The 57,655-nt window shown below is 62.4% G+C and carries 49 protein-coding genes and 2 tRNA genes; 36 read left to right on the forward strand and 15 right to left on the reverse strand.

The features are described from left to right. Positions 1-260 (reverse strand): carbohydrate porin (locus CD932_RS19580; protein WP_141213313.1); only part of this gene is annotated, 260 nt, incomplete at its 3' end. 420 nt (positions 261-680) lie between these two features. Between CD932_RS19580 and CD932_RS19585 the strand changes: the two genes are divergently transcribed. The 8 genes from CD932_RS19585 (at position 681) to CD932_RS19620 (ending at position 10,324) form a co-directional block, all read left to right on the forward strand. Beyond that, a complete protein-coding gene (locus tag CD932_RS19585; RefSeq protein WP_254926738.1) occupies positions 681-1,886 on the forward strand; it encodes a sugar ABC transporter substrate-binding protein in 1,206 nt (401 codons plus the stop codon). 97 nt (positions 1,887-1,983) lie between these two features. Then, on the forward strand, positions 1,984-2,844 hold the full coding sequence (locus CD932_RS19590) for a carbohydrate ABC transporter permease (RefSeq protein WP_094444510.1): 861 nt from the start codon (positions 1,984-1,986) through the stop codon (positions 2,842-2,844). Positions 2,845-2,854: 10 nt separating this feature from the next. Beyond that, complete coding sequence (locus tag CD932_RS19595; protein WP_094444511.1) at positions 2,855-3,673, forward strand: carbohydrate ABC transporter permease; 819 nt, start codon at positions 2,855-2,857, stop codon at positions 3,671-3,673. Positions 3,674-3,693: 20 nt separating this feature from the next. Next, positions 3,694-4,740, forward strand: a complete 1,047-nt coding sequence (locus CD932_RS19600; RefSeq protein ID WP_094444512.1) for an ABC transporter ATP-binding protein — start codon at positions 3,694-3,696, stop codon at positions 4,738-4,740. 1 nt (position 4,741) lies between these two features. Then, on the forward strand, positions 4,742-6,217 hold the full coding sequence (locus CD932_RS19605; protein WP_094444513.1) for a mannitol dehydrogenase family protein: 1,476 nt from the start codon (positions 4,742-4,744) through the stop codon (positions 6,215-6,217). 19 nt (positions 6,218-6,236) lie between these two features. After that, a complete protein-coding gene (locus CD932_RS19610; protein ID WP_094445268.1) occupies positions 6,237-7,160 on the forward strand; it encodes an AraC family transcriptional regulator in 924 nt (307 codons plus the stop codon). Positions 7,161-7,244: 84 nt separating this feature from the next. Further along, on the forward strand, positions 7,245-8,195 hold the full coding sequence (locus tag CD932_RS19615) for an AraC family transcriptional regulator (protein ID WP_094444514.1): 951 nt from the start codon (positions 7,245-7,247) through the stop codon (positions 8,193-8,195). A gap of 74 nt (positions 8,196-8,269) precedes the next feature. Then, entirely contained in the window at positions 8,270-10,324 is a 2,055-nt protein-coding gene (locus tag CD932_RS19620; protein WP_094444515.1) for an esterase-like activity of phytase family protein, read from the forward strand. A 95-nt stretch (positions 10,325-10,419) separates the two neighbouring features. On the opposite strand, the gene CD932_RS19625 is transcribed toward CD932_RS19620, so the two are convergent. Further along, entirely contained in the window at positions 10,420-12,504 is a 2,085-nt protein-coding gene (locus CD932_RS19625; protein ID WP_094444516.1) for a S9 family peptidase, read from the reverse strand. A 210-nt stretch (positions 12,505-12,714) separates the two neighbouring features. Here CD932_RS19625 and CD932_RS19630 point away from each other — a divergent pair, with 210 nt between their 5' ends. Together CD932_RS19630 and CD932_RS19635 are read left to right on the forward strand one after the other, a co-directional pair. Then, positions 12,715-13,299, forward strand: coding sequence for a hypothetical protein (locus CD932_RS19630; protein WP_141213314.1), 585 nt, complete (start codon positions 12,715-12,717; stop codon positions 13,297-13,299). 509 nt (positions 13,300-13,808) lie between these two features. Further along, complete coding sequence (locus tag CD932_RS19635; RefSeq protein ID WP_094444518.1) at positions 13,809-15,500, forward strand: PAS domain-containing methyl-accepting chemotaxis protein; 1,692 nt, start codon at positions 13,809-13,811, stop codon at positions 15,498-15,500. A 44-nt stretch (positions 15,501-15,544) separates the two neighbouring features. On the opposite strand, the gene CD932_RS19640 is transcribed toward CD932_RS19635, so the two are convergent. The 4 genes from CD932_RS19640 to CD932_RS19655 all read right to left on the reverse strand — a co-directional run bounded on the left by CD932_RS19640 (position 15,545) and on the right by CD932_RS19655 (position 20,422). Further along, a complete protein-coding gene (locus CD932_RS19640; protein WP_094444519.1) occupies positions 15,545-16,327 on the reverse strand; it encodes a 3-hydroxybutyrate dehydrogenase in 783 nt (260 codons plus the stop codon). A 78-nt stretch (positions 16,328-16,405) separates the two neighbouring features. Further along, positions 16,406-17,461 (reverse strand): AraC family transcriptional regulator, encoded by a 1,056-nt coding sequence (locus CD932_RS19645; protein WP_094444520.1) that lies wholly within the window; start codon positions 17,459-17,461, stop codon positions 16,406-16,408. A gap of 210 nt (positions 17,462-17,671) precedes the next feature. Next, positions 17,672-19,030 (reverse strand): diguanylate cyclase, encoded by a 1,359-nt coding sequence (locus tag CD932_RS19650; RefSeq protein WP_094444521.1) that lies wholly within the window; start codon positions 19,028-19,030, stop codon positions 17,672-17,674. Positions 19,031-19,228: 198 nt separating this feature from the next. Then, entirely contained in the window at positions 19,229-20,422 is a 1,194-nt protein-coding gene (locus tag CD932_RS19655) for a PLP-dependent aminotransferase family protein (RefSeq protein WP_094444522.1), read from the reverse strand. 297 nt (positions 20,423-20,719) lie between these two features. On the opposite strand from CD932_RS19655, the gene CD932_RS19660 reads away from it, so the two are divergent. Beyond that, positions 20,720-21,889: an iron-containing alcohol dehydrogenase gene (locus CD932_RS19660; RefSeq protein WP_094444523.1), complete on the forward strand. Its 1,170-nt coding sequence runs from the start codon at positions 20,720-20,722 to the stop codon at positions 21,887-21,889. An 80-nt stretch (positions 21,890-21,969) separates the two neighbouring features. Then, complete coding sequence (locus tag CD932_RS19665; RefSeq protein ID WP_094444524.1) at positions 21,970-23,448, forward strand: aldehyde dehydrogenase family protein; 1,479 nt, start codon at positions 21,970-21,972, stop codon at positions 23,446-23,448. A 24-nt stretch (positions 23,449-23,472) separates the two neighbouring features. Here CD932_RS19665 and CD932_RS19670 read toward each other — a convergent pair whose 3' ends face one another. After that, positions 23,473-24,381 carry a DMT family transporter gene (locus CD932_RS19670; RefSeq protein ID WP_094444525.1) on the reverse strand — a complete coding sequence of 303 codons (909 nt, stop codon included), beginning with the start codon at positions 24,379-24,381 and terminating at the stop codon, positions 23,473-23,475. A gap of 102 nt (positions 24,382-24,483) precedes the next feature. On the opposite strand from CD932_RS19670, the gene CD932_RS19675 reads away from it, so the two are divergent. The 3 genes from CD932_RS19675 (at position 24,484) to CD932_RS19685 (ending at position 29,147) form a co-directional block, all read left to right on the forward strand. Then, positions 24,484-25,920 carry a PLP-dependent aminotransferase family protein gene (locus tag CD932_RS19675; protein ID WP_094444526.1) on the forward strand — a complete coding sequence of 479 codons (1,437 nt, stop codon included), beginning with the start codon at positions 24,484-24,486 and terminating at the stop codon, positions 25,918-25,920. 93 nt (positions 25,921-26,013) lie between these two features. After that, positions 26,014-27,933: a molecular chaperone HtpG gene (htpG, locus tag CD932_RS19680; protein ID WP_094444527.1), complete on the forward strand. Its 1,920-nt coding sequence runs from the start codon at positions 26,014-26,016 to the stop codon at positions 27,931-27,933. A 173-nt stretch (positions 27,934-28,106) separates the two neighbouring features. Continuing rightward, complete coding sequence (locus CD932_RS19685) at positions 28,107-29,147, forward strand: hypothetical protein (protein WP_141213315.1); 1,041 nt, start codon at positions 28,107-28,109, stop codon at positions 29,145-29,147. Between the two features lie 6 nt (positions 29,148-29,153). Here CD932_RS19685 and kynA read toward each other — a convergent pair whose 3' ends face one another. Together kynA and kynU are read right to left on the reverse strand one after the other, a co-directional pair. Beyond that, positions 29,154-30,026, reverse strand: coding sequence for a tryptophan 2,3-dioxygenase (kynA, locus tag CD932_RS19690; RefSeq protein ID WP_094444529.1), 873 nt, complete (start codon positions 30,024-30,026; stop codon positions 29,154-29,156). A 23-nt stretch (positions 30,027-30,049) separates the two neighbouring features. After that, complete coding sequence (gene kynU, locus CD932_RS19695) at positions 30,050-31,312, reverse strand: kynureninase (RefSeq protein ID WP_094445269.1); 1,263 nt, start codon at positions 31,310-31,312, stop codon at positions 30,050-30,052. A 591-nt stretch (positions 31,313-31,903) separates the two neighbouring features. Between kynU and flhD the strand changes: the two genes are divergently transcribed. From flhD to cheY, 14 genes are all read left to right on the forward strand, one after another. Further along, positions 31,904-32,221, forward strand: a complete 318-nt coding sequence (gene flhD, locus CD932_RS19705; RefSeq protein ID WP_065306444.1) for a flagellar transcriptional regulator FlhD — start codon at positions 31,904-31,906, stop codon at positions 32,219-32,221. Between the two features lie 35 nt (positions 32,222-32,256). Then, positions 32,257-32,817, forward strand: coding sequence for a flagellar transcriptional regulator FlhC (flhC, locus tag CD932_RS19710; protein WP_094444531.1), 561 nt, complete (start codon positions 32,257-32,259; stop codon positions 32,815-32,817). A gap of 84 nt (positions 32,818-32,901) precedes the next feature. Next, complete coding sequence (locus tag CD932_RS19715; protein WP_094444532.1) at positions 32,902-33,663, forward strand: trans-aconitate 2-methyltransferase; 762 nt, start codon at positions 32,902-32,904, stop codon at positions 33,661-33,663. A gap of 210 nt (positions 33,664-33,873) precedes the next feature. Beyond that, the gene (gene motA, locus CD932_RS19720) at positions 33,874-34,734 is read left to right on the forward strand and encodes a flagellar motor stator protein MotA (RefSeq protein ID WP_094444533.1); all 861 of its coding nucleotides are present in this window, start codon (positions 33,874-33,876) and stop codon (positions 34,732-34,734) included. 58 nt (positions 34,735-34,792) lie between these two features. Further along, complete coding sequence (gene motB, locus CD932_RS19725) at positions 34,793-35,767, forward strand: flagellar motor protein MotB (protein ID WP_094444534.1); 975 nt, start codon at positions 34,793-34,795, stop codon at positions 35,765-35,767. 46 nt (positions 35,768-35,813) lie between these two features. Then, complete coding sequence (locus CD932_RS19730; protein WP_094444535.1) at positions 35,814-36,362, forward strand: chemotaxis protein; 549 nt, start codon at positions 35,814-35,816, stop codon at positions 36,360-36,362. Positions 36,363-36,444: 82 nt separating this feature from the next. Continuing rightward, positions 36,445-36,810 carry a response regulator gene (locus CD932_RS19735; RefSeq protein WP_065306416.1) on the forward strand — a complete coding sequence of 122 codons (366 nt, stop codon included), beginning with the start codon at positions 36,445-36,447 and terminating at the stop codon, positions 36,808-36,810. A gap of 43 nt (positions 36,811-36,853) precedes the next feature. Next, positions 36,854-39,058: a chemotaxis protein CheA gene (gene cheA / locus CD932_RS19740; RefSeq protein WP_094444536.1), complete on the forward strand. Its 2,205-nt coding sequence runs from the start codon at positions 36,854-36,856 to the stop codon at positions 39,056-39,058. A 30-nt stretch (positions 39,059-39,088) separates the two neighbouring features. Then, entirely contained in the window at positions 39,089-39,595 is a 507-nt protein-coding gene (locus CD932_RS19745; RefSeq protein WP_065306418.1) for a chemotaxis protein CheW, read from the forward strand. A 174-nt stretch (positions 39,596-39,769) separates the two neighbouring features. After that, on the forward strand, positions 39,770-41,491 hold the full coding sequence (locus tag CD932_RS19750; RefSeq protein ID WP_094444537.1) for a methyl-accepting chemotaxis protein: 1,722 nt from the start codon (positions 39,770-39,772) through the stop codon (positions 41,489-41,491). A 78-nt stretch (positions 41,492-41,569) separates the two neighbouring features. Beyond that, positions 41,570-42,442: a CheR family methyltransferase gene (locus CD932_RS19755; protein WP_094444538.1), complete on the forward strand. Its 873-nt coding sequence runs from the start codon at positions 41,570-41,572 to the stop codon at positions 42,440-42,442. 8 nt (positions 42,443-42,450) lie between these two features. Continuing rightward, on the forward strand, positions 42,451-43,059 hold the full coding sequence (cheD, locus tag CD932_RS19760) for a chemoreceptor glutamine deamidase CheD (protein ID WP_094444539.1): 609 nt from the start codon (positions 42,451-42,453) through the stop codon (positions 43,057-43,059). 44 nt (positions 43,060-43,103) lie between these two features. Continuing rightward, complete coding sequence (locus CD932_RS19765; RefSeq protein WP_094444540.1) at positions 43,104-44,183, forward strand: chemotaxis response regulator protein-glutamate methylesterase; 1,080 nt, start codon at positions 43,104-43,106, stop codon at positions 44,181-44,183. Between the two features lie 147 nt (positions 44,184-44,330). Continuing rightward, on the forward strand, positions 44,331-44,729 hold the full coding sequence (gene cheY, locus CD932_RS19770; RefSeq protein WP_094444541.1) for a chemotaxis response regulator CheY: 399 nt from the start codon (positions 44,331-44,333) through the stop codon (positions 44,727-44,729). A 64-nt stretch (positions 44,730-44,793) separates the two neighbouring features. Here cheY and panC read toward each other — a convergent pair whose 3' ends face one another. From panC to metG, 5 genes are all read right to left on the reverse strand, one after another. Further along, complete coding sequence (panC, locus tag CD932_RS19775) at positions 44,794-45,633, reverse strand: pantoate--beta-alanine ligase (protein ID WP_094444542.1); 840 nt, start codon at positions 45,631-45,633, stop codon at positions 44,794-44,796. A 55-nt stretch (positions 45,634-45,688) separates the two neighbouring features. Then, positions 45,689-46,549: a ScpA family protein gene (locus tag CD932_RS19780; protein WP_094444543.1), complete on the reverse strand. Its 861-nt coding sequence runs from the start codon at positions 46,547-46,549 to the stop codon at positions 45,689-45,691. 20 nt (positions 46,550-46,569) lie between these two features. Beyond that, positions 46,570-46,779 carry a DUF3460 family protein gene (locus CD932_RS19785; RefSeq protein ID WP_094444544.1) on the reverse strand — a complete coding sequence of 70 codons (210 nt, stop codon included), beginning with the start codon at positions 46,777-46,779 and terminating at the stop codon, positions 46,570-46,572. 95 nt (positions 46,780-46,874) lie between these two features. After that, positions 46,875-47,354 carry a GNAT family N-acetyltransferase gene (locus tag CD932_RS19790; RefSeq protein WP_094444545.1) on the reverse strand — a complete coding sequence of 160 codons (480 nt, stop codon included), beginning with the start codon at positions 47,352-47,354 and terminating at the stop codon, positions 46,875-46,877. Between the two features lie 9 nt (positions 47,355-47,363). After that, a complete protein-coding gene (gene metG, locus CD932_RS19795) occupies positions 47,364-49,544 on the reverse strand; it encodes a methionine--tRNA ligase (protein ID WP_094444546.1) in 2,181 nt (726 codons plus the stop codon). Between the two features lie 170 nt (positions 49,545-49,714). Between metG and apbC the strand changes: the two genes are divergently transcribed. The 3 genes from apbC (at position 49,715) to CD932_RS29465 (ending at position 53,503) form a co-directional block, all read left to right on the forward strand. Further along, positions 49,715-50,815: an iron-sulfur cluster carrier protein ApbC gene (apbC, locus tag CD932_RS19800; RefSeq protein ID WP_094444547.1), complete on the forward strand. Its 1,101-nt coding sequence runs from the start codon at positions 49,715-49,717 to the stop codon at positions 50,813-50,815. A gap of 147 nt (positions 50,816-50,962) precedes the next feature. Continuing rightward, positions 50,963-53,134 carry a TonB-dependent siderophore receptor gene (locus tag CD932_RS19805; RefSeq protein WP_094444548.1) on the forward strand — a complete coding sequence of 724 codons (2,172 nt, stop codon included), beginning with the start codon at positions 50,963-50,965 and terminating at the stop codon, positions 53,132-53,134. 99 nt (positions 53,135-53,233) lie between these two features. After that, complete coding sequence (locus CD932_RS29465) at positions 53,234-53,503, forward strand: hypothetical protein (protein WP_254926687.1); 270 nt, start codon at positions 53,234-53,236, stop codon at positions 53,501-53,503. A gap of 69 nt (positions 53,504-53,572) precedes the next feature. On the opposite strand, the gene lysA is transcribed toward CD932_RS29465, so the two are convergent. Continuing rightward, complete coding sequence (lysA, locus tag CD932_RS19815) at positions 53,573-54,820, reverse strand: diaminopimelate decarboxylase (protein WP_094444550.1); 1,248 nt, start codon at positions 54,818-54,820, stop codon at positions 53,573-53,575. A gap of 102 nt (positions 54,821-54,922) precedes the next feature. Between lysA and CD932_RS19820 the strand changes: the two genes are divergently transcribed. From CD932_RS19820 to CD932_RS19835, 4 genes are all read left to right on the forward strand, one after another. After that, complete coding sequence (locus CD932_RS19820) at positions 54,923-55,834, forward strand: LysR family transcriptional regulator (RefSeq protein ID WP_094444551.1); 912 nt, start codon at positions 54,923-54,925, stop codon at positions 55,832-55,834. Between the two features lie 79 nt (positions 55,835-55,913). Next, complete coding sequence (gene gltX, locus CD932_RS19825) at positions 55,914-57,320, forward strand: glutamate--tRNA ligase (RefSeq protein WP_094445270.1); 1,407 nt, start codon at positions 55,914-55,916, stop codon at positions 57,318-57,320. Between the two features lie 125 nt (positions 57,321-57,445). Continuing rightward, positions 57,446-57,521, forward strand: a tRNA-Ala gene (locus CD932_RS19830). Positions 57,522-57,585: 64 nt separating this feature from the next. Next, positions 57,586-57,655, forward strand: a tRNA-Glu gene (locus CD932_RS19835).

Below are 57,655 nucleotides of genomic sequence, written 5' to 3' on the forward strand. Positions count from 1 at the left end.
ATGGCTTTGGTGTAGCCGAATTCGGTGTAGGCGTCGCACTCATTGCCCAGACGATATTTCATGGTGTTGCCACCCAGGCCGAAGCAGCCTTGCGAGCCGCCACCACCGGACGTGTTGCTGCCGGCGCCAGCGCGCAGGTAGCCGTGAAAACCTTCGGAATCGGTTGGGTACATCGGATCTGCCATGGCCGAGCCGCTGGCAATGGCCAGCAGGGCGAGGGTAAGTGCGGCCGGCAGGGATTTCAGTGCAGTGCGATTCATGCTGTCTCCAAGGTCACTATGTTGAACGACACAGGGAAAGCCCCGGTACGTTGCGCGGTCTCATGCCGCAGAACAAAGTCTAGCAGCGCTTTTTTTGCGACCCTGATACAAAAGCTACAAGTGTTGATACTTTCTTGCAGAGTGTTGTTTTTTGAGAATATCGATACTCTTGCGCATTGACAAGCTGCAAAAGAGTATTGAATTGCGGTTTCGGAGTATCAGAAAGTATCAAAGTCCGGTGATACATTGTGGTCGTGGTGCCAACGCCGACTGGTTTATGGCATCACCAACGACAAAAAACACTGGAGACATTCAATGAAACGTATCGCCATTGCCGCGCTATGCGCCGGCGCATTCGCCATCAGCACTTCCGCCGCTGCTGCCACCGACCTCGTGATTGCCACCGTCAACAACGGCCACATGATCGAAATGCAAAAACTCAGCAAGTTTTTCGAGCAGGCCAATCCCGATATCAAACTGAAATGGGTGACACTGGAAGAGGGCATCTTGCGCCAGCGCATGACCACCGATATCGCCACCAAGGGTGGCCAGTTCGACGTGATGACCATCGGCTTGTATGAAACGCCGATCTGGGGCAAGAAAAACTGGCTGATCCCGATCAAGCCCGACGCCAAATACGATATCGACGACTTGCTGCCGTCGATCCGCGAAGGCCTGTCCGGCGACGGCAAGCTGTACGCGTCGCCGTTCTATGGCGAAAGCTCGATGATCATGTATCGCAGCGACCTGGTGAAAAAAGCCGGCATGACCATCGAAGACCGTCCGAGCTGGAACCAGTTGCGCGACGTGGCGGCCAAGATCCACGATCCGGCCAATGGCGTGTACGGCATCTGCCTGCGCGGCAAACCGGGCTGGGGCGACAACATGGCCCTGATCACCACTATGGCCAACTCGTTTGGCGGCCAGTTGTTCGACATGCAATGGAAGCCGCAATTTACCAGCAAACCGTGGAAAGACGCGGTCAACATGTATGTCGACCTGATGAAAAAATACGGCCCGCCGGGCGCCGCCGCCAACAGCTTCAATGAAAACCTGGCGCTGTTCAACCAGGGCAAGTGCGGCATCTGGATCGACGCCACCATCGCCGCGTCCTTTATTACAGATCCGAAACAGAGCAAGGTCGCCGACAAGGTCGCGTTTGCCCAGTCGCCGGTCGGCACCACCGAGCGCGGCGCCAACTGGCTGTGGATCTGGTCGCTGGCCATTCCATCGAGTTCCAAGCATCCGAACGAAGCGCAACGCTTCATCAACTGGGCCACTTCGCCTGACTACATCAAGCTGGTCGCCAGGGAAACGAGCTGGGCCAACGTGCCGACCGGCACGCGCAAGTCGACCTACGCCAACCCGGAATTCCAGAAAGTGGCGAAATTTGCCGCCGCCGAAGGCAAGGCCCTGACCACCACGCGCAACGTGCAAAGCACCTTGCTGCCCTCGCCCTACGTGGGCGTGCAGTTTGCCTCGATCCCCGAATTCCAGGTGATCGGCGTGGCGGCCGGCCAGCAGATGGCCGCTGCCTTGCTGGGCAAGGTGACGGTGGACCAGGCGCTGGAGCTGTCGCAGCAGACAGCCGAACGCGAGATGCGCAAGGGCGGCTACTACAAGTAAGGCCACCCTGGTCTTGTCGTTTGCTTCGTAAAACAGGTGAGGTGATAGCTCTGGCGCAAGCCTGGGCTGTCACCTCCCACGCCCCAAGAGAACGCCTATGAAACGCTTTATTCCCCGGACCTTGCTGACGCCGGCAGTCGTTGCCGTCTCCGTCATTTCCGTCATTCCCCTGCTGATCACGCTGTATTACGCCTTCGTGCGGTATTCCATGCTCGATCCGAGCGGCCATCCTTTCCATGGCCTGGACAATTTCCACTTTTTCTTTACCGATGCGGCTTTTTTGCCGGCATTGCAGAATACCTTTACCCTGCTGTTTTCGGTAATGCTGATCACGGTGCTGCTGGGCGCCGCGCTGGGCCTGTTGATCAATGAATCGTTCCCCGGGCGCGCCATCGTGCGCGTGCTGCTCATTTCACCGTTTCTGGTGATGCCGGCCGTAAACGCCCTGATGTGGAAGAACATGCTGCTCAACCCCATCTACGGCCTGTTCGCGCAGATCAGCATCTTCTTCGGTGCCACGCCCGTCGACTGGCTGTCGGCCCATCCTTTGGTGTCCATCATCATGATGGTGTCGTGGCAATGGCTGCCGTTTGCCTGCCTGATCTTCATGACGGCGCTGCAATCGATGGACCGCGAACAGCTGGAAGCGGCGCGCATGGATGGCGCCAACTACCTGCAGCAGCTGCGCTACCTCTACATCCCCCACCTCGGGCGGGCGGTATCGGTGGTGCTGATGATCGAGATGATCTTTTTGCTGTCGGTGTTTGCCGAAATCTTTACCACCACGGGCGGCGGTCCCGGCTTCGACACGACCACCATCACCTTCATGATCTACCAGCAGGCACTGTTGTCCTACGATGTCGGCGCCGCTTCCGCCGGTGCGCTGTTCGCCGTGCTGATCGCCAACATTGCCGCCTTCTTCCTGATGCGCGTCATCGGCAAGAACCTGTCGAAATAAGGAGACCACCATGCACAATAAAGTTGCTTTGTATGGCCGCACGGTGGCCGCCTGGCTGTTCGCGCTGCTGCTGTTCTTTCCCATCTTCTGGCTGGGACTGATGGCCTTCAAGACCGAAGGGCAAGCCATTACCACGCCGCCGCTGCTGTTCTTCATGCCCACGCTGGACAGTTTCCGCGAAGTGCTGGCGCGCGATAATTACTTCGGCTACGCCTTCAATTCGCTGTTTACCAGCGTCGTGTCGACCGCCATCGGCCTGTTGATCGCGATTCCCGCCGCTTACTCGATGGCGTTTTTCCCCACCGGCGGCACCATCGGCCTGCTCAAATTCATGCTCAGCTCGCGCTACATGCCCGGCGTGGGCGCCCTGATGCCGATCTATATCTGCTACCAGTATTTTGGCCTGTTAGATACCCGCGTCGGTCTGACCGTCATGTTCATGCTGATGAATTTGCCGATCATGATCTGGCTGCTGTACACCAGCATGAAGGAGCTGCCGCGCGAAATCCTCGAAGCGTCGCGCATGGACGGCGCCACCGTCTGGGACGAATTCCGTCACGTGGTGCTGCCGCTGTCGGTGGGCGGCATCGCCTCGACCGCGCTGGTATGCATGGTGTGGTCGTGGAACGAATCGTTCTGGTCGCTGAACCTGGGCGCCTCGAATGCCGGCACCCTGGCCTGGCTGATCGCCTCGTACTCCAGTCCCGAAGGCCTGTTCTGGGCCAAATTGTCGGCCGCCTCCCTGATGGCGATCGCGCCCATCATGGCGCTGGGCTGGTTCTGCCAGAAGCAATTAGTACAAGGCATGACGTTTGGCGCAGTCAAATAACATACATAATAGAGACCATCATGGCTTATCTTCAACTGAGAAATATCGAAAAATACTTTGGCGAACACCGCGCCATCAAGGGCATCGACCTGGAGATCAAACAGGGCGAGTTCGTTGTGTTTGTGGGGCCGTCGGGCTGCGGCAAGTCGACCCTGCTGCGCCTGATCGCAGGCCTGGAACCGATCGACGGCGGCAAGCTGTCGCTCGACGGGCGCGACATCACGAACCTGCCGTCCTCGAAGCGCGACCTGGCGATGGTATTCCAGTCGTATGCGCTGTACCCGCACATGACGGTGTTCCAGAACATGTCGTTCGCGCTGAAACTGGCCGGCGTCGACCCGAAAATCATCCGCGAAAAGGTCGACAAGGCGGCCGCCATCCTCGACCTGGGCCGCTACCTCGAACGCACGCCGAAGGAGCTGTCGGGCGGCCAGCGCCAGAGGGTGGCGATCGGCCGCGCCATCGTGCGCGACCCGAAAGTATTTTTGTTCGACGAACCGCTGTCGAACCTCGATGCCGCGCTGCGCGTGCAGACCCGCATCGAGATCGCCAAGCTGCACCGCGAACTGGGCGCCACCACCATCTATGTCACGCACGACCAGGTCGAGGCGATGACCCTGGCCGACCGCGTGGTGGTGCTGCGCGACGGCCAGATCGAGCAGCATGGCTCGCCTCTGGAACTGTATGACCGGCCGGCCAACCGCTTTGTGGCCCAGTTCATCGGCACGCCGAGCATGAACGTGGTGCCGGCCGGCGCCGCGCCGCAATTGCTGGCGCAGGCGGGCAGCGCGGCCCAGGCCGACGGTTTTGTCGGCATCCGCCCCGAGCACGTGCACCTGGGCGCGGCGCAGCCGGGCAGCGTGCCCGTCACCGTCGAGCTGGTCGAGTCGCTGGGCGTGGAAACGCTGACCTATGTGCGCATGGCCAACAACGTGCAGGTGGTCTCGCGCGGCGCCGAGCGCAGCAGCTTGCATCCGGGCCAGCAAACGCAGCTGACGTTCGAACCGGGATTTGTCCATTATTTTGACCGCGACGGCAAGACCTATGCCGGCGCGAAGGGAGTGTAAGATGAACGCCATCGCATTGAACCAAACCACGCTGGCCCAGTTGCCAGCAAACATCCAGGTGCCCGCCTATGCGCGCGACACGCTCACCCCCAGCATCGTGCATATCGGCGTGGGCGGCTTTTATCGCGCCCACCAGGCGGTGTATCTCGACGACCTGCTGGCCTTGCCGGGGCATGCACAGTGGGGCTATTGCGGCGTGGGCCTGCTGGCGCACGACGCGGCCATGCACGACGCGATGCACTCGCAGGACTGCCTGTACACGGTCATCGAGCGCGGCGCGCAGGGTGACACGGCGCGCGTGATCGGCTGCATCGGCGACTATCTGTATGCGCCAGCGGACCCGCAGGCGGTGCTGGAAAAGCTCGCTGCGGCCAGCACCCGCATCGTCTCGCTGACCATTACCGAAGGCGGCTACTACGTCAACCAGGGCACGGGCCAATTCGACGCGGGCCATCCGGACATTGTGTACGAACTGGCCAACCCCCAGGCGCCGCGCTGCTCGTTCGGCTACCTGCTGGCGGCCCTGGCCCTGCGCCGCGCGCGTGGCCTGGCGCCGTTTACCATCATGTCCTGCGATAACCTGCAAAACAATGGCGACGTCACGCGCACCATGCTGCTGGCGTTCGCGCGCCTGGTCGATGGCGACCTGGCCGGCTGGATCGAGGCCGGCTGCGCTTTCCCGAACAGCATGGTCGACCGCATCACGCCGGCCACCACCGACGAGCACCGCGCGCTGGTGCGAGACCGCTTCGGCATTATTGACGCCTGGCCGGTGGTGTGCGAGCCGTTTCGCCAGTGGGTGATCGAGGACGCCTTTCCGCATGGCCGTCCGGCCTGGGAGCTGGTGGGTGCGCAAATGACGCACGACGTGCTGCCGTATGAAAAAATGAAGCTGCGCCTCTTGAACGCCAGCCACCAGGCGCTGTGCTATATCGGCATGTTGCTCGGCTACACCTACGCCCATGAAGCGATGGCCGACGCCGGTATCCTGGCCCTGGTGCGGCGCATGATGGATAGCGAAGTCACGCCGCTGCTGGAAGAAGTCGAGGGCATCGATCTGGCCAGCTACAAGGACACGCTGATCGAGCGCTTTTCCAATCCGGCCGTGCGCGACCAGCTGGCGCGCATCGGCACCGAAGGCTCGGCGCGGATTCCGAAATTCGTGCTGCCGCCCGTGCGCGAAGCTTTGGTGCAAGGCGGCGCCATCGCGCTGCTGGCCTTTACGGTCGCTTGCTGGTTCCGCTACCTGGAAGGCCGTGACGACCAGGGCGTGCCGATGCCGCTCAACGATCCGCACGGCGTGCGCCTGCGCGAGCTGGCCCTGCATGGCGGCGCGGACGCCACCGCGCTGCTGTCGATGCGCGAGCTGTTTGGCGAACTGTCCGACACGCCGGCCTTCACGGTGGCCGTTGCGCGCTCGCTGGCGAGTCTGTACGACCTCGGCGCGCGCGCGGCGCTGGACCAGATCGTCGCCTGAGGCGGGCACGGTGCGCACCATGCCAAAAAAGGCCGAGTATCCGCTGCCGCAGATGGAGCACGAGCGGCAGCGCGACGCCACGCCCGGTTTCGAGCCCAAGGGCAGCTACGGCTTTATCCGCTACCTCGAGCACGGCTTTCCCAACTCGCTGGTGCGCTGGCACTACCACGACGAGTACGAGCTGCACCTGATCGTCGAAAGCTCGGGCAAGGTCTTTGTCGGCGACTATATCGGCCAGTTTGCGCCGGGCCACCTGGTGCTGACGGGGCCGCGCGTGCCGCACAACTGGGTCTCGCTGGACACGCCGCCCGAAGGGGTACTGCTGCGCGACATGGTGATACAGTTCGCCCATCCGCCGCTGGCGGCGATGGCGGCGGTGATGCCCGAGCTGAAGGACCTGTTTCCGCTGCTGCAGCGCGCCTTGCACGGCGTGGAGTTCTTCAATGTCAGCGAGCTGTCGCTGCGGCGCTTCCAGCGCATCCGCGACAGCAGCGGCCTGCCGCGCCTGATCGAGTTTTTGACCTTGTTGAGCGAGCTGGCGCAGACCAGCCACTACCAGCTGCTGTCGACCATCCCGATGCAGTCGAGCGACGACGATGCGGCGCTGGCGCGCATCAGTTCGGCCATCAACTTCATCGTCCACAATTACAGCAGCCAGTTCTCGCTCAAGGAGCTGGCCGAGCAGGTGGACATGCCGGAGCGCACCTTTTCGCGCTTCTTTCGCAGCGCCACCGGCAACAGCTTTACCGACTTCGTCAACCGCCTGCGCATCAACCGCGCCTGCCAGCTGTTGATGGAGACCGAGCATTACGTCAGCAATATCTGCTATGCGGCGGGATTCAACAATGTGGCCAACTTCAATCGCCGTTTCCTGGAGCTCAAGGGCATGACGCCGAAGCAATTTCGCCAGCAGGCGCTGGGGCGCTTCGGCGAACAAGGATAAGCACTTGCACGCCATTTTGCGGTACATTCGACGGTGACGGCGGCAGACCGCGTCCAATAAACGAGACCAGCAAACGAGACAAGCATGGAACAGACATGGCTCAAAGATGCGCAGCGCGAGATCGAGCGCAAGCCACCCGAGCTCGAGCGCGAAAGCTACGACGGCATCATCAACTACCTGGAACATGGCTATCCCAGCTCGCGCGTGCGCTGGCACTGCCATGAGGAATACGAGCTGCACCTGATCGTCGCCACCAGCGGGCGGCTGTTCGTCGGCGACTATATCGGCGAATTTTCGCCCGGCCACCTGGTGCTCACCGGCCCGCGCCTGCCGCACAACTGGATCTCGACCGCGGTGCCCGAAGGCGGCGTGCTGCTGCGCGACATGATCGTGCAGTTTGCCCATGCGCCGATCGCTGGCGCTGCGCGCGTGATTCCCGAACTGCGCGAACTGCTGCCGCTGCTGGAGCGCTCCAGCTATGGCGTGGAATTTTTCGGCATGGGCGTGGCGGCCGAGCGGCACCTGGCGCGCATCCGCGCCACCCATGGCGCCGAGCGCGTCGGCCACTTCGTGCAACTGATGGTGACCCTGGCGCGCACCGCCAATTACCGCCTGCTGTCGAGCGCTTCCTTGCGTTCGTATGACGACGACGCCACCCTGGCCAAGGTCAACGCGGTGCTCAACTACATCACGGAAAACTACCGCGAGCCGATTTCGGCGGAAATGCTGGCCGAGCAGGTGGGCATGTCGCTCAGTAAATTCTCGCGCTTTTTCCGCAAGGCAACCGGCAACAGCTTTACCGACTTTATCAGCCGCCTGCGCATCAACAAGGCCTGCCAGCTGCTGATGGACACCGACCAGTATGTATCGAATGTCTGCTATGACGTGGGCTTCCAGAACGTGGCCAATTTCAACCGCCGCTTCCTGCAGGTCAAGGGCGTGACGCCGAAGGAGTTCCGGCGCCAGGCCGACGGCCGCTTTGGCGGTATAGGCGGTCCGCCCGAGCAATCTGTTGTATCTGTGCACCCATTATGACAAACGTGTCATGAGCTTGTCATTTTGACACGGTAGGCTTGCCGCTTCTGATCCAACCCATGCTGAGGAAGCCGATGAACCACCCCCACAATACCGTCCCGAAACTGCGCCTGCTGGCGCTTGCCGCCAGCTTTGCCCTGACCGCCTGCGGCGGCAGCGACAGTCATGATGCACCAGCTGCGCCAGTTGCCATGACCGGCGTGTTCCTCGACGGCGCCGTCGAAGGCCTCGATTACGTGGCCGGCAGCGCGGCGAAGGCCAGCACCAACGCCAAGGGTGAATTCATGTGCAACGCGGGCGACAGCGTGACCTTCAGCGCCGGCGGCGTGGTGCTTGGCTCGACCTTGTGCAACGCCATCGTCACGCCCTTGACGCTGGCCGCCAGCACCAGCGTGGCCGACGACAAGGTGGTCAACCGCCTGCTGGCGCTGCAACTGCTGGACGACGACAGCGACCCGTCGAACGGAATCAGGATCAGCAGCGACGTCAAGACGGCGCTGGCCGGCAAGACGCTGGACTTTGCCGCCGCGCCCGCCGCTTTCAATACGGCGCTGGCCGCGCACCTGGCCACCCTGGGCGCCAAGTTTGCAGGCCGCACGGTCGACACCGAGCGCCGCGCCCTGGTGCGCGAGCATTTTGAAGATACCCTTGCTTCGAAAGTGGGCGCTCCCGTCAACGAGGCGCTGACGCAGACCACCCCGCTCGGCGAAGTGAAAGTGACGGTCACGCGCTACCAGATCCAGGCTGCCAACAGTTTTTACGTGCCGTACGAAGGCGCGAACGCAAAGGTCAAGAGCGAGTTCCCGAACGGCTTCTTGCCGTCCTACGGTTCCGGCCTGGCCTTCAAGGGGACAAACGCCAGCGGCGACCTGGAATTCTATGGCCTGACCGACCGCGGCCCGAACGGCGATGGTCCTTTGGTGCCGGACCCGAACGTCAAGGGCGCCACCATCGGCAGCAAGATCTTTCCGTCGCCCGGCTTTGCGCCAGCGTTTGGCGTGATCACGGTCGGCAAGAGCGGCGCCGTTCTGGCCTCCTCCACGCCGATCAAGGTCAGCGCCACCGTCAACACCTCGGGCTTGCCGGTGCCGGTGGGCGCGGTCGGCAATTCGGCCGAAATGCCCGTGATGGACGCGATGAAGTACGATCCGGCCAGCCGCGCCGTGTTCAACGCAGGTGGGCTCGATTCGGAAGCTATCGTGGTCGACAAGAAGCGCAATGCGCTGTGGGTTTCCGACGAATACGGCCCCTTCATCATCAAGCTCGATGCGGCCACCGGCGTGATCCAGGCCAAATATGAACCGGGCAAGGGCTTGCCGGCATTGTTCGCCAAGCGCCGCGCCAACCGCGGCATGGAAGGCATGACGCTCGATACGTCGAACGACAAGCTGTACGCCTTTTTGCAAAGCCCGCTGACGGACGGCAGCGCCACCTACGCAGTGACCAAAAAGTCGGAACAGATCGAGCGCTATGCGCGCTTTACGCGCTGGATCGAATTCGATCCCACGCTTGGCACCAGCGGCAGGATGTTTGCCTATCCGCTCGACGCGGCAGACTATCAGGATGGGCGTACCGGCAACGCCAAGCTGGGCGACATGGTGGCGCTCGGTGGCGGCAAATTCCTCGTCATCGAACAGGGCGCCGCGCCTTCGGGCAAGGTGTTCAACAAGCTGATGCTGGTGGACCTGAACGCCGCCACCGATATTTCGGGCAGCGCATATAACGCGGCGACCTCCGACCTGGAAAAGAGCAGCATGGCTGGCGCCGCCGTCAATGGCGCCGACTGGGCGCAGGTGAAAACGCTGAAGAAAACCCTGCTGCTCGACTTGAACGCGATCGGCTGGGCGGCGGAAAAAGCCGAAGGCCTGACCCTGGTCGACGGCTCGACCATTGCGCTGGCCAACGACAACGACTTCGGCATGAAGACCAGGGTGTTTGATGCGGCGGGCGTGGAAGTGCAGGGCGCCGATGTGACCAAGTGCGTGGTAGACGCCAATGGCGTGATCGTGACGAGCAGCGCACTTGGCTGCAACGCCGCCAATACCATCCGCGTGGCGCGCGGCGACGACCGCGAGCGGCCGGCACGCTTGTGGATCGTGAAGTTTGCCAAGGCGCTCAATACGTATTGATGCAGTTTGATGGACGCAAAAAAGCCGCAGGCGTGAGCTGTGCGGCTAGCGTAAAACTGGGGTCAGACCCGTCGGGTTTGACCCCTGATTTCACTTTACTTCTTCGTGTAAGTATTCAACCAATCCAATACCGTGTGATGCCACAGCAGCGAGTTCGCCGGTTTCAAGACCCAGTGATTCTCGTCCGGGAACACCAGCAGCTTGCTCGGCACGTTCTGGCGCTGCAGCGCGGTGAAGGTGCCCAGGCCCTGGGTGGTCGGGATGCGGAAGTCCAGGTCGCCCTGGACCACCAGCATCGGCGTTTTCCAGTTCTTCACGTAGTTGACGGGATTGAACTGCTCGTGTTTCGCCGCCGCGTCATAATAAGTGCCGCCGTTTTCCCACTCGTTGAACCACAGTTCTTCCGTCGCGTAGTACATGGCGCGGTTGTCGAACACGCCGTCGTGGTTGACCAGGCATTTGAAGCCGTCCGGCCAGTTGCCGGCGATCCAGTTCATCATGTAGCCGCCGTAGGAAGCGCCCAGGGCGCAGCTGCGGTCACGGTCCAGCCACGGGAATTTCTGCGTCGCCGCCGCTAACCCTTTTTGCAGGTCGACCAGCGGCTTGCCACCCCAGTCGCCGCTGATGGAATCGGTGAACTGCTGGCCGTAGCCGGTCGAACCGTGGAAGTCGATGAAGACGGTGGCGTAGCCGGCGCCCGCATACACCTGCGGATTCCAGCGGTAGCTCCAGCTGTTGCCGAAGCTGCCTTGCGGGCCGCCATGCACGAGGAAGGCGATCGGGTATTTCTCGCCGGCTTTGGCGTTCCATGGCTTCATCACGTGGCCGTAGACGGTTTCGCCATTGGCGCCGGCAAACGAAAACTGTTCATATTCGCCAAAGCGCACATCGGCCAGCGCTTGCGCATTCTGCTTCGTCAGTTGCGTCATCGGCGCCGATTCGGACTTCGCATCAAGCTGGCGCTGATACAGCTGCGCACCGGAGGCCAGGTTGGCGTGCGTGAGCACGATGGTATTGCCACGCACGTCGAAGTCGCCGACGGCGCCCTTGCCGGTCAGGGCCGACACCTTGCCGCTGGCCGCATCGATATGGAACAAACGGTGCTGGCCGACATCATCGGCGGTGACCAGAAAGGCCTTGCCGTCCGGGGTCCAGCGCAAGTCGGCGATCGAGCGGTCCCAGTCGTTGGCCACGGTGCGCTTCTTGCCGGTGGCCACATCCATCAGCACCAGGTGGAAGCGGTCCGCCTCGAAACCGGGCTTGGTCATGGCCACATAAGCTAAGGTGCGGCCGTCCGGCGACCAGGTCGCCTTGGTGTCCCAGGCAGGATTGTCGGCCGTGAGGTTGCGCGGCGCTTCGCCACCGGTGGCGGCGATGGTATACACGTCGAAGTTGGTCGACCACGATTCCGTGCGGCCGGCCACGTGCACCGAGAAGGCGAGCGTTTTGCCGTCCGGGCTGAAGTGGTATTCGCCGTTGTCGCCGAACGGCTTTGACGGCGCGTCGCCGTCCAGGGTGCCGGAGAGGCTGACCGGCATGGCGCTGACCTTGCCGGAAGCATCGATCGGCGCGGAATAGAGCACGTTGCGGCGGCCATCGGCCCAGGTGTCCCAGTGGCGCACGAACAGCTGCTCGTAGACCATGCCGCTAGCCTTGTTTTTTGCCTTGTCGTCAAGGCGTTTTTTGCTGCAGGCGATGTCGGCGCAATCGAGATACACGCCCATGCTGAAGGCCAGGCGGTCGCCCTGCGGCGACAGGCGGTAGGTGTCGACGTCCAGCGCCAGGTCGGTCACTTTCGACGCTTCGCCGCCGTTCATCGGCAGCTGCCATACTTGCGAGGAGCCCGAACGGCCGGACAGAAAGTAGATGGCGTCGCCCTTGGGCGACCATTGCGGATCGCTGGCGCTGGCCTCGCCGCGCGTGAGCTGGCGCGGCGCGGCGTTCGGCGCGCGCAGGTCGATCATCCACAGCTGCGTGTTGCCGCGGTTTTTATCAAGATTGGTGCTGCGCACGGTGTAGACCACGCGCGTGGCGTCCGGCGACAGCGCCGGGCTGCCGACACGCTCCATGGCGACCATGTCTTCGACGGTAAAACCGCGCGGCGCCGCCAGCGCCGGGGTGGTGGCGGTGGTGGCCAAGGCGGCACTGAATGCTCCCAAGAGCAACAGACGTAAACTCATTCAAACTCCCGTTATGTTCAAGATCGATCTGGCCGGCAGTCCCGCCGGCAGCCCGACATCATAGCAACAAAGCGCAGCTTGCCGCCGGAGTTGGGCGCTGGTGGCCGATGACCGGCTGCCTCTGGCCGATGCAAGATAGTTGCCAATTGGAACGGTGTTCAGCAAGTTGCCTGTTAGACTGCGTTTCTTTTTTTATATGAGTACCGAGCCATGCGTTTGAGAACTGTTGCCTGCACCGTCGCCACCTTGTTTTCCACCGGCGCCGGCTTTGTCCACGCCGCCGCCACGCCCACCCGGGAACAGATCCAGGCCGCCGTCGATGCGGGCGTGGCGAAGACGGCGTCGTCGATGCCGATGGCCGTCAAGGTCACCAGCCTGCTTGGCTGCCAGGATGCGCAGGATGCGCAGGGCGAGGTCGTCTGCCTGGTGGGCATGCGTGCGGGCATGCGCGATGGCTTTACCGTCTTGCCGCTGCGTAAAGAAAACGGTGGCGCCTGGGTCGGCGTCGAGCGCAAGAATGCGACATTCGCCGGGCCGTCGATCGGCGAGGCGCAAGCGCTGATGCGCGCCTGGGTCGGCGAAGAAATCGCGCGCAATCCGGACGCTGCGAACGATGTGCAGATGCAGGAAGCGCAAACGGCGATGCAGGTCAAGGCCCTCGAGGCGTGCGTAGTCAAGCGCAGCACGGGCTACCTGGTGTGCGATGCCGTGCTGAGCGTGCCGAACCGCGCCGACATCAGGACGGCATTCACGTTCATGCTGGAGAGCACGGGCTGGCGCTACGTGCCGCGTTAAACCGTTTCATCATATCGGGCGCGGCGCCGGCAAGAAAGTCATGACGCACCGCCTGCTATCCCATTGCAGCGCCCGTCCGGGCCTGTACCTCGCCCTCCCTGGCAAGCCGGCCCCGGTCCCGGTCCCGGTTCCGGTTCCGGTTCCGGCCCCGAGTGGCGAGCGGCGCGCCAGCGGCACGTCTGCGCGGCATTTATCATGTATTATTTGGCAATAAAAAATTCATTTAAATCAACTTTAACAAAAATAAATATTAATTAAATGTAGCTTTTTTATTGAAAAATAATATATTTGTTTAATTTATTTAATTTGGTGTAATATATTCTCAAGATAATATGGAGCGATATTCCGGCAGACCGCAGCCTGGCGCCGCTGCTGCCCTCGTTCCGGAAATTGTCCATTTCATTGGTAATAAAATATTAAAATGTGGATGCCAGCTATGCCGCCATGGCCTGGTATCAGTCCCTTACCTGCTTACCCGTCAAAGTACGGGCTACCCTGAGGATGTGACCATGCGACTCAATCTTCCTGTCAGCGATACCGAAATCAACCTGAGCGATACCGAAACCATTGTTTCGACTACCGATTTGCAAGGCAATATTACCTACGCCAATCCGTATTTTATCGACATCAGCGGCTACACGGCCGAAGAACTGATGGGCGCGCCACAAAACATCCTGCGCCATCCCGACATGCCGGTCGAAGCGTTTGCCGACTTCTGGGCCACCATCCGCTCCGGCCGTTCCTGGAGCGGCATGGTGAAGAACCGCTGCAAGAATGGCGACTACTATTGGGTGCTGGCGAACGTCACGCCGGTGGTCGAAGACGGCGTCGCGATCGGCTATATGTCGGTGCGTACCAAGCCCACGCGCCAGCAGGTGGCGCAGGCCGCAGCGTTGTATGCGCGCATCAAGGCGGGGCAGGCCGGCGGCGTGGCGATCAGCCAGGGCGAGGCCGTGCGCACCGGCTGGCTGGCGAAAATTGCCGGGTTGCGCGATATGGCGCTGGGCAAACGCATCGGCTGGAACCTCGGCTTGCTCAGCCTTTTGCTGGCGCTGCAACTGGCCTGGCATGCCGATCTGTTTCCTGCCTCGGCCTCACCGTGGCTGACCGCCTTGTCGGCGGCCGGATTGCTCGCCACCCTGTATTTCTGGAGCGTCTTGCACCGCACCGTGCTGCTGCCCTTGCAGCAGGCGCGCCAGGCCTGCGACGTGATGGCCGGCGGCGACCTGACGGCCGAGATCGACACCACGCGGCGCGATGAAATGGGACAGCTGCTGCGTTCGCTGCGCCAGTTGCGCGTCAACCTGCACTCCATCGTCGGCGACGTGCGCGGCAACTTCTTGCGCATCAGCGCGGCCAGCGCCGATATCGCCGCCGGCAATATGGACTTGTCGGGCCGCACGGAGGCGCAGGCTTCGGCGCTGCAGCAGACGGCGTCGAGCATGGAACAACTGGCCGCGACGGTGCAGCAGAACAGCGGCAATGCGGGCCAGGCCAGCGAAATGGCGGGCAAGGTTCACGGCCTGGCCGGACGTGGTGGCGAGATCGTCGGCCAGGTCGTGACGATGATGGACCAGATCAATGCGTCGTCGAAGAAGATCGGCGAGATCACCGGCATTATCGAAGGCATTGCGTTTCAAACCAATATCCTGGCCCTGAACGCGGCCGTGGAAGCGGCGCGGGCCGGTGACCAGGGACGCGGTTTTGCGGTGGTGGCGGGCGAAGTGCGCAGCCTGGCGCAGCGCTCGGCGGCGGCCGCCACCGAAATCAAGCAGTTGATTTCCGCTTCCCTGCAGCAGGTACAGGAAGGCGCGCGGCTGGCCGCGCAGGCCGGCGCCAGCAGCCAGGAAATGCTGTCCGCAGTACAGGGCGTGCACGGCATCATGGGCGAAATCGCCTCGGCCTCGCGCGAGCAAAGCCACGGCATCGGCCAGGTCAATCAGGCCGTGACGCAAATGGATGAAGTGACGCAACAGAACGCGGCGCTGGTGGAGGAGTCGGCGGCGGCATCGAGCTCGCTGCAAGACCAGACGCGGCAGCTGGAACAGGCGATGGCGCTGTTCCGGCTCGAACGTCGCGGCAGCGCTACCTCAGCCGCCCGGACAGGCCCAGGAACGCCACGGCGGGCAGCAGCAAGGCCGGTGGCGGTGACGAGGAAGGCCATTGCGCCGGCAGCGCGCAGCCGGCACGCAGCGGGCTAAGCACGACGCCAGGCCCCGTTCAGGGCCCTGGCCTGAGCGACGCTTTACTGCATGTGCCAGCCGTGGCTGACCACGATCGATTGGCCACTGAGCGCATTCGACGGGAACGCCGCCAGGAACACCGCCGTTTGCGCCACGTCCTGGGTGGTGGTGAATTCGCCGTCGATGGTGTCTTTCAGCATGATTTTCTTGATCACGTCCTCTTCGCTGATATTGAGCTGGGCCGCCTGTTCGGGAATCTGCTTGTCGACCAGCGGGGTGCGCACGAAACCGGGGCAGATCACGTTGGCGCGGATGCCGTCTTTCGCGCCTTCCTTGGCCACCACCTTGGCCAGGCCCACCAGGCCGTGCTTGGCCGCCACGTAGGCGCTCTTGAAGGGCGAACCTTCGTGCGAGTGCACCGAACCCATGTAGATGATGGCGCCGCCGCGGCCTTTCTCAATCATGACGCGCATGCAGGCGCGGGTGGTGAGAAAGGCGCCGTCCAGGTGAATCGCCAGCATTTTCTTCCACTGGTCGAAAGCATAGTCGACCACCGGGCTGATGATCTGGATGCCGGCGTTGCTGATCAAAATGTCGATGCCGCCAAAGTGCGCCACGGCGTCGGCCACGCCCTTGTCGACCTGCTCTTCGCTCGACACATCCATGGCCACGGCGAAGGCCGCGCCGCCGGCCTGCGTGATTTCATCGGCCGTCTTGCTGGCGGCATCGAGCGCCAGGTCGGCGATCACGACCTTCGCGCCTTGCTTCGCATATTCCAGGGCCATTTCCTTGCCGATGCCGCTGGCGGCGCCGGTAATCAGTGCGACTTTGTCCTTGAGTTGCATTATTCGTCCTTTGCAGTGCAGGTTGGAGGATACAAATTAATTTGCCGCTGCCAGTATAGCCAGAAACTGACGATGAGATCATTCACGCGCATCAAGGCGCTCCTGCAAGCGCCAGGCGCCGGGATTGGTGCCGGCCCAGGCGCGAAACGCGTGGTTGAAGGCGCTTTGCTCGCGGTAACCGAGCAAACAGGCGATATCGGCCAGCGACAGGCCGGGCTGGCGCAGATAGTCGCGTGCCTGGCGGTAGCGCACCTGGTCGAGCAGGGCCTGGAAGCTGGTGCCCGCGTCGCTCAGTTTGCGCTGCAGGGTGCGTGGCGTGAGCGCCAGGTCGTCGGCCACGCCGGTCAGGCGCGCCGGGCCCTGGCGCAGGCCGGCCGCAATGGCGTGCCGAACCTGCGCCTCGATCGCGGCGCAGGCGCCCGTCATGCCGCCGCGCCGCGCCAGCAATTGTTCGGCATGCCGGCGCAGCAGGCGGTACTGGCTGGTGTCGGCATCCGGCACGGGCCAGTCCAGCGCCTGCGCGTCCATGGTGGACGTGTTGGCCTCGCTCCCGAAGCGCGGCAGGCTGCCCAGCACGCGCACATATTCGTCGCGGTGGCTGGCATGGCGCAGCAGCGACTGGCCGCCGCCATCGTGGGCCAGCGCCAGTTCGGCATGCGGCAAGGGCCTGCCGGCCAGCCAGTCGCCGCACACGCGCAGGCCGGCAAACACGCTGTCGACCAGGTGCCGGCTGGCGTGTGGATAATGGCTGATCCAGCGGTAATGAAAGCGTTGGCCGTCGCGCCGCAGCGACGATCGGCCCAGGTCGTGCACCAGCACTTCGTAGCGGGCCGCCTGTTCCAGCGCCTGGCCGACGCTGGCGCAGCTGAGCAGCACCAGGCCATAGGCGCTGTAGGTGCCCATGCGCACGCGCTCGCCCACGTGCAGGCCGAAATGCGCGTCGCCGGCCAGCATGGCGCCGGCGCCCAGCAGGCGCACGTAGGCGGCTGCGGGCAGGGTAGCCGGCGGCGGCGACAAGCCGTCTTCGGGCAAGCCTGCCGCGCTGGCCAGCGTGAGGTTGTCGATGCCATGCGCGCTGGCCGCTTCCAGCAGCGGCTGCACGTAGGCGGCCGTGACGGTATCAATGTCTGGCATGATGGAACAAAGCGATTGTCATGAAAAACCAATACCTTGTGATGGTGACGGCCAAGTATAGCTTGTGAGGCAGGCGATGCGACGCTGGAAAGGCTGGCACACAGCGGGCCGCAGTCGCGGGCTTGGCCCGGAGAGCCTTGGCTGGGCGCTTGGGCCGTTTCATGGGGCTTGGGTTTGCTTCTGTTGTTTGCGCTTCTGCTTCCGTGCTTGTTATCGCAGGATCAGCGCCTTGACGGTTTCCCAGGCGTTACTTCCCGAACTGGTGGCGCGTACCTGGTTGCGGCCGCCTTCCTTGGCCTGGTACATCGCGCGGTCGGCGGCGACGAAGAGGGCTTCGCGGTCGTCCAGCTGGTGTGGGCGGATGGTGGCGACGCCGATGCTGACCGTGATCCAGGCGGAAGTGGGCGAGCGCGGGTGGGGCAGCTGCAGCGCTTCGATATGGGTGCGGATGGTTTCGGCCAGCTCAAAGGCGTTTGCCGCTTCCGTTTCCGAAAAAAGCATCACGAATTCTTCGCCGCCATAGCGGGCCGCCAGGTCGCCGGTGCGGCAGGCGTGGGAGGCGATCGTTTGCGCGACCTGTTGCAGGCAGGTGTCGCCTGCCGGGTGGCCCTGGCTGTCGTTGTACAGTTTGAAATGGTCGACGTCGAGCAGCACCAGCGACAGCACGCAGCCGTTGCGCACGGCGCGCTGCCACTCTTTTTCCAGGAAGCTGTCGAAATGGCGGCGGTTGGCGATTTTTGTGAGCGGGTCCAGATAGGCGGCGCGCTGCAGCGCGTCTTCCGACTGCTTGTGGTGGGTAATGTCGTGCAGCAGGCCGATAAACAGCGGCTGGCGCAAATACATGGGCGTGAGCGTCAGGTCCATGCTGAGCAGGTTGCCGTCGCGGTGGCGGATCGCCACTTCGCGCGTGCCATGCTTGTGCGCCGTGTCGGGATGGGCCGCATGCATGGCGAAATAGTCGAGGTATTCCTGGGTCACCATGGGACTGAGCAGCTCGGCGATCGAACGGCCGGCCAGCTCGTTTTCGTGGTAGCCCAGATACTGGTCGCAAGCCGGATTGGTGTACTGGATGCGGCCGTCCGCCTCGATGATCAGCAAGCCTTCGGCCATGTGGTTGACGATGGTGCGCAGGCGCTCGGCCTGTTCTTCCTGGGTGTCGCTGTTGTTGCGAATTTGCAGCTGGGCGCGCACGCGGGCGTACACTTCGGGCATGCGCAGCGGCTTGCCGATATAGTCGACGGCGCCGATATCGAAGCCGGCTACCACGTCGTCGGTGTCGGTCCTGGCGCTCATGAAGATCACGGGAATGCGCCGCGTCAGCGGATTTTGCTTGAGCTTGCAGCAGGTTTCGAAGCCGTCCATGTCGGGCATCATCACGTCGAGCAGGATCAGGTCGGGCTGGGCGCGCTGGGCAATAGCGAGCGCTCGCTCCCCAGATAGGGCGACATAAACCTGATAGCCTTGCTCGCTCATCGACTTGCGCAGCAGCTCGAGGTTGGCCGGCGCATCATCGACGATCAATATCGCGGCTATACGCCGTTGGGTATCCCCCGCACTGCCTGGACTCATTGCCGCCGGCCTCTATTTGATGTGTCGCACAGGCCAGCAATGCCGCAAACTCTGACCTGATATCAAGTGATACTTTGATACAGATCATACTGCTTCGGTAATTTGTTTGGTGAAAAATCTAAGCTTTAAGTTGTGGAAATCATTGCAATAACACCATTCCCGCCACGCTGCCAGCGCGGCGGGAGCGTCAGTGACTGCTTACAACCTGGCGGCGATCAGCTTGCCCAGGATTGCGATGCCTGCCCGGATGCGTTCGGGAGGTACCGTCACGAACGACAGGCGCAAGGTGTTGGTTTCGGGCGCGTTGGCGTAAAACGGCGAGCCGGGCACGAAGGCGACCTTGCTGGCGATCGCTGCGTCGAGCAGCGCCATCGCGTCGATATGTTTGGGCAAGGTGACCCAGATGAACATGCCGCCTTCGGGCCGAGTCCAGGTCACGCCGGCCGGGAAATGCTCTTGCAACGCGTGCAGCATGGCCTGGCACTGCTCGCCGTACAGGGTGCGGATCTTCGGAATATGCTGGTCCAGGAAGCCGTCCCTGATCACTTCATGCACCACCATTTGCGTCAGCTGCGAGGTATGCAGGTCGGCCGCCTGCTTGGCCAGTTCCAGGCGGCGCACCAGCGGCGGCGGCGCCACCACATAACCGAGACGGATGCCGGGCGTGAGCACCTTGGAGAACGAGCCCATGTAGATTACGCCGTCCGGATTCATGTTCAGCATCTTCGGATACGGCGCGCCGCTGTAGCGCAGGGCGCCGTACGGGTCGTCTTCGATCAGCGGCAGGCCGAGGCGGGCGCAGGTTTCCACCAGCTCCACGCGGCGCGCTACCGACAGGCTGCGCCCGGTCGGGTTCTGGAAGTTCGGCAGCGCGTACAGCAAGCGCGCGCCGTCGGCAACCGGCCCGACCGACGCCGGCACCAGGCCTTCGTCATCGGTGTCGACCGACATGAATTGTGGGCGGTACACGGAAAACGCCTGCAGCGCGCCCAGGTAGCTGGGGGTTTCGACCAGCACGCGGCTGCCTTCGTCGATCAGCACCTTGCCCAGCAAGTCCAGCGCCTGCTGCGAGCCGGACGTCATCAGGACCTGTTCCGTCGTGATGGCGCCGCCGCCCGCCGACAGGGAATCGGCGATCCACTGGCGCAGCGGCAGGTAGCCGTCGGTCGGGCCGTATTGCAGCGCCACCTTGCCGTTGTGCGACAACACCTTGTCGAAGGCCGCTTTCATTTCGTCGATCGGGAAGGTGGCGGGCGACGGCAGGCCGCCGGCAAACGAAATGATCTCGGGGCGCTGCGTGATTTTCAGGATTTCGCGGATGAACGAGCTTTGCAGCTGGTCGGCGCGTTCGGCAAAGCGCCACTGGATCGGATTCGGGTTCTCAATTTTCATGCGTGTCTCACGGAAGATGCCGAGCTGTGCCGGCTGGTTGTATGGTCCGCTTGTGGCGGCCTTGCACGGGCGCCACCGGATAGGCCGCGCCCAAACTGCTGCCTTATTGTACGACGGACTGGTCGCTGCGCCCACCGCTGCGGCGCGAACATCTTGTTTCAGCTCGCGCCCAGGCGGACACCCCCCCATCACGACAGAGCCGTCGTTTATTGATCCAGGTCATTGAAACAAACGGGGCAGGACCCTACAGTGCAACCGCCCCTCACGGGATTTAAAAATATCTCATTGGAGACGAATATGTCAGTTGTTGAACAAACATTTGGATTCTTTACGCCGACCGTGGCGTTGATGGGTGTGGGCTGCGCCAAGGAAATCGGCCCGCAAGCCAAGTCCCTTGGTGCCAGCCATGCCTTCCTGTGCACCGACGCAGGCATGGTGCGCCTGGGCCTGGCGGCAAAAGTCACACACATGCTGGAAGCGGCAGGCATCAAGGTGACCGTATTTGCCGGGGCCGAGCCCAACCCCACCGACCGCAACGTGCACGACGGCGTGGCGATATACCAGGCCCACGGGTGCGACGCCATCGTTACGCTGGGCGGCGGCAGTGCGCACGACTGTGGCAAGGGCATCGGCATGGTGATCGGCAATGGCGGCCACATCCGGGACTATGAAGGACTGGACAAGACGACCAAGCCCATGCCGCCTTTCCTGGCCGTCAACACCACGGCGGGCACCGCCGCAGAGATGACGCGCTTTTGCATCATCACCAACACCGATACGCATGTGAAGATGGCGCTGGTGGACTGGCGCTGCACGCCCGATATCGCCATTAACGATCCGCTGCTGATGGTCGACATGCCGGCGAGCCTGACCGCGGCAACCGGCATGGACGCCTTGACGCATGCCATCGAAGCATATGTGTCCACCATCGCCACGCCCATCACCGACGCCTGCGCCCTCAAGGCCATCACCCTGATCGCCGAGTGGCTGCGCCCGGCCGTGGCCTGCGGCACCAATGTGCAAGCGCGCGACAAGATGGCCTACGCCGAGTACCTGGCGGGAATGGCCTTCAACAGTGCCAGCCTGGGCTATGTGCACGCCATGGCGCACCAGCTGGGCGGCTTCTACAACCTGCCCCATGGTGTTTGCAATGCCGTGCTCCTGCCCGAGGTGTGCGCCTTCAATCTGATTGCCTGCCCGCAGCGCTATGTCGACATTGCGCAAGCTCTGGGCGAAAACACCAGCGGCCTGTCCACCATCGCCGCGGCGGAGAAAAGCATCGACGCCATCCGGCGACTGGCGCGCGATGTGGGCATTCCCAAAAATCTCACCGCCCTGGGCGTGCTTGAAAAGGATCTTGAAACCATGGCCGTCAATGCCAGGAAGGACGCCTGCCAGGCCACCAACCCGCGCACCGCCACGCAGGAGCAGGTGGTGGATATTTTCAAGGCGGCCCTGGTCGCCTGATAGCCGCAGGTCCTTCTTGTCGCTTTCCTGCACAAGCCGGGAAGCGCCCTTATGTATTCGTGCAGGACCAGGAGAATGTATTGAAAGCATCTGACCATATTGACAGCAGCTACCGCCTTTTGATCAACGGAGCATGGGTGGAGAGCACGTCGGGCACCACCTTCGAGACCTTCAGCCCCTCCACGGGCGAGCGGCTGGCCAGTTGCGCCGCCGCCGACAAGCAAGACGTGGACGCCGCCGTCAAGGCGGCCTGGGATGCCTTTGCCACCTGGAAGCACACCAGCCCGGCCGAGCGAGCCGCCTACCTGAACAAAATTGCCGATGTGATGGAGGCCAATGCCCAGCATCTGGCCATGGTGGAGACGCTGGACAACGGCAAGCCCCTGCGGGAAACCACTGCGGTGGACGTGCCCTTGTCCATCGACCATTTTCGCTATTTTGCTGCGGCGATCCGCACGGAAGAAGGCAGCTCCACGCTGCTTGACAAAGACACGCTGAGCCTGGTGATTCGCGAGCCGCTGGGGGTGGTGGGGCAGATCATTCCCTGGAACTTCCCGCTGCTGATGGCGGCGTGGAAGATTTCGCCCGCGCTGGCCGCAGGCAATTGCATCGTGATCAAGCCGTCGTCCGATACCCCGCTGAGCCTGCTGGAGCTGGCCAAGATCATGGCCGCCATCCTGCCCAAGGGCGTGGTCAACGTGATCACCGGCAAGGGTTCCACCACGGGCGACTACATGCTGCGCCATGAAGGTTTTCGCAAGCTGGCCTTCACCGGTTCCACCGACATCGGCTACACCGTGGCCGAGGCCGCAGCCAGGAAGCTCATTCCCGCGACGCTGGAGCTGGGCGGCAAATCGGCCAACATCATCTTCCCCGACGCACCGTGGGACAAGGCCATTGAAGGCGTCCAGCTGGGCATCCTCTTCAACCAGGGGCAGGTGTGCTGCGCCGGGTCCCGCCTCTTTGTGCATGCCGACATCTACAACCGCTTCGTCGATGAAACCGTCAAGGCATTCAATAACGTCAACGTCAATCTGCCCTGGCTGAGTGGCACGCAGATGGGCCCGCAGGTCAACCGCAAGCAGCTCGACGACGTCCTGTCGTACGTCGATATTGGCCGCAAGGAAGGGGAGGTTCTGGCCGGTGGCGTGGCGGTGACGGACGGCGAACTGGCCAAGGGATGCTTCATGCGCCCGACCCTCATCGCCGTGAAGAACAACCGGGCGCGCCTCTCGCAGGAAGAAATCTTCGGCCCGGTGGCGACCGTGGTCCGGTTCACCGAGGTCGATGAAGTCATCGCCATGGCCAACGACAGCGAATACGGGCTGGCCGGCGCGGTCTGGACACGCGACCTCAACCGCGCCTTGCGTGTGGCCATGGGCGTGGAGACCGGGCGGATGTGGGTCAACACCTACAACCAGTTGCCCGCGCACGCGCCGTTCGGCGGCTACAAGAAATCCGGCATCGGGCGCGAGAACCACAAGATGATGCTCGATCACTATTCGCAGTGCAAGAACATCTTCATCAGCATGGCCGAATCGAAGGTCGGCATGTACTGACCGCGCGCACCGCCGCGGCGCGGCTTATTTCAGCTTGCGCCCGGCCGCCACCACGGCGATCACGGCGCCGGCAAACAGCAGGCTGTCGATCGCCAGAGGTTCGCCGAGCAACACCGCCGCGCCCAGCAAGGTCAGAAACGGCTGCAGCAGCTGCGTCTGGCCAACCCTTGCCACGCCGCCCAGGGCCATGCCGCGGTACCAGAAAAAAAAGCCGATCAACATGGAGAACACGCAGGTGTACGCAAAGCCGCCCCAGGCTTGCGCGCTGGCGCCCGCCAGCAGGGCGCGCTGCGGCCAGCTCAGCCACAGCACCACGGGCAGCACGACGGGTGCGGCCAACACCAGCGCCCAGCAGATCACCTGCTGGCCCGGCATGGCTTGCGCCAGGCGCCCGCCTTCGGCATAGCCCAGGGCGCCCAGCAGCACGGCGGCGAACATCAGCCAGTCGGCCACATGGAAGCTGCCGCCGCCCTGGCGCAGCGCGAACGCCACCACCAGCGCCGTACCGCTCACCGCCATCAGCCAGAAGGCGGGCGAGGGGCGCTCCTTGCCGCGCAGCACGGCAAAGACGGCTGTGGCCAGCGGCAAGATGCCGACCAGCACCGCGCCGTGCGAGGCGGGCAGGCTGCGCATGGCAAGCGAAGTCAGCCAGGGAAAGCCCACCACGCAGCCGGCCGCCACCAGTCCCAGCGGCAGCCATTGTTCGCGCGTCGGCAGCGGCGCGCGGCGCTGCCACAGCCACAGCGCCGCCAGGCAGGCGGCCACCAGCGCGCGGCCCAGCGCGACAAACACGGCCGGCAGTTCGGCCACGGCCAGGCGGGTCATCGGCAGGGTCAGGCTGAACAGGGCGACGGCGGTCAAGCCCAGCAGCAGGCCCTTGCGGTCGTCGCCCAGGCGGGGCAGGGTGGTGGCGAGCGTGGCGGAGGGTGGCATGATTTTTCCTGTGCAGTAGTGAAAGTCAGTGCTATGCTAGACTTGATAGCAGTACAGTACAAATACACTTCTTCGCATACTTTTCGATACTGTGATGGTCAGATGAGCAATACACCGGACGCCTTGCTCAATTTGCTCACGCGTGGCTCAGGCGAAACCCTGATCGACCAGATCGTGCGCTCGCTGGCCGCGCGCATCGATGACAAGCTGCTGCGCGGCGGCGCGCGCATGCCGTCGATCCGCCAGTGCGCCGCCACTCTGGGGGTGTCCTGCGCCACCATCGTCGCCAGCTACGACAAGCTGGTGGCGCGCGACTATCTCGAATCGCGGCGCGGCGCCGGCTTTTACGTGCGCGAGCGCGCGGCGCTCCATACGCCGCTGCCGCCGATGGCCGTGCCGGCGCCCGGTGCGCCCCAGCCGATGGACGTGGTCTGGCTGATCCGCAATATGTTCCGCCAGGCGCCGGCTCACCCCGCGCCCGGCTCCGGCATGCTGCCGCCCGAGTGGCTCGATGGCGAACTGGTGGCGCGCGCGCTGCGCGACGTCAGCCGCCAGCCGGGTGCCTCCATGATCAGCTACGGCCTGCCGCAGGGCTTCCTGCCGCTGCGCCAGCAGTTGCAGCGCAAGCTGGCCGGCCTGGAAATCGCCTGCCCGCCCGAGCAGATCGTCACCACCGTGGGCGTGATGCAGGCGCTCGACCTGGTGGCGCGCGAGTTCGCCCGTCCCGGCGACACCATCTTTGTCGACGACCCCGCCTACTGGCTGATGTTCGGCGCCTTTGCCGCCATGGGCATGCAGGTGATCGGCATTGCGCGCCTGAACGACGGCCCCGATATCGCCGTGCTGGAACAACTGGCGGCGCTGCACCGCCCGAAGCTCTATGTGATCAACTCGGTGCTGCATAATCCCAGCTCCACGTCCTTGTCGGCCGCCAAGGCCTACCAGGTGCTGCGCCTGGCCGAGCAGCACGATTTTCTGGTGGTGGAGGACGATATCTATTGCGACATGCACCCTGGCGGCAGCGTTCAGCCGGCCACGCGCCTGGCCGCGCTGGACCAGCTGCGCCGCGTGATCTACCTCGGCGGTTTTTCGAAAAGCCTGGCGGCCAACCTGCGCGTGGGCTTTATCGCTACCTCAGCCGAGCGGGCGCAGCGCCTGGCCGACCGCAAGATGCTGGCCACACTCACCACCAGCGATATCGGCGAACGCGTGGTCTACAAGATCCTGTCGCAGGGCTTGTACCGCAAGCATGCCGAGCGCCTGCGCGCGCGGCTCGACCAGGTGCGCGAGCCCACTTACCGGCGCATGGAGCGGGCCGGCCTGCGCTTCGAGCCGGCGCAAGCGGGCATGTTTGTCTGGGCCGACGCCGGCCGCGACACCAATGTGCTGGCCGAACAGGCGCTGGCCGAAGGGCTGGTGCTGGGGCCGGGCAGCCTGTTTTCGCCGCGCCAGTTGCCGTCGACTTATATGCGCCTGAACCTGGCGACGGTGCAGCAAGAGCGGGTATGGGATTTCTTCGGCCGCACGCTGGGCGCCTGATACCCGAGAAATTTGCATGTTGGCATCTTGAAATCGCTGCCGTCATCTCCAATTAACTGACACTCGTCCCATTCACAAGACTATGAGGTAAACATGGCTGTCTCCGAAAAGCAAACCCTGGGTTTTCAGACCGAAGTAAAGCAGATGCTGCATCTGATGATCCATTCGCTGTACTCGAACAAGGAAATCTTCCTGCGCGAACTGATCTCGAACGCCTCCGACGCGGCCGACAAGCTGCGCTTCGAAGCGATCGACAATGACGCACTGTATGGCAACGATCACGAACTGAAAATCAAGGTCGGCTTCGACAAGGAAGCGCGCACCATCACCATTTCCGACAACGGCATCGGCATGACCCGTGACGAGGCGATCTCGCACCTGGGCACCATCGCCAAGTCGGGCACCAAGGAATTCTTCGGTAAACTCTCCGGCGACCAGCAGCAGGACGCAGCCCTGATCGGCCAGTTCGGCGTGGGCTTCTATTCGGGCTTTATCGTGGCCGACAAGATCACCGTCGAAACGCGCCGCGCCGGCGCCGATGCATCCGAAGGCGTGCGCTGGGAGTCGGCCGGTGAAGGCGACTACAGCATCGAGACCATCGAAAAAACCGGTCGCGGCACCGACATCGTGCTGCACCTGCGCGAAGGCGAGGACGAGCTGCTGTCGAGCTGGAAGATCAAGTCCATCATCCGCAAGTACTCGGACCATATCTCGCTGCCGATCGTGATGCAGAAAGAAGAATGGGACGACGAGAAGAAGGAAACCGTGGTCAGGGACGATCTTGAGACCGTCAACCAGGCCAGCGCCCTGTGGGCCCGCAGCAAGTCCGACATTACGCCGGAACAGTACGAGGAATTCTACAAGCACGTCTCGCACGACTTCCAGGCGCCATTGACGCACACGCACAACCGCGTCGAAGGGCGCAGCGAATACACGCAACTGCTGTACATCCCGGCCAAGGCGCCGTTCGACATGTGGGACCGCAACAAGCGCGGCGGCATCAAGCTGTACGTCAAGCGCGTCTTCATCATGGACGACGCCGAGCAGCTGATGCCGACCTACCTGCGCTTCGTCAAAGGCGTGATCGATTCGTCCGACCTGCCGCTGAACGTGTCGCGTGAAATCCTGCAGGAGTCGCGCGATGTAAAAGTGATCCGCGAAGGATCGACCAAGCGCGTGCTGGGCATGCTGGAAGAACTGGCAAACGCCGACGAGCAGGAAAAGAAAGACAAGTACGTCACGTTCTGGAAGGAATTCGGCCAGGTGCTGAAAGAGGGCATCGGCGAAGACGCGGGCAACAAGGAACGCCTGGCCAAGCTGCTGCGCTTTGCCTCGACCGCCAACGACAGCGATGAACAGATCACCTCGTTTGCCGACTACGTGGCGCGCATGAAGGAAGGCCAGGACAAGATTTATTACGTCACGGCCGACAACTACGCCGCCGCCAAAAACAGCCCGCACCTGGAAATCTTCCGCAAAAAAGGCGTCGAAGTGCTGCTGCTGACCGACCGCGTCGATGAATGGATGCTGTCGTTTATCCAGGACTTCGAGGGCAAGGAACTGGTGTCGGTGGCCAAGGGCGGCCTGGACCTGGGCGCGCTGGAAGACGAAGCGGAAAAGAAAGAACACGAAGAAACCGAAACTTCGTACGCCGACCTGGTTGGCAAGATGAAGACCGCCTTGGCCGACAAGGCCAAGGACGTGCGCGTGACGTTCCGCCTGACCGATTCGCCGGCCTGCCTGGTGGCCGACGAGAATGAACTGTCGGGCAACCTGCTGCGCATGCTCAAAGCGGCCGGCCAGAGCGCGCCGGAATCGAAGCCGATTTTGGAAATCAACCCGAACCATCCGCTGGTGACGCGTCTGAAATACGAAGATGCTGAAGGTGGCAAGTTCGGCGACTGGGCCAATATCCTGTTCGACCAGGCCTTGCTGGCCGAAGGCGGTTCGCTGGCCGACCCGGCCAGTTTCGTCAAGCGCCTCAACGAGTTGCTGCTCAATTCGGCGAAATAAGTCAGTTCGCTGCGCATTGAACTACCCGAACCGGCCCTTTTTCATGAAAAAGGGCCGGTTTTTTTCATGGGCGGCATCAGCGCCGATACAGCGACAGTGGATGGGGCCGTGCTAGAATCGCCGACGTGCCAAGCGTGGCCGCATTCACGGGTAGACCCTGGGCAGACAGAATCATGAACACTTTATCGACTTATCGCCGCCTTGGCGGCCTGCTGTTATGGGCCGCTTGCGCGGCCATGCCGGCCGTTGCGATGGCCAAAGCCGCACCGCTGCCAGGCAGGGCGCCAGCGGCGCAGCTGATCGTGCTGCCGGCCGGCCCCTTGCCACGCCTGAGCGACGAGCCGCAGGTGCGCGCCGCGCTGTTCGATTTCTTCGGCTATGCGCGCGGCAGTTATACCGATGACGATGGCCTGCTGCTGGAACAGGCGATCGAGGCGATCAGCGAGCGGCGCGATGCCACCCGCACGCAGCTGCCCGACGGGCGCGTGCTGCTCGCGTCGATGAACGACCGCAAGCAGGGCCGCGAGCGCGGCGCCCTGCTGCTCGACAAGCGCGGCGCCATTATCGCCTTTGGCCTGGTCAACGGCCATTGCCGCTTGCAGGGCCAGCCGCTGGCGAAAGTTTGCAAGCCCGACCCGCAAGCGGTGCTGACGGTGTTTCACCGCAAGGGCATGCTGGTGGGCGAGGCCGCGCCGCTGCTGGCGTGGGCGCGCCAATTGCCGCCGATGCTGGCGCTGATCGCCGCCGACGACGAGGCGGGCGGCGACGGGCAAAAGATCGCCAGCGTCGAATACGTGCTGGCGCAGCCGGCGCTGCCGGGCTGGAACCGCGCGCAGCTGCCGTCGGGCTTTCCGTCCGCGCTGCTGCCTTTGCTTCTCGATAAGTCAACCGTGCTGACCTCGGCCGGCGCCGGCGTGTTTTCCTTCCCGTTGTCGCTCAGGGGTAAAAAGCAGAACAATGTGCTCGACGAGGCGGAAGGCCGGCCGCCGCGCGACCTGGAAGTGGCGCTGCGCAGCTATGACAGCTTTGACAGCGTGGTCGAGCTGTACCGCAAGACCATCAAGGGCGCCAGATTGCAGCGCAACGAGCGCACCGCCTACCTGCACGGCGACCTGGGGCAGGGCAGCTACCGTGTGTATATCCGCAATACCGGTCTGGACGGCGTCATGATCGATGTCGCGCTGTGGCAGAAAAAACTGGCGGCCGGCCAGTAACAGGCGTTAAAGCTCGGTGCGCAGCGCGAACAGTTCCGGGAACAGCACCACGTCGAGCATCTTGCGCAGGTAGCTCACGCCCGCCGTGCCGCCGGTGCCCGTCTTGAAGCCGATGATGCGCTCGACCGTGGTCACGTGGCGGAAGCGCCAGAAGCGGAAGGCCGTTTCCAGGTCGACCAGTTTTTCGGCCAGCTCGTACAGCGCCCAGTATCTGGCCGGGTCGCGGTAGACCGCCAGCCAGGCCGCTTTCACCGAGTCGTCGCTGGCGGTCGGCAAGGTCCAGTCGGCGTTCAGGCGGCTTTGCGCAATCGGCAGGCCGCTGCGCGCCAGCAGCATCACCGCTTCATCGTAGACGGACGGCGCGCGCAGGGCGGTGTCGAGCACGGCGTACGGTTCGGGTGCGGTGGTGTGCACGTTCAGCAGGGTCGCGTTCTTGTTGCCCAAAATAAATTCAATCTCGCGGTACTGGTAGGACTGGAAACCCGACGAGGCGCCAAGATACGGGCGGATGGCCGTGTACTCGGGCGGTGTCATGGTCGCCAGCACGTCCCAGGCGTGCACCAGTTGATCCATGATGCGCGCCACCCTGGCCAGCATCTTGAAGGCGGGCGGCAGCTCGCCGCCTTGCAGATTGGCGCGCACGGCGTGCATTTCGTGCAGCATCAGCTTCATCCACAATTCGCTGGTCTGGTGCTGGACGATGAACAGCATTTCATTGTGGTTCGGCGACAGCGGATGCTGGGCCGTGAGGATGCGGTCCAGCGCCAGGTAGTCGCCATAGCTCATCGACTCGCTGAAGTCCATCTGCGCACCGTGCCATTGCGTATCCGGTGCGCCGGCATGCATGGGGCAGCCGCTGCTTGTTGCTTGGTCGTTCATGTGCTACTCCCGGTTTGCAATAATCAGGTCACCGCGTCGCGGCGGGCTTGGACATCGTAGGCGTGCGTGTCGAGGATCTCGCGCAGGATCTCGACCGCATCCCAGACCTCGGCAAAGCTGGTGTAGAGCGGCGTGAAACCGAAGCGCATGATGGCCGGTTCGCGGTAGTCGCCGATCACGCCGCGCGCGATCAGCGCCTGCATCACGGCATAGCCATGCGGATGCGTGAAGCTGACCTGGCTGCCGCGCCGCGCATGTTCGCGCGGCGTGACCAGCCCCAGCGGATGGCTGGCGCAGCGTTGCTCGACCAGCGCGATGAACAGGTCGGTCAGGGCCAGCGACTTGGCGCGGATGGCGGTCATGGTGGTCTGCGCGAAGATATCGAGGCCGCATTCGACCAGCGCCAGCGAGACGATGGGCTGGGTGCCGCACAGGGCGCGCGCGATGCCGTCGGCGGGCGCGAAGGACGGGTCCATGGCGAACGGCGCGCTATGGCCCCACCAGCCCGACAGTGGCTGGCGGAAGGCCGCCTGGTGCTGTTTCGGCACCCAGACAAAGGCCGGCGCGCCGGGGCCGCCATTGAGGTATTTGTAGGTGCAGCCGACGGCCAGGTCGGCACCATCGGCGTGCAGGTCCAGTGGCACGGCGCCGGCCGAGTGGGCCAGATCCCACAGCGCCAGCGCGCCCTGCGCGTGGCAGTGGGCGCTGATGGCCGCCATGTCGTGCTGGTAGCCGCTGCGGTAGTTCACATGGGTGAGCATGGCCACGGCGCAGTCGCCATCGATGGCCTGCGTCAGTTCGGCCGCATCGTCGACCAGGCGCAGCGCATAGCCACGGTCCAGCCATTGCGCCAGCCCTTGTGCCATATACAGGTCGGTCGGGAAGTTGCCGCGTTCGCTGACGATGATGCGGCGCGCAGGATGGGCACGCACAGGGTCCGCATGCGTGGCCTGCATCTGCAGCGCCGCAGCCAGTGCCTTGAACAGGTTGACCGAGGTGGTGTCGGTAATGACGACTTCGCCATCGCCTGCGCCGAGCAGCGGAGACAAAAGGTTGCCCAGGCGCTTGGGCAGGTCGAACCAGCCGTTGGTATTCCAGCTGCGGATCAGGTCATGGCCCCATTCGGCCTCGATCACTTGCTGTGCGCGGGCCATGGCTGCCTTCGGGCGCGCGCCCAGCGAGTTGCCGTCGAGGTAAATCACGCCCGCCGGCAGGTCGAACCGGTCGCGCAGCGGCGCCAGCGCGTCGTCGCGGCCGAGCGCCAGGCAATCTTGTTTGGAAATCATGGTGGCTTTCATGGCGATACGGGTCCGTGGTGCATGATATCGGCTTGGCCGGGGAGGCCAAACGGGAACGGCAGTGTAGCAAGTCTGGACGCGATTGCACGATTTTCCTGATCTTTGCCATGGGTAATAGTGCGTTTTTCCGGGGCGTGGCGAAGAAATTGCGCTTTTTTTTAAATTATTTTCAAAAGACGCTAAAGTTTCCATCTCAGGTGTCGTAAAAGACTACATAAGAAGAGAATAAAACTTTTTCATAATATTTAAAAAAAGTCCTCAAGTTCTCGCCGGCAGTGCCGTAATAGTCATTGTAAGCATTTTGATGTAAATCAAGCCGTTGTAAAAAAGCGATAACCACCTCTCTGCAGAAGGTCATCACACTTGTTTGTCCAGGGCTTCTTTTTCCACGCTTTTACAGGCGTGCGACCATGATCGTACCGTGTTTGTAAGACAAACACCTACGGTTCCGTCCTCTATTGTCTGGCGAAAAATACAGTGCTGCACCTCTATGCGGTTTTGTGTTGCTCCTGCAAAATGTATCTCACTGGAAACACGAAGTGCTCCAGTTGAAGAATTTAACGGATTGAGGAGATGGAAATGACTGCTAACGACATGATGGCTGAGATTCGCGATGCTAACCTGAGCTATCTGATGCTGGCCCAGCAGATGATCCGTGCGGACAAGGTAACGGCCATCTTCCGTCTTGGCGTATCGGCGGAAATCGCCGAACTGATCGAAGGCATGAGCAATGCACAGATCCTGAAATTGGCTGGCGGCAACATGATGCTGGCCCGCTTCCGCTTCGATGACAGCGCCATCCTGGGCATGTTGACGAACTACAACAAGGACCGCTCGCTGGCGCAGTCGCACGCCGCCATCCTGATGGCCGGACAGGGTGTTGAAGAAATCGTGTAAACTGACCCCGTAGTCAATCAGACGGGAGCAGTAGCATGGCCAAGAAAAGTGTCGTCTCGGAAGCACAGGAAATACAGCTTGCCATCGAGTTGATACAACTGGGCGCCCGCCTGCAGTTATTGGAAACCGAAGTATCGCTGTCGCGCGAACGCCTGCTCAACCTGTACAAGGAGTTGAAAGGGGTGTCGCCACCGAAAGGCATGCTGCCGTTCTCGACCGACTGGTTCATCACCTGGCAACCGAACATCCATTCCTCGCTGTTCATCAATATCCACCACTTCCTCGTGGAACACGCCGGCGCCACCGGCATCGAAGCGGTGATGAAGGCCTACAAGCTCTACCTCGAACAAATGCCGCCCGAAGCGGGCGAAGAGCCGCTGCTGTCCCTGACGCGCGCCTGGACGCTGGTGCGTTTTTTCAGCAGCAAGATGCTGGCCATGGCCACCTGCGGCAAGTGTGGCGGCAAGTTCGTCGTCAACTGCCTCGACCTGAACGCCGATTATGTCTGCGGCCTGTGCCACATGCCTTCGCGCGCCGGCAAGACCCGGAAGGCGCGCGACGAAGCGATTGCGGCGCCATCGGGCAATGCCGGCTGAGGTCACCTTGTCAGACAAAGTCGGGATAGTGTTCCGCTGTCAATGCTGGCGTTTCCACCACTGTTACTCCATCCTTTTTGATCCATGCTGCAACAAATCCTGCGTGCGCCGGCGCTCAAGGCCGTTCTGAGCCAGGTGCTGGCCTTTCCTCTGATGCTGGGCCTGGTGTACCTGCTGGCGCGCGCCGGCCTCGGCATGACCATGCTGTCGGTGGCATCGCTGCAGGGCGTGCTGGCGGCGCTGATCAGCTGGCGCGCCGGGCTGGCGCGCTGGTGGTGGGTGATCGCGCTGTTGTTCGCGCCGGCCCTGCTGGCGGCCAGTGCGCTGGACTTGCCGCCTGGGTTGTTCCTGCTGGTCTTCATTTTCCTGTTGAGCTTGTACTGGTCGACCTTCCGCACGCAAGTGCCGTTCTATCCGTCGGGGCCGGCCGTATGGCAGGAAGTGGCGCAATTGATCGCGGACCGTCCTGGTGTGCGGCTGATCGATATCGGCAGTGGCTTGGGTGGCCTGGTGCTGGACCTGGCGCGGCGCCGGCCCGACGGGCAATTTGCCGGCATCGAGCTGGCGCCGCTGCCATGGCTGGCGAGCCGCATGCGCGCGCGCCTGGCCGCAAGCGGCGCCCGCTTTATCCGTGGCGACTATGCGGACCTCGATTTCGCCCGCTACGATGTGGTGTTCGCCTACCTGTCGCCAGCAGCCATGGCGGCGCTGTGGTTGCAGGCCGAAAAGCAAATGTTGCCGGGTAGTATACTTCTTAGTTACGAATTCAGGATTGCCGCGCGCGCACCCGATAAGACCATTGCCGCCACAGAGCGTGGCCCTTTACTTTACGTATGGTGCTTTTAGGCAATTGTCTGCGTTATTTGCTTGCCGACAGCACAATCTCACGTTATTGTAGTTCTACGCGGAACTTTGCCGGAGGAAGCTCGAAATGGTGGCCGTTTTTATCGACTTCCGGTTACAGTTGCCGTCGCGTGGCATGGTAGCTGATTCGTCACGCAAGTTTGTCAGAATGTTACGGGTATGCAAGCCCGGCCACCTTGGGAGTCACAGCACTTGTTAGTCATACTCGGATACATCATCGTTTGCGCCTCGGTGTTCGGCGGCTTCGCGATGGCGGGCGGCCATGTTGCCGCACTGTTCCAGCCGCTGGAGCTGCTGATGATCGGCGGCGCTGCAGCGGGTGCTTTCCTGGTCGGCAATAATGGCAAGGCCATCAAGGCAACCATGGCCGCCTTGCCCAGCCTGTTCAAGGGTTCGCGCTACACCAAGGACCTGTACATGGAGCTGATGTCGCTGCTGTTCGAGGTGCTCAGCAAGGTGCGCAAGGAAGGCCTGATGTCGATCGAAGGCGATATTGACCGGCCCGAGGAAAGCCCGCTGTTTTCCAAGTATCCGGCGGTGCTGGCCGATCACCATATCGTCGAATTCATGACCGATTATCTGCGCCTGATGGTGTCGGGCAATATGGATGCGTTCCAGATCGAAAACCTGATGGACAACGAGATCGAAACCCATCACCATGAGGGCGCCGTGCCGGCCCATGTGATCGCCAAGGTTGGCGACGGCTTGCCCGCCTTCGGTATCGTTGCCGCCGTGATGGGCGTGGTGCACACGATGGAATCGGTGGGCTTGCCGCCGGCCGAGCTGGGCATGCTGATCGCGCACGCGCTGGTCGGCACCTTCCTCGGCATCTTGCTGGCCTATGGTTTCGTGGGGCCATTGGCCAGCCTGCTCGAACAGAAGCTCGACGAGTCGAGCAAGATGTTCCAGTGCGTGAAAGTGACCCTGCTCGCCAGCCTGAACGGCTATGCGCCGGCGCTGGCCGTGGAGTTTGGGCGCAAGGTGCTGTTCTCGACCGAGCGTCCGACCTTCAACGAGCTCGAAGACCATATCAAGAAATCGAAAACGAAGTAAGCAGTGAGGCCAGGTTTGCACATCATGAGTTCAGCGCTGCACAGGGAAGGAGGATGCCATGGCCGATGAAGGCATGCGCCCGATTATCGTCAAGCGCGTCAAGAAAGTGGCCGGCGGCCATCATGGCGGGGCGTGGAAGATTGCCTACGCCGACTTCGTGACGGCCATGATGGCCTTTTTCCTGCTGATGTGGCTGCTCGGCTCCACCTCGAAGGGCGACCTGAACGGCATTTCCGATTTCTTCAAGACGCCACTGAAGGTAGCGATGGCGGGCGGCACGGGCAGCGGCGAGAGCAATTCCGTGATCCAGGGCGGCGGCCAGGACATGACGCGCCAGGATGGGCAGGTGCGCAAGGCGCAGGAAGAGCAGCAGCGCAAGTCGTTCGATCTCAATTCGGCCAAGGCCGCGCTCGAGCGCGAAGAGGGCAAGCGCCTGCAGGCCTTGAAAGCGCGCATCGAGGCGACCATCGACGCCAATCCGCTGCTGAAAAAATACAAGAACCAATTGCTGCTCGATATCACCAGCGAAGGCTTGCGCATCCAGATCGTCGATGAACAGAACCGTCCGATGTTTGCGCTGGCCAACGCCAATCTGCAGCCCTACACCAAGGAAATCCTGCACGCGATTGGCTATGTATTGAACGAAGTGCCGAACCGCATCGGCTTGTCGGGCCACACCGATTCGACGCCCTACATGAGCGATGCCGGCTACAGTAACTGGGAATTGTCGGCCGACCGCGCCAACGCCTCGCGGCGCGAGCTGGTGATCGGCGGCATGAAGGAAGAAAAAGTGCTGCGCGTGGTGGGCCTGGGTTCGGCCGCCAATCTCGACAAGCTCGATCCCTTCAACCCGATCAACCGCCGCATCAGTATCATCGTCATGAACAAGCGCACGGAAGAAAACGTCCTGCGCGACGGCGCCGCGATCGAGTTGCCGGTCAATGACGCGGCGGCAGCCCTCTCGTCCGGGCTGGCTGCTGGCGCGGCGCCGGTCCCGATACCGGGAACGGGAACGGCGGCGGCAAAGAAGTAGGCGGGCATGGGCAGCGTGCGCATCGAAGCAAAACAATGAGATCTCTATGACAAGAAAGAAAATACTTGGCTCGCATGTGAAGCGCCTGTTGTCCGGCGTGTCGGACCATGGCCGCAAGCATTTGACGGAGGTGGAAACCGACCTGATGCAGACCGGCATCTTGCTGGAAGAGGCGATCGAGAAACTCTCCTTCAACTTCATGGCCATCCATGCGGCGGTGTCTGCCCAGCAGGAAACGATCGCCTTGCTGCTCGAGGGCGGCATGCCGCCCGAAGAGCAGCGTGAAAAGCTGCTGGCGCTGCAGGACCAGGTGGGCGGCTATGTCAATGCCGCCATCACCAGCATGCAGTTCCAGGACATGACGAGCCAGCTGATTGACCGCACCCTGAAACGGGTGACGGGGCTGCGCGAGTTTCTCGGTACCCTGGGTTCGCACGGCGCCGAAATGCTGCCGGAAAGCGATAACGAGGAAATCGTGGCCTTGCTTGGGCGCGTCAGCATGGCGCTGGCGATCCAGAGCCTGGAACTGCGCAGCGTGCTGCGCAAGGCTGTCAGTCAGCAGCATCTGGAAAGTGGCGACATCGAGCTGTTCTAGCACCAGTGCGGAAGAGTTGCGGTTGCGTGGTTCAATTCAATAAATAACCCGGGCACGAAGCCCGGAATCAGTGGGAGCAAAGATGGCCAAGACGATACTTGCAGTGGACGATTCGAGCTCATTGCGCCAGATGGTGGCGTTCAGCCTGAAAGCCGCCGGCTACCAGGTGGTGGAGGCTGTGGACGGCCAGGATGGACTGGAAAAGGCCAAGCTGCAAACCGTGGACCTGGTGCTGACGGACCAGAACATGCCACGCATGGACGGCCTGGAACTGATCAAGCTGCTGCGCGAGCTGCCGGCTTACCAGAAGGTGCCGATTCTGATGCTGACGACCGAGTCGTCCGATGAAATGAAGTCGAAAGGACGCGCCGCCGGCGCCAATGGCTGGCTGGTCAAGCCCTTCGATCCGCAGCGCCTGATCGAAGTGGTCAAGAAGGTGATTGGCTGATGCCAGCCGCGCAGCACAACGATGCAATTGACGGAGTCACTCTATGACCATCGATATTAGCCAGTTTTTCCAGGTCTTTTTCGATGAGGCCGAGGAACTGCTGGCTGAAATGGAACGGCTGCTGCTGGCCGTTGATATGACGGCGCCCGACGCCGAAGACCTCAATGCGGTGTTCCGTACTGCCCACTCGATCAAGGGCGGTGCTTCGACCTTTGGCCTGTCGGACATGAGCGAGGTGACGCACATCCTCGAGTCGCTGCTCGACCGTATCCGCCAGGGCCAGATGGCCCTGACGGCCGAACACGTCGACGCCTTCCTGGCGGCCAAGGACATCCTCAAGATGCAGCTCGACGGCCATCGCCTGGGCGCGGAAGTGGACCAGGACGCCGTCGCCAATGTGCGCATGATGCTGCAGTCGTTCTCGCAGGACGTGCCGGTGGCCGCTTTGACGCCGGTCGCGCCGGCCTTCCACGTGGCTGAAAAGGCTGCGGTCAGCCACGCCGGCGGCCACCGTTTCCGCCTCGAGCTGCCGCAGATGGCGCAGCGCGAAGTCGATGCGCTGGCAGCCGAACTGGGCCTCCTGGGCGACGTCGCCGTGACCGTGCTGCCCGACGCGCGCAGTTCGCTGGAAGTGACGACCCATGAAAGCCTGGACGATATCCTGGCCATCTGCTCGTTCGTGCTGAACCCGGACGACATGGTGATCACCCAGGCGCCGCCGCTGGCGCCGGGTGAGGCGACGACGGCGCAACTGGCGCGCGCGGCGCAGGAAGCGGCGCAAGGCTATGGCTTTTTCGATCCGCTGCCAGGCGCGCCAGGCGCGGTGAAAACCGAGGCCGAGCAGGGCTATGGCTTCTTCCAGCCGCTCGCGGAGATCCGCGCCGCCGCCGGCGTGCAGACCGACGCCGAACGCGGCTACGGTTTCTTCCAGCCGCTCGAACAGATACGCGCCAACGCCGCCAGCGTGGCGAGCGTCGCCGCGGCTCCAGGCGCGGTGGCGGCCGAGGCCGAAGTCGAGAAAAAGCCGGTCAAGAAAGAGGCCGAGAAGGCCGGCGCCGAATCGTCGTCGATCCGCGTGTCGATCGAAAAGGTCGATCAGCTGATCAACCTGGTGGGCGAACTGGTGATCACGCAGGCGATGATCGAACAGCGCGCCAGCGCGCTGGACCCGATGCTGCATGAAAAACTGCTCGATAGCGTGGGCCACCTGACGCGCAATACGCGCGACCTGCAGGAAGCGGTGATGTCGATCCGCATGATGCCGATGGATTTCGTGTTTTCGCGCTTTCCGCGCATGGTGCGCGACCTGGCCGGCAAATTGGGCAAGAAGGTCGACTTCATCACCAATGGCGCGGCGACGGAACTGGACAAGGGCCTGATCGAGCGCATTGTCGATCCGCTCACCCATCTGGTGCGCAACAGCATCGACCATGGCGTGGAAATGCCGGCCGCCCGCGTGGCTGCCGGCAAGACCGAGGCGGGCCGTTTGTTCCTGTCGGCCAGCCATCAGGGCGGCAATATCATTATCGAAGTGTCGGACGATGGCGCGGGACTGAACCGCGAACGCATCCTGGCCAAGGCGCGCCAGCAGGGCATGGACGTGTCGGACACCATGCCGGACGCCGAAGTATGGCAGCTCATTTTCGCACCCGGCTTTTCCACCGCCGAAGCGGTCACCGACGTGTCGGGCCGCGGTGTTGGCATGGATGTGGTCAAGCGCAATATCAGCGCCATGGGCGGCGTGGTCGATATCCGCTCGGCCAAGGGCTTCGGCACTACCATTTCGATCTCGCTGCCGCTGACCCTGGCCATCCTGGACGGCATGTCGATCCGGGTCGGCGAGGAAGTGTATATCCTGCCGCTGGGCTTTGTGATCGAATCGCTGCAGCCGGCGCTCGAAGACATCAAGGACATCAGTGGCAAGGGGCAAGTGGTCAAGGTGCGCGGCGAATACCTGCCGCTGATCCCGTTGTTCCAGATGTTCGATATCGCGCCGCGCTTTACCAGTCCGTCCGAAGGCATCTGCGTGATCCTCGAGACGGAAGGGCGCAAGGCCGCGCTGTTCGTCGACGACCTGGTGGGACAGCAGCAGGTGGTGGTGAAAAACCTCGAATCGAATTACCGCAAGGTGGTAGGCATCTCCGGCGCCACCATCCTTGGCGATGGCGGCGTATCGCTGATTCTCGATGTCGCTGCCCTGATCCGCTCGTCGCGCCAGTTGGCCGACGAGTCCCATATTTTTTCGTAACACCGCTAGATAACAGATAGGAACCTCATCATGTCAGATACTCAACAATTATCCGCCAGCAAAACTAGCGACGGCAAGGACATCGCCGGCCGTGAATTCCTGGCCTTCACGCTGGGCTCGGAAGAGTACGGCATCGATATCCTGAAAGTCCAGGAAATCCGCGGCTATGAAGCGGTGACCCGCATTGCCAACGCGCCCGAATTCATCAAGGGCGTGATCAACCTGCGCGGCATCATCATTCCGGTGGTCGACATGCGCATCAAGTTCAAGCTGGGCACCCCCGTCTACGACCAGTTCACGGTAGTGATCATCCTGAACATCGGTGGCCGCATTGTCGGCATGGTGGTCGACAGCGTCTCCGACGTGACCACCCTGACGCCTGAGCAGGTGAAACCGGCACCGGAAATGGGTACCGCATTTTCGACCGACTACATGATAGGCCTGGGTACCATCGACGAGCGCATGCTGATCCTGGTCGATATCGACAAGCTGATGTCCAGCAGCGAGATGGGTCTGATCGACAAACTGGCCGCCTGATAGGCAAGCGTCGTTCGATTGCAGCGGCAAGCTGGGGGCAGACCAGCCGGGACCTGGCGTCCCCGTCTGACCCCGGCATTTGCCGGCAGGCCGCAAGGTTCGTAGAAACCAGGCCAGGGCACGGCGCGACACGCCCGGCGTGTGCGCCGTCATCAAACATAGGGGGAGACTGTCATGGGTTTGCGCAATTTCAAGATAGGTACGCGGCTGAGCATCGGTTTTGGCAGCATTCTGGCGATTCTGGTGATCGTCGTGGTGGCGGCCACGGCATTAAATTACCGCAACAAGGCGCAGTTGCTGTCGGGGCTGGAGAGCGCCAGCGAGAAGAATACGCAGGCGTCGACCATGAAAAGCGCGATGCTGGAAATGGGCATCGCCATGCGCAATATCGGCTTGCAGGGCGACGTCGGCCTGATGCAGGCCGAAGAGGGCAAGGTACGCGAGCAGCGCAAGCAGTACGATGGCGCGCGCGACAAGCTCGCCAAACTGGGCCTGTCCGATGCCGAAAAGGCGCTGGTGGCCAATATCGCGGTGCTGGACCGTGAAGTCGACAGCGCCTTCAAGGAAGCGATGGGGCAGGTGCTGGCGTTTAACAGCGAAGGCGGCGCCAAGGTGATCGCCAACCGCATCGATCCCCTGAATCGCAAGATGCTGGTCGATATCAACCAGCTGCTGCAGTTGCAGCAGGCCAGCCAGCAGCGCTTCATGGCCGGTTCGCTGGCCGATGACAAGCAGTTGATGCTGGTGCTGCTGGTGCTGGGCGGCGCGGCCGTGGTGCTGGGCGCCTGGTGCGCCATCTTCATCACGCGCTCGATCACCCAGCCCTTGTCGGGCGCGGTGGCGGTGGCGCAGAAGGTGGCGTCGGGCGAACTGAGCTCGCACGCGGTAGTCGAAGGGCGCGATGAAACCAGCGCCTTGCAGCAGGCGCTGAAAGACATGAATGAAAGCCTGGTGCGCACGGTCAGCGACGTGCGCCAGGGCACGCAGACGATCGCCATCGCCTCGCGCGAAATCGCCAGCGGCAATGCCGACCTGTCGGCGCGCACGGAAACGCAGGCCAGTTCGCTCGAAGAGACGGCCTCGTCGATGGAAGAGCTGACGTCGACGGTGAAACAGAACGCCGACAATGCGCGCCAGGCCAACCAGCTGGCCGTGTCGGCCTCGTCGGTGGCGCAGCAGGGCGGCAGCGTGGTGGCGCAGGTGGTCGACACCATGGGCTCGATCAAGGATAGTTCGCGCAAGATCGTCGACATCATCGGCGTCATCGACGGCATCGCCTTCCAGACCAATATCCTGGCCTTGAATGCGGCGGTCGAGGCGGCGCGGGCCGGCGAGCAGGGCCGCGGCTTTGCGGTGGTGGCCTCGGAAGTGCGCAATCTGGCGCAACGCTCCGCCAGCGCAGCGAGGGAAATCAAGGGCCTGATCGGCGACTCGGTCGACAAGGTCGATGCGGGCAGCCGGCTGGTCGACGAAGCGGGGCAGACCATGGGCCTGATCGTCACCTCGATCCGCCAGGTGGCCGACATCATGGGCGAGATCACGGCGGCGACGCAGGAACAGAGCCATGGTATCGAGGAAGTGAACCAGGCCATCGCGCAGATGGACCAGATGACGCAGCAGAACGCGGCGCTGGTCGAGCAAGCGGCGGCGGCCGCCGAAAGCATGCAGGACCAGGCGCTGCGCCTGGCCGACGCCGTCAGCATCTTCAAGCTGGACGGCGAAGGCAATGCGCCGGCGGCGATGGTGGCGGCGCCGACGCCGAAGCCCGTGACAGCGGCGCCGCGCCAGCCGCTGGCGGCAAAGACCAGGGTAGTGGCGCCTGCGGCGAGGGCGGTGACGCCACCGCCGGCGAAAAAGCTGGCGGCGGCCAGCGGCGACGATTGGGAAGAGTTCTGATTCTTGGCCTGCTCCCGGTCGCGCTTGTAGTATTGCAAAGGCATTGTTCAAAGCAGTCATAGAAGAGGTAATCAACAAATGCCGCAAACTAAAACGGATTCAGCCAAGGAATTTGACTTCACCGGCAAGGATTTCGAGCGCGTCCGCACCATGATCTACAAGCGGGCCGGCATCGCGCTGGCCGACAGCAAGCAGGAGATGGTCTACAGCCGCCTGGCGCGCCGCTTGCGCGCGACCGGCATCTCGTCGTTCGTGCGTTACCTGGACGACCTGGAAGCGGGCCGCATGGCCGACGAATGGGAGGCGTTCACCAACGCGCTGACGACCAACCTGACCTCGTTCTTCCGCGAAGCCCATCACTTTCCGCTGCTCGCCGAGCATCTGAAAAAGCTCAAGGGACCGATCACCATCTGGTGTTCGGCCGCCTCCACCGGCGAGGAGCCATATTCGATTGCCATTACGGCGTGCGAGGCCTTCAATACGCTCACGCCGCCGGTGACCATCATCGCCACCGACATCGACACCAATGTGCTGGCCACGGCGGCCAATGGCGTCTACAACCTCGACCGGCTCGACAAGATGCCGGCCGACCGCGCGCGCCGCTTCTTCTTGCGCGGCAAGGGAGACCGCGAAGGCCAAGTGCGGGTGCGCCCCGAATTGCGCCAGATGATCACCTTCAAGCCGCTCAACCTGCTGGCCGACGGCTGGCCCGTGAGCGGCCAGTTCGACGTGATCTTCTGCCGCAATGTCATGATCTATTTCGACAAAGCGACCCAGCGCAAGATCTTGTCGCGCTTCGTGCCGCTGATGAAACCTGACGCGCTGCTGTTCGCGGGCCACTCGGAAAATTTCCTGTACGTGTCGGAGTCCCTGAAATTGCGCGGCAAGACGGTGTATGAACTGGACAGCTCGCGCAGCACCGCACCCAAAGCATCGTCGCAACGTACCTGAGATTAGCCATGAGCCTCGCACCCAAAGAACAATTCGCCACCAACGTCTATTTCGACCGGACGTTCAACTGCGAAGCCGCCAAGATCCTGCCTGGCGAGTACTACTTCACCAACAAGGACATGCTGATCGTCACCGTGCTCGGTTCCTGCGTGTCGGCCTGCATCCGCGACCGCGTCACGGGCCTGGGCGGCATGAACCACTTCATGCTGCCCGACGGCGGCAGCGATACCAACAGTCCGATTTCGGCATCGATGCGCTATGGCACCTACGCCATGGAGATACTGATCAACGACCTGCTGAAAGCGGGCGCCAGGCGCGAGAACATGGAAGCGAAAGTGTTCGGCGGCGGCGCCGTGCTGCGCGGCTTTACGGCGATTAACGTCGGCGAGCGCAATGCGGCCTTCGTCATCAACTACCTGAAGGCCGAAAAAATGCGCGTGGTGGCCGAAGACCTCAACGACATCCACCCGCGCAAGGTGTATTTCTTCCCGCGCAGCGGCAAGGTGCTGGTGAAAAAGCTGATGCAGTCGCATAACGACACGCTGGTGCGCCGCGAACTCGATTACGCCAGCCGCCTGAAAGTCGCTCCGGTGGGCGGATCAGTAGATTTGTTCTGACAAAGATTATGAGTAGTGGCCTGTATGGCCTGGAAGGGAAATAAATGAAGATCAAGGTACTGATCGTGGATGACTCGGCGCTGATCCGCAGCGTGATGGCGGAAATCGTCAACAGCCAGCCCGATATGGAAGTGGTGGGTACGGCGCCGGACCCGCTGGTGGCGCGCGAGCTGATCAAGCAGACCAACCCGGACGTGCTGACCCTGGACGTCGAGATGCCGAAGATGGATGGCCTGGACTTCCTGGAAAAACTGATGCGCCTGCGTCCGATGCCGGTGCTGATGGTGTCGTCCCTGACCGAGCGCGGCTCGGAAATCACCATGCGCGCGCTGGAGCTCGGTGCGGTCGACTTCGTCACCAAGCCGAAAATTTCGATCCAGAGCGGCATGCGCGAGTACTCCGAGATGATCGCCGACAAGATCCGCGCCGCCTCCAAGGCGCGTATCCGCGCCCGCACCCTGGCGCCGCATGGCGCAGCGGCCGCGCCTGGCACGGCGCCGTTGCCGGTGTTGCGCAATCCGCTGCTGTCGTCGGAAAAACTGATTATCGTCGGCGCGTCCACCGGCGGCACCGAAGCGATCCGTGAATTTTTGATGCAGATGCCATCGGACTGCCCCGGCATCCTGATCACCCAGCATATGCCGGAAGGCTTTACGCGCTCGTTCGCGCGCCGCCTCGATTCGCTGTGCAAGATCTCGGTGCAGGAAGCGGCCGGCGGCGAAAGGGTGCTGCCTGGTCACGCCTATATCGCTCCTGGCCACTCGCACCTGACCTTGACCCGCAGCGGCGCGAACTACATGACCAAGATCGACCAGAGCGAACCGGTCAACCGCCACCGCCCATCGGTGGACGTGCTGTTCCGTTCGGCCGCCCAGTTTGCCGGCAAGAATGCGGTCGGCGTGATCCTGACCGGCATGGGCAAGGACGGCGCGCAAGGGATGCTGGAGATGAAGGCCGCAGGAGCGTATAATTTCGCACAGGATGAAGCCAGTTGCGTGGTGTTCGGCATGCCGCGTGAAGCGATCGCCGTCGGCGCCACGCATGAGGTAGGCGCGCTGACGGCGCTGCCCGGCATGGTACTCGGATACCTGGCAGCCCACGGCATGCGCGCTTTGCGCGTGTAAGCCACGTTTCCTATAATGGATGGCAAGTTTTTTCGCTTAAAAGCAACGAAAATGCTATCCTGTGACTTGCTGCCGTAGTGTCGACCATAATGTCGGCATTCATGTCGATATTATTAACAAACCGCTACAGAAACAACGGAGTTATTCATGGCTGATCCAAAGATGAAATTTTTAGTCGTTGACGATTTTTCGACGATGCGCCGCATTGTCCGGAATCTGTTGAAGGAACTGGGTTATGCCAACGTCGACGAGGCTGAAGACGGCGTGATGGGCCTGGCCAAACTGCGCTCGGAATCGTTTGATTTCGTCGTCTCGGACTGGAATATGCCGAATATGGACGGCCTGACCATGCTGCAGCATATCCGCGCCGATCCGGCACTTGCCAAGCTGCCCGTGCTGATGGTGACGGCCGAAGCGAAGAAGGAAAACATCATCGCTGCCGCGCAAGCGGGCGCCAGCGGCTACGTTGTCAAGCCGTTCACGGCCGCGACGCTCGATGAAAAGCTGAACAAGATTTTCGAGAAACTGGATAAAGCCGGCGCCTGATCGGGGTTGCCGGGTTTAATAAAAAAGCTGCCAGTGTGAACTGGCAGCTTTTTTTCGTGTGCTCTTAAATCTCCAGGTTGTCGATCAACCGTGTCTGCCCCAGCCGGGCCGCCGCCAGCACCACCAGCGGCTCGCCCGCCGCCAGTTCGGCAGCATTCGGCGATTGCAGGTTGGCGCGCTTGCGCACCGAGATATAGTCGGATTTCCAGCCGCGGCCATCGAGCAGGCGCATCGCGGCCTGTTCCAGTTCCGTCACGGCCAGGTTGCCCTTGCGCACTTCCTCGGCGACAAAATTGAGGCCCTTGTACAGCTCGGGCGCTTCGGCGCGTTCGCTGTCCGACAAATACATATTGCGCGACGATAGCGCCAGGCCGTCGTCGGCGCGATAGGTTTCGGCGGCGATGATTTCGGTCGGCATGGCCATCTGGCGCGCCATGTTGCGGATGATCATCAGTTGCTGGTAATCCTTCTTGCCGAACACGGCCGCGCGCGGCTGCACGCAGGAAAACAATTTGGTGACGACCGTGCACACGCCTTCGAAGAAGCCGGGGCGAAATTCGCCTTCCAGGGTATTGCCCAGGTCGTCAGGCGGGCGCACGCGGTATTCCTGCGGTTCCGGATACAGTTCTTTCTCGGTCGGCGCAAACAGCACGTAGACGCCTTCCTTTTCCAGCTTGGCGACATCGGCGGCCATGGTGCGCGGATATTTTTCGAAGTCTTCGTTCGGCCCGAACTGCAGGCGGTTGACGAAAATCGAGGCCACCACCGGGTCGCCGTGCTTGCGCGCCAGGCGCATCAGCGACAGATGGCCTTCATGCAGATTGCCCATGGTCGGCACGAAGGCCGTGCGCAGCTGTCCGCTGAGCTGGTCGCGCAATTCATCGATGTCGGAAATAATTTTCATTGCATGCTTTCGCTAAAACCCCGTTCTACGGGGGCAGTGACAAAGGGAGATGATATCAGGCCGGCGAATAGGCCAGCCGGACGTAAATGGGCGCAAACGGTTCAGCTTGCGTGATTTCGATCAGGGTTTCCTTGGCCAGTTCCAGCAGGGCCACGAAGTTGACCACCACCACCGGCACGCCGCCCTTGACATCGAACAGGTCGCCAAACTCGACGAAACGCGTGCTTTGCAAACGGCGCAGGATGGCCGTCATGTGCTCGCGCACCGACAATTCCTGGCGGCTGATGCGGTGATGCTGGGTCAGTTTGGCGCGTTTGAGCACATCGAGCCAGGCCTGCTGCAAGTCCACCGGCTCGACTTCGGGCCAGGTGGGCGTGAGGCTTTGCTCGATGAAGATCTGGGTGCGCACGAAGTCGCGTTCGAACTGCGGGATGGTGTTCAGGTCATACGCGGCCAGCTTGATCTGCTCGTATTCGAGCAGGCGGCGCACCAGTTCGGCGCGCGGGTCGCCGCCGTCTTCCTCGACCTCGCTCTTGCGCGAGGGCAGCAGCATGCGCGACTTGATCTCGATCAGCATGGCCGCCATCAGCAGGTATTCGGCCGCCAGTTCCAGGTTGCGCACGCGGATCTGGTCGACGTATTTCAGATATTGCAGGGTGACCTGCGCCATCGGAATATCCAGGATATTGAAATTCTGCTTGCGGATCAGATAGAGCAGCAAGTCGAGCGGGCCTTCGAAGGCGTCGAGGAAGATTTCCAGCGCGTCCGGCGGAATATACAGATCGGTCGGCATGCGCAGCATCGGCTCGCCATACAGGCGGGCGATGCCCAGCGGATCGGGGGCGGGCGGCGCGATGACCGCGGCCACGCCAGGCACGGCGGTGCCTGGCGCGTCCGCCGGTTCTTCAGGCAACATCGTGCCGGTTCCAGCGGTGATTAGTTCTTGTTCTGATACACGTAAGCTTGCTGCTTGACGGCCGAGGCCATCTGGCGGTCCTGCTCGTCAAGGCTGACGGGCGGCTTGTCCCACAGCAGGGCGCGGCCGGCGCGCTGGCCTTCTTCCATGCCCGGATTCTTCGCTTTCAGTTCGGCGATGAACAAGGTGTGGTCCGAGACGTAGTTCATGTGTTTTGCAGGCAGTTTCATGGTCACTTCCGAGTTAAATCAGCAAGCCGCATTTTACCGCGCCGGGCGGCGTGGTGGGACATTCTGGCGGCTGGCTTGATGGGATTTTCTAAAAATCAATAACGCAGCATGCGCCGCATGACCGAAGGGGCGGGCTCCGCCGGGTTGGCGTGCGAATATTCGAGCTCTTCGGCCAGTTCGAAACCGAAGGCGGCATAAAAATCGATCAGCTTGCCCTGGTCCAGGCGCACGGCCAGCCGCAACTCCTCGGCCTGGCACGACAGCGCATGGTGGATCACGGCTTCGAGCAAGTGCTGCGAGCAGTGGTTGCCGCGCCAGGCCGGCAAGATGCCCATGCGCGAAATTTCCCAGATGGCCGGTTCGCTGTCGAGCGCCATGAAGCGCAGCGAACCGGCCGGCATGTCGTCAATCAGCAAGATGAAGCCGCCACCGCTGCGCAAGGCGCGCGCCACCTGCTCGGGTGTTTCTCGGTGGCCGCTGGACGAGGCGGCCACCTTGCCGGCCCAGGCCGCGCGGGTCAGTCCGGCGATCAGGGCGGCATCGTCATCGCCCGCTTCACGCACCACGATATTCATGGGGGCGCCTTAACGGATGCGCATGCCAGGTTCGGCACCCGGCCACGGGTTCAGGATATAGATACCCGGATTGGCCTTTTCATCGGCGCCCGACGCTGCCATCACCATGCCTTCGGACACGCCGAACTTCATCTTGCGCGGCGCCAGGTTGGCCACCAGCACGGTCAGCTTGCCGATCAGCTCTTCCGGCTGGTAGGCCGAACGGATGCCCGAAAACACGTTGCGCAGGCGGCCTTCGCCGGCGTCCAGGGTCAGCCGCAGCAGCTTGTCGGAGCCGTCGACCAGTTCGCAGTTGACGATTTTCGCGATGCGCAGGTCGACCTTCAGGAAGTCGTCGATCTTGATTTCCGGCGCCAGTTCCTCGATGGCGGACGCCGGCGTGATGGCGACCAGGGCGGCTGCGGCTGGAGCAGCACCGTTGACAGCATCGTTGGCGGCATCGGCTGCGGGAGCGGCCACGACCGCTTGCGGCGCGTCGAACAGCGCTTCGATCATCTTCGCATCCATGCGCGTCATCAAGTGGCTGTAGGCGCCGATGGTGCGGCCCAGCATGCTGTGCGAGACGGCGTCGCCAAACACCTGCGTGTCGGCCCAGGAAAATGCGCCATCGTTAAGAAAACTTGCCACGTTCTTCGCCACGCCCGGCAATACCGGCGACAGCAAGATCGTCAGCTGGCGGAACAGGATCAGCGCGGTGGTGCAGACATCGTGCAATTCGGCCGTCTTTTCCGCATCCTTGGCCAGTATCCACGGCTTGTTTTCGTCGACATACTGGTTGGTGATGTCGGCAATTTCCATGATCTCGCGCAGGGCCTTGCCGAACTCGCGGTTTTCGAAATGCTGGGCGATGCCGGCCTGGCGCTCGACGACGACGCCGTTGACGTCCTGCGTCAGCGCGCGGTTGATCCAGGTTTGCGCGCCCTCGGACAAGCCTGGCGCCAGCTTGCCGTCGAAGCGCTTGGCGATAAAGCCGGCGCAGCGGCTGGCGATATTGACGTACTTGCCGATCAGGTCGCTGTTGACGCGGGCGACAAAATCCTCGCCGTTGAAGTCCAGGTCTTCCACTTTCGAATTCAGTTTGAACGCGATGTAGTAGCGCAACCATTCCGGGTTCATGCCCAGGTCCAGGTAGCGCAGCGGCGAAATGCCGGTGCCGCGCGACTTCGACATTTTTTCGTTGTTGACCGTCAGGAAGCCGTGCACATTGACTTTCAGTTTGTCGATCACCGGGTGATCGGCAAATTTGAGCATGGCGGGCCAGAACAGCAGGTGGAAGGAGACGATGTCCTTGCCGATAAAGTGGATCTGTTCGGTGCCCGGGTCGTTCAAAAAGGCGTCGAAATCGATGCCTTTCTTGTCGCAATAGTTTTTCAGGCTGGCCAGGTAGCCGACCGGCGCGTCCATCCACACATAGAAGAACTTGCCCGGCGCATCGGGAATCGGGATGCCGAAGTAGGGCGCGTCGCGCGAGATATCCCAGTCGGCCAGTTTTTCACCGGCTTCGCCCAGCCACTCGCTGACCTTGTTGACCATTTCCGGCTGCAGGCGGCCAGGCGTGTTGAGCCAATCCTTGAGGAATTGAAAGCAGCGCGGGTCCGACAATTTGAAGAAATACTGTTCCGACGGCTTCATCACCGGCGTGGCGTTGGTAAACACCGAGAATGGGTTGACCAAGTCGGTTGGCTGGTAGGCCGCGCCGCACACTTCGCAGTTGTCGCCATATTGGTTTTTGGCGCCGCATTTCGGGCATTCGCCCTTGATGTTGCGGTCGGCCAGGAACATGCCCTTGACCGGGTCGAAGAAGCGGTCGACGGTCTTGGTGACGATCAGGCCGGTATCGCGCAGCTTGCGGTACAGCGACTGCGACAGCTCGACGTTTTCCGGCGAGTCGGTCGAATACCAGTTGTCAAAGGCGATATGAAAGCCGTCCAGGTACTGGGCGCGGCCGGCGGCGATATTGGCGACGAATTGCTGCGGCGTGATGCCTTCCTTTTCGGCGGCGATCATGATCGGCGTGCCGTGCGTATCGTCGGCGCCGACAAAGTGCACCTCACGGCCGGCGTCGCCATCGCGTTGCATTCGCTGAAAACGTACCCAGATATCGGCCTGGATATATTCCATGATGTGGCCAATGTGAAAAGCGGCGTTTGCGTAAGGCAGGGCAGTGGTGACGAACAGCTTGCGAGTCATGATTGATGCACTTTTGGGATGGATAAACAAGCATTTTAACAGCGGAAACGCAATATGAGCAGATGCCGGGCAGTTGCAACCGCGCCATGTGGTGCATTTGTCTTTGCATGGGCGTCGCTACCGGGCCGCGCATTTGCGCTAAACTGCGGGCATCACACACGGAGAATCACATGAGCATCACAGCAGAAGACGTCAAGGCAGCCCTGGCGCAAGTTATTGATCCCAATACCCATAAAGATTTCGTTTCCAGCAAAACCGTCAGGAATCTGAAGGTCGACCAGGGTGACGCAGGTGCGGACATCTCGCTCGATATCGAGCTGGGCTACCCGGCCAAAAGCCAGATCGACCTGATCCGCACGTCCGTGCTGGCCGCGCTGCGCGTGCTGCCCGGCGTGGGCAATGTCAGCGTCGGCGTGTCGTCGAAAATCATCTCGCACACGGTGCAGCGCGGCTTGAAACCGATGAGCAATGTGAAGAACATCATTGCGGTCGCTTCCGGCAAGGGCGGCGTGGGCAAGTCGACCACCGCCGTCAACCTGGCGCTGGCGCTGGCGGCCGAAGGCGCTTCGGTCGGCATGCTCGACGCCGATATCTATGGTCCGTCGCAGCCGATGATGCTGGGCATTAGCGGCCAGCCCAAGACGCTGGACGGCAAGAGCATGGAGCCGATGGAAAACCACGGCCTGCAAGTGTCGTCGATCGGCTTCATGATCGACCCGGACGAGCCGATGGTGTGGCGCGGCCCGATGGTCACGCAAGCGTTGCAGCAACTGCTGGACCAGACCAACTGGCGCGACCTCGATTACCTGATCGTCGACATGCCGCCAGGCACCGGGGACATCCAGTTGACGCTGTCGCAAAAAGTGCCGGTCACCGGCGCCGTGATCGTCACCACGCCGCAGGATATCGCGCTGCTCGACGCGCGCAAGGGCCTGAAAATGTTCGAAAAAGTCGGCATTCCCATCCTCGGCGTGGTGGAAAACATGAGCACCCATATCTGCTCGAACTGCGGCCATGCCGAAGAAATCTTCGGCGCCGGCGGCGGCGCCAAAATGTGCGCGGACTTCGGCGTGGAGTTTCTCGGCGCCTTGCCTTTGACCATGGCGATCCGCCAGCAGACCGATTCGGGCACGCCGACCGTGGTGGCCGAGCCGGACGGCCCGGTGGCTGCGATCTACAAGCAGATCGCGCGTACCATCGCCATCAAGGTGGCGGAAAAAGCCAAGGACATGACGAATAAATTCCCGAGCATCGTCATTAAAAACGATTGATGTGTCGAACCCAAAAAATGCCGCGCCAGCAAGCGCGGCATTTTTTTTTGCCTGATAAAAAAATAAACCAGACAAGATCACCATGGCATCTTTACCTGGATTTACATATAATAATAAGAATCATTCGCAACTAAGTAAAGATGCTCCATGCCCTTCCTGCCTGCACCCCGTCCCATCGCCTTTGCCGCCCGCCTGTTATGCCTGACCATTTCCTCTACCTTGCTGTGCCAGCCGGCACTGGCCGCTGACAGCGCCGCGCTCGATGCAAGCGCCGCTGCCGATGCAAGCGCCGGCGCCATCCAGACCGTGCACGTGGCCAGTACGCGCGACGAGAACTCGGGCTTTGGCGCCACGCGCGCCGGCGCCAGCACCACCAAGTCCGACCTGTCGCTGTTCGAGACGGCGCAATCGATCTCGGTGCTGACGCGCGACCTGCTCGATTCGCGCCAGGTCACCACCCTCAACGAAGCGATCCAGAATGCGGCCGGCGTGTCGTCGGGCACCTGGGGCAAGCGCGGCTGGGATGACTTTTCCATCCGCGGCCAGCGCGCTTCGGAATCGATCTATGTCGATGGCTTGAAGCTCAACCAGTCCAACTATGTGGCGCAGGAAGTGTTCGGCGTCGAGTCGATCGACATCCTCAAGGGCCCGGCCTCGATCAACTTCGGCCTGGTGCAGCCGGGCGGCATGGTCAATATGGTCAGCAAGCGCCCGCGCGCCGAGAGCTTCAACCAGGCCGGCTTTGCCGTCGGCAGTTATCGCTACAAGCAGGCCACGTTCGACCTGGGCCGGCCTTTGAACGACAGCGGCAAGGCGGCTTTCCGCCTCGACGGCCTGTGGTCCGATACCGGCGACCAGACCGACCTGGTGTGGTTCAAGAACCACTACCTGGCGCCCTCGCTGTCGCTGGACCTGGGCCCAAGCACCGACTTCACCATCCTCGGCTCCTACACCCGCCGCCAATACCTGCGCACCCAGGGCGCGCCCGTGAAGGGCACGTTGCTGCCGAACCGCAATGGCCCGCTCAAGCGCGATCAATTCTACGGCGAACCCGGTTTCGGCCCGTATGACTCCTCGCAAAAGCAGCTTGGCTACAGCCTGGTGCACAGGTTCGGGAACGGCTGGAAAGTGGCGCAAAACTTCCGCTGGCAGACCATGTCGATGGATGGCCGCTTCGTGTCGATGTCCGCCTTGTCCGCCAACGAGCTGCTGCAAGGCCGCTCGGCCCAGCTGCAGGATGTCAATGGCCACAACCGCGCCCTGGACACCAATGCCTCGCGCACGTTTGCCTTTGGCGGCATGGAACACAATGTGATGGCGGGCCTGGACCTCAATCACGACCGTGTGCACTACGGCAACCAGGTATGCCGCATCGTCGCGCTCAATGTGCTCAACCCGGTCTACAACACGGCCGTCGTCTGTCCGCCCGCCAGCCGCCTGACCGATACCACCGTGTCGTCGACCGGCCTGTACCTGCGCGACCAGATCAAACTGAACGAGCAATGGCGATTGAACCTGGCGGCGCGCCACGACCGCGCGCGCAACCGCGAGCTCAATGAACTGACCGGCATCAGGCAGCGCCAGGACACGTCGTCGAACACCGGCAATGTGGCGCTGTCGTATGTGCTCACGCCCAACATCATTCCCTACGTCAGTTACGCAACGTCGTTTTTGCCCGTCAGCGGCAGCGACTTTTTTGGCGCGCAGTTCAAGCCCGAGGAAGGGCGCCAGGCGGAAGTGGGCAGCAAGTTCCAGTTCGCCGGTGGCCGCATCAACGGCGCCATGGCCGTCTATGACCTGACGCGCACCAACGTCACCACGGCCGATCCGGATCCGGCCCATCTCGCCATCCTGTCGAGCGCCCAGGTGCAGACGGGCGAGCAGCGCACGCGCGGCTTCGAGGCCGAGCTCAGTGCGGACCTGCGCAATGGCTGGAGCGTGCAGGGCGCGCTGACCGTGATGGACGCGCGCGTGACCGAGGATAATGGCGGCACGGTGGGCCGTCGCCTGCTCAACACGCCGCGCCAGAGCGCCAATGTGTGGGCCAATTACCGCTTCCGCGGCGGCGTGATGGATGGCTGGACGGCGGGCCTGGGCGCGCGCTACGAAGCGCAAAAGACCGGACCATCGGTCGATTACACGGTGCCTGGCTACACCGTGCTTGATACCAGCCTGGCCTACCAGGGGCGCGGTTACCGGGTCAGCCTGAACGTGAAAAACCTGTTCGACAAGCAGTATTACGCGGGCGTGCTGAACGCCAACGTGCTGCCGCTGGGCGACCCGCGGGTGGCGATCGTGAAGGCGGTGTTTGACTTTTAAGCAAGGCTGAACGAGCATGGCAGCAGACTCACAGTCATGCTCCTGTCATTGTGCATGGGTATGCTGCCGCGCACATCAACCAGCCATCGATACTTTTTCATGACACCCGCCATTTCCTCTACGCGCAAGATGGTGCCGACTCTGCTGGCCGCCGCTGTTTCCGTTTATGCCGCGCCTGTACCGCAACAGCCTGTGGCGCCACCGAAGCTGGTGGTGGTGCTGGTGGTCGACGGCCCGCGCTGGATCAGGCCGGGCGCCTATGGCCAGTATGCGCAGGTGGTCGACATCGCGCCGACCCTGGCCCACTTGCTGCGCGTGCGCCAGCCGTCGGCGTCGGCAGGGCGGGTGTTGACGCAGGTGCTGCGGTAATCACGGCAACCAGTCCATCGGCAACACGGTCAAAATCGCCACCCGCACAAGAGCGCCTGGCCCGAGGCCTTACACCGCTTCGAGCGCGATCAGTTCGGCCACCGTCTGGCGGCGGCGGATCACCCTTGACGCTGCACCGTCGACCAGGTATTCGGTCGCATGCGGACGGCTATTGTAGTTCGACGACATCGACGCGCCATACGCGCCGGCGCCTTCGAATACCACGTAGTCGCCCACTTGCGCGGCGGGAAGCAAGCGGGTTTCCACCACGCCGCCATCGCGCTGGGTAAACACGTCGCCCGATTCGCACAGCGGGCCGCCGACCACGGTGGCGCGCTGGGCGTTTGCTGCGTCCAGTGTGCGGCCGTCATGGGCGATCACCGTCATCGCATGGTAGCTGCCGTACATGGCGGGGCGCATCAGCTCATTGAAGCCGGTGTCGAGCAACGTAAAATGGTTGCCGCCCATTTGTTTGGTGGCGCGCACTTCGGCCACCAGCAGGCCGGCGTCGGCCACCAGGAAGCGGCCCGGTTCGATCTCCAGGTGCACCGGGTGGCCCAGATGTGCTTCGATCTGCTTGCGCGCCGCGTCCCACAGCTGGAAATAATGGTCGGTGTCGACCGGCTGCTCGCCATCGCGGTAAGGCACGGACAGGCCGCCGCCGGTGGATATGGCCTCGATATCGTGGCCCATGTTTTTCACCAGATCAACCATGGTGCCGCAGACAGTTTCCAGGTGGCTGTAATCGACGCCGGAGCCGATATGCATGTGCAGGCCGACCAGGTGCAGGCCATGCGCGCGGATCACCGCCAGCGCTTCGGGCAGCTCCTCATGCCAGATGCCGTGCTTGCTGTTCTCGCCACCCGTATTGGTCTTGTTGCTGTGGCCGTGGCCATAGCCGGGGTTGATGCGCAGCCAGACGCGGTGGCCGGGCGATACAGGGCCCAGCTGGCGCAGCATATCGACCGAGCCGCAATTGACTTCGATTTTTGCCTCCACCACGCGCGCCAGCGTGGCGCGGTCGAACAGGTCGCAGGTAAAGACCACGCCGGCCGCGCCATGGGTAGGCGCCGGCGTGTAGCCGGCCTTGAGCGCGCGCTCGATCTCGCCCAGCGAGACGGCGTCCACGTGCACGCCCGCTTCGCGCATCAGGGTCAACAGATGGATATTCGAGTTGGCCTTTTGCGCAAAGCGCACGGTGTCGAACTGCGCCAGCTGCTTGACGCGCGCGCGGATGGTGGCCGCGTCGTAGACCCACAGTGGCGTGCCATGCTGCTGGGCGAGTTGGGCGAGGGTCTGGTCGTTGACGGGTTTCATCGTGCGCTTTCGTATGAGGGAAGAATGACATCATCATCGCGCTTTTTGATCCAGACATAAAATATCCATTTGAGGCTACCTTATTCATTTATGATATGGGGTATGTCCATCTCCCTGCGCCATATCGAAGTCTTCCGCGCCATCATGACTACCGGCAGTGTGACGGCCGCCGCCGCCATGCTCAACACCTCGCAGCCCACCGTCAGCCGCGAACTGGCGCGCCTGGAATACCTGACCGGCTTGATCCTGTTCGAGCGCGAGCGGGGCCGGCTGCGCCCGACGGCCCAGGCCTTGCAGCTGTTCGAGGAAGTGCAGCGCGCCTATTTTGGCTTGGAGCGCATCGTCAGCACGGCCACTGCGCTGCGCCAGTTTGACCAGGGCCAGCTGTCGATCGCCTGCCTGCCGGTGTTTTCACAATCCTTGCTGCCGCAGGCCTGCAAGTGCTTCGTCGCCGATTTTCCGAACGTGAGCATCAGCATCACGCCGCAGGAGTCGCCGCTGCTTGAAGAATGGCTGTCGGCCCAGCGTCACGACTTCGGCCTGACGGAGGTGGATCATGCGCCACCGGGCACGGTGCTGGCCAATCTGATGTCGGTCGATGAAGTGTGCGTGCTGCCCGACGGCCATGCGCTGGCCAGCAAAGCCTCGCTGGCGCCGCAGGACTTTGCAGGGCTGCCCTTTATCAGCCTGGCGGCGGTAGACCCATACCGCCAGCAGATCGACGCCATCTTTGCCCAAGTCGGCGTGGAGCGGCGCATGGCGCTCGACACCCACAGCGCCGCGTCGGTATGCGCCATGGTGCGCGAAGGCGTCGGCCTGGCCATCGTCAACCCCTTGACGGCGCTGGACTTTGCAGGGCAGGGCCTGCAGATTCGCCGCTTTGCCGTCTCGCTGCCGTTCACCGTCAATATCGTCAAGCCGCTGCACCGGCCCCTGTCGCAACTGGTGGCGCTATTCGAGCGGGCGCTGCATGCGCAGGCGGATCAGGTGAAAAGACGATTGATGACGTTGTAATACGCAAGTAATACGCAAGTGGAGCAGCGGCGCCCCAGGGAGTAAAATGGCGTTTTACTTATTTGGCCTGATGACTTCGATGACCACCACCGCTACTCCCGTCCGCACCCGTTTCGCTCCCAGCCCGACCGGCTACCTGCACCTGGGCGGCGCCCGCACCGCTTTATACAGCTGGGCCTACGCCCGCCACTTCGGCGGCACCTTCGTGCTGCGCATCGAAGACACGGACCTCGAGCGCTCCACGCCGCAAGCCGTGCAGGCGATTATCGAAGGCATGAAGTGGCTGGGCCTGGACCACGACGAAGGCCCGTTCTACCAGATGGCCCGCATGGACCGTTACCGCGAAGTGGTGGCGCAGATGCTGCTTGATGGTACGGCGTACCACTGCTACTCGTCGCCGGAAGAAGTCGAAGCGATGCGCGAGCGTATGCGCGCCGCCGGCGAAAAGCCGCGCTACGACGGCACCTGGCGCCCGGAGCCGGGCAAGACCCTGCCGGCCATCCCCCTCGATCGCAAGCCCGTGGTGCGCTTCAAGAATCCGCTCGATGGCGACGTGACCTGGGACGACGTGGTCAAGGGCACCATCACGATTTCGAACCGCGAACTCGATGACCTGGTGATCGCGCGCCCGGACGGCACGCCGACCTATAATTTCTGCGTCGCCGTCGACGACTGGGACATGCAAATCACCCACGTCATCCGCGGCGACGACCATGTCAACAACACCCCGCGCCAGATCAATATCCTGCGCGCCATCGGCGCGCCGCTGCCGCTGTACGGCCACCTGCCGATGATCCTGGGTGCGGACGGCGAGAAGCTGTCCAAGCGCCATGGTGCCGTCAGCGTGATGGATTACCCGGCGCAGGGCTTCCTGCCCGAAGCGATGCTGAACTACCTGGCGCGCCTGGGCTGGAGCCATGGCGACGATGAAGTATTCTCGACCGCGCAGTTCTGCGAGTGGTTCAACCTGAACCACCTGTCCAAGTCGGCCGCGCAGTTCAACAATGAAAAGCTGGCCTGGCTGAACAACCATTACATCAAGCAGGCCGATAACGCCCGTCTGGCCGACCTGGCCCGCGCGCAAATGGCGGCGGCCGGCGCCGTGTTCGAAGGCGCGCCCGAGCTGGCGCTGGTGCTGGGCATGATGAAAGAGCGCGCCAATACCGTCAATGAACTCGCAAGCGCCTCGATGCTGTTCTTCCGCGAGCCGCAGCCAGAGGCAGCGCTGGTCGCGCAGCACATCACCGACGCCATCAAGCCGGTGCTGGCGCAGTTTGCCGAGCGCATCGCGACGGTGGAGTGGAGCAAGGAATCTGTTGCCGCCATGATCAAGGAAGTGCTGGCCGCCAACACCATCAAGATGCCGATGCTGGCCATGCCTTTGCGCTTGATTCTGACGGGCCAGTTGCAGACGCCGGCCATCGACCAGGTGGTGGTGGTATTTGGCCGCGAGACCGTGCTGGCGCGCCTGGCAAAGTGGCTGTAATCGCCGCCGCCATAGAAACGTGAAATGACGGTGCGGAAATCGTCTCCTGTGAAAACTTCGTCATGGGTGAAAAAGGGTATTTGCAGAGTGAAACTTCTTTGCTATACTCTTGTTTCTGCACCAACGGGGGTATAGCTCAGCTGGGAGAGCGCTTGCATGGCATGCAAGAGGTCAGCGGTTCGATCCCGCTTACCTCCACCAGCAGCAAAACAGTGTCAGGTTTTGTTTGTCGTTGAAGTGGTGCAGTAGTTGTAGAAGTTCCGAGGTCCCCATCGTCTAGAGGCCTAGGACATCACCCTTTCACGGTGAGTACAGGGGTTCGAATCCCCTTGGGG

Origin of the sequence: Janthinobacterium sp. PC23-8, assembly GCF_002250505.1 — a bacterium.
In the GTDB taxonomy this organism is placed as follows: domain Bacteria; phylum Pseudomonadota; class Gammaproteobacteria; order Burkholderiales; family Burkholderiaceae_D; genus Janthinobacterium.

Bases quoted from the DNA above. Each gene is read 5' to 3' on its own strand.
- CD932_RS19755 (WP_094444538.1), top strand. From the start codon at position 41,570: ATGCCGCAAACTAAAACGGATTCAGCCAAGGAATTTGACTTCACCGGC.
- CD932_RS19615 (WP_094444514.1), top strand. From the start codon at position 7,245: ATGGAACAGACATGGCTCAAAGATGCGCAGCGCGAGATCGAGCGCAAG.
- apbC (WP_094444547.1), top strand. From the start codon at position 49,715: ATGAGCATCACAGCAGAAGACGTCAAGGCAGCCCTGGCGCAAGTTATT.
- CD932_RS29465 (WP_254926687.1), top strand. From the start codon at position 53,234: ATGACACCCGCCATTTCCTCTACGCGCAAGATGGTGCCGACTCTGCTG.
- metG (WP_094444546.1), bottom strand. From the start codon at position 49,544: ATGACTCGCAAGCTGTTCGTCACCACTGCCCTGCCTTACGCAAACGCC.
- panC (WP_094444542.1), bottom strand. From the start codon at position 45,633: ATGAAAATTATTTCCGACATCGATGAATTGCGCGACCAGCTCAGCGGA.
- CD932_RS19605 (WP_094444513.1), top strand. From the start codon at position 4,742: ATGAACGCCATCGCATTGAACCAAACCACGCTGGCCCAGTTGCCAGCA.
- kynU (WP_094445269.1), bottom strand. From the start codon at position 31,312: ATGATTTCCAAACAAGATTGCCTGGCGCTCGGCCGCGACGACGCGCTG.
- lysA (WP_094444550.1), bottom strand. From the start codon at position 54,820: ATGAAACCCGTCAACGACCAGACCCTCGCCCAACTCGCCCAGCAGCAT.
- CD932_RS19715 (WP_094444532.1), top strand. From the start codon at position 32,902: ATGCTGCAACAAATCCTGCGTGCGCCGGCGCTCAAGGCCGTTCTGAGC.
- cheY (WP_094444541.1), top strand. From the start codon at position 44,331: ATGGCTGATCCAAAGATGAAATTTTTAGTCGTTGACGATTTTTCGACG.
- CD932_RS19780 (WP_094444543.1), bottom strand. From the start codon at position 46,549: ATGTTGCCTGAAGAACCGGCGGACGCGCCAGGCACCGCCGTGCCTGGC.
- motB (WP_094444534.1), top strand. From the start codon at position 34,793: ATGGCCGATGAAGGCATGCGCCCGATTATCGTCAAGCGCGTCAAGAAA.
- cheA (WP_094444536.1), top strand. From the start codon at position 36,854: ATGACCATCGATATTAGCCAGTTTTTCCAGGTCTTTTTCGATGAGGCC.
- CD932_RS19765 (WP_094444540.1), top strand. From the start codon at position 43,104: ATGAAGATCAAGGTACTGATCGTGGATGACTCGGCGCTGATCCGCAGC.
- CD932_RS19650 (WP_094444521.1), bottom strand. From the start codon at position 19,030: ATGAGTCCAGGCAGTGCGGGGGATACCCAACGGCGTATAGCCGCGATA.
- CD932_RS19590 (WP_094444510.1), top strand. From the start codon at position 1,984: ATGAAACGCTTTATTCCCCGGACCTTGCTGACGCCGGCAGTCGTTGCC.
- CD932_RS19750 (WP_094444537.1), top strand. From the start codon at position 39,770: ATGGGTTTGCGCAATTTCAAGATAGGTACGCGGCTGAGCATCGGTTTT.
- CD932_RS19790 (WP_094444545.1), bottom strand. From the start codon at position 47,354: ATGAATATCGTGGTGCGTGAAGCGGGCGATGACGATGCCGCCCTGATC.
- CD932_RS19635 (WP_094444518.1), top strand. From the start codon at position 13,809: ATGCGACTCAATCTTCCTGTCAGCGATACCGAAATCAACCTGAGCGAT.
- CD932_RS19645 (WP_094444520.1), bottom strand. From the start codon at position 17,461: ATGCCAGACATTGATACCGTCACGGCCGCCTACGTGCAGCCGCTGCTG.
- flhD (WP_065306444.1), top strand. From the start codon at position 31,904: ATGACTGCTAACGACATGATGGCTGAGATTCGCGATGCTAACCTGAGC.
- CD932_RS19745 (WP_065306418.1), top strand. From the start codon at position 39,089: ATGTCAGATACTCAACAATTATCCGCCAGCAAAACTAGCGACGGCAAG.
- kynA (WP_094444529.1), bottom strand. From the start codon at position 30,026: ATGAACGACCAAGCAACAAGCAGCGGCTGCCCCATGCATGCCGGCGCA.
- cheD (WP_094444539.1), top strand. From the start codon at position 42,451: ATGAGCCTCGCACCCAAAGAACAATTCGCCACCAACGTCTATTTCGAC.
- htpG (WP_094444527.1), top strand. From the start codon at position 26,014: ATGGCTGTCTCCGAAAAGCAAACCCTGGGTTTTCAGACCGAAGTAAAG.
- CD932_RS19785 (WP_094444544.1), bottom strand. From the start codon at position 46,779: ATGAAACTGCCTGCAAAACACATGAACTACGTCTCGGACCACACCTTG.
- CD932_RS19640 (WP_094444519.1), bottom strand. From the start codon at position 16,327: ATGCAACTCAAGGACAAAGTCGCACTGATTACCGGCGCCGCCAGCGGC.
- CD932_RS19735 (WP_065306416.1), top strand. From the start codon at position 36,445: ATGGCCAAGACGATACTTGCAGTGGACGATTCGAGCTCATTGCGCCAG.
- CD932_RS19685 (WP_141213315.1), top strand. From the start codon at position 28,107: ATGAACACTTTATCGACTTATCGCCGCCTTGGCGGCCTGCTGTTATGG.
- CD932_RS19660 (WP_094444523.1), top strand. From the start codon at position 20,720: ATGTCAGTTGTTGAACAAACATTTGGATTCTTTACGCCGACCGTGGCG.
- CD932_RS19630 (WP_141213314.1), top strand. From the start codon at position 12,715: ATGCGTTTGAGAACTGTTGCCTGCACCGTCGCCACCTTGTTTTCCACC.
- CD932_RS19805 (WP_094444548.1), top strand. From the start codon at position 50,963: ATGCCCTTCCTGCCTGCACCCCGTCCCATCGCCTTTGCCGCCCGCCTG.
- CD932_RS19670 (WP_094444525.1), bottom strand. From the start codon at position 24,381: ATGCCACCCTCCGCCACGCTCGCCACCACCCTGCCCCGCCTGGGCGAC.
- CD932_RS19675 (WP_094444526.1), top strand. From the start codon at position 24,484: ATGAGCAATACACCGGACGCCTTGCTCAATTTGCTCACGCGTGGCTCA.
- CD932_RS19595 (WP_094444511.1), top strand. From the start codon at position 2,855: ATGCACAATAAAGTTGCTTTGTATGGCCGCACGGTGGCCGCCTGGCTG.
- CD932_RS19655 (WP_094444522.1), bottom strand. From the start codon at position 20,422: ATGAAAATTGAGAACCCGAATCCGATCCAGTGGCGCTTTGCCGAACGC.
- CD932_RS19820 (WP_094444551.1), top strand. From the start codon at position 54,923: ATGTCCATCTCCCTGCGCCATATCGAAGTCTTCCGCGCCATCATGACT.
- CD932_RS19730 (WP_094444535.1), top strand. From the start codon at position 35,814: ATGACAAGAAAGAAAATACTTGGCTCGCATGTGAAGCGCCTGTTGTCC.
- flhC (WP_094444531.1), top strand. From the start codon at position 32,257: ATGGCCAAGAAAAGTGTCGTCTCGGAAGCACAGGAAATACAGCTTGCC.
- CD932_RS19620 (WP_094444515.1), top strand. From the start codon at position 8,270: ATGAACCACCCCCACAATACCGTCCCGAAACTGCGCCTGCTGGCGCTT.
- gltX (WP_094445270.1), top strand. From the start codon at position 55,914: ATGACCACCACCGCTACTCCCGTCCGCACCCGTTTCGCTCCCAGCCCG.
- CD932_RS19610 (WP_094445268.1), top strand. From the start codon at position 6,237: ATGCCAAAAAAGGCCGAGTATCCGCTGCCGCAGATGGAGCACGAGCGG.
- CD932_RS19585 (WP_254926738.1), top strand. From the start codon at position 681: ATGATCGAAATGCAAAAACTCAGCAAGTTTTTCGAGCAGGCCAATCCC.
- CD932_RS19625 (WP_094444516.1), bottom strand. From the start codon at position 12,504: ATGAGTTTACGTCTGTTGCTCTTGGGAGCATTCAGTGCCGCCTTGGCC.
- CD932_RS19600 (WP_094444512.1), top strand. From the start codon at position 3,694: ATGGCTTATCTTCAACTGAGAAATATCGAAAAATACTTTGGCGAACAC.